The sequence below is a fragment of the Tenacibaculum sp. genome, from assembly GCF_050290165.1.
In the GTDB taxonomy this organism is placed as follows: domain Bacteria; phylum Bacteroidota; class Bacteroidia; order Flavobacteriales; family Flavobacteriaceae; genus Polaribacter.
The window spans coordinates 1-57,671 of sequence record NZ_JBNKHD010000011.1 but is presented as its reverse complement, the minus strand read 5'-3'; the positions used below and the strand labels follow the sequence as shown (position 1 = coordinate 57,671).

Here is a 57,671-nt window from a genome sequence, read left to right as displayed (position 1 = left end):
TGGCAAACAAATATACTAGTTTTAAGAGTTTCCGTATAAATAAACAAAACTCTTAGCTAAATTAATTTGCTAAAAAGATATAAATATATAATTTTGGCAAAAATTCCCCTTTTTATGAAAGCAATTACCCCATTTTATTTCGCATTGTTATTTTCATTCAATGCTTTTTCACAAGAAACTATTAGAATTCCTGACATTGGTTTGGAGGAATGTTTGGTTGATTTAAAAATTGACTCAAACGGTTTAAACGGAAGTATTACTATTAGTGATGCAGAATATGTTACTAATTTAAACGTAGACAATCCTGTTACCAATAAGAAATTACCTAATGTGTATTCAAAAATTAAAAATTTAACTGGCTTAGAAAGCTTCCCTAACTTAAAACGTTTGGATTGCTACGATAATGAAATCACTAAAATGGATTTATCTCAAAGCTCTTCAATAAGCTTTTTAAATTGCAGTCAAAACAAAATTGAACGCTTAGACGTTAGCAAAAATCCCAACTTAACATATATTAGTTGTGATAGTAACAAAATGAGTTCATTAATTCTTGGAGAAAACACTAATCTTGAAAGTTTATACGCTAGTTTTAACAAACTTACCACATTAGATGTATCTAATTGTCCTAATTTGGTTAATATGGATGTTAGTGGTAATAATATTAAAACTATTATTGTTAGTGAAACTCAATTGGCTAACATTCCTCTAGGATGGTATAAAGACGAAAAGACTACGTATGCAACAAGTAGTGGTACTGTAGCTACAAAGCCAGTAGTTGAAAAACCAGTAGCTAAAGTTGAAGAAAAAACAGCAGTAACTGAAAAACCTGTTGAAAAATACACAGAAAGTTTTAAGCAGTTAATTGTTTCTGAGTATGAGAAAACTGTTCTTAACCAAACTTATTTACAGCAAATAAAGAAAGAACTAATTTCAAAATATAAGATTGATGATAGTGAACTTGCTACTTGGATACAGCAGTACAGTAAACTACCAAAAGCTGAGTAGTATTGATACTCAAAATAAAAAAGCCATCATATATATGATGGCTTTTTTATTTTATTAAATACTTACAATTAAGAAGCTGCTCTTAATTTCTTTAATGCTGACTTTGTCAATTTAGCCTCTGCATATTCTCTAGTTACCTTAAATTCTTTTTCGTCAGAACTTGGTATTTCAAACATTGCATCGGTTAAAATAGCTTCGCATAACGAACGTAATCCACGAGCCCCTAACTTGTATTCTACTGCTTTATCAACAATAAACATCAACACTTCTTCCTCCATTGAAAACTCGACATCATCCATCTTAAACAATTTAGTATACTGTTTTACGATAGAGTTTTTAGGCTCTGTTAAAATAGCACGTAAGGTTTTTGCATCTAGTGGATTCATATAACTTAAGACTGGTAAACGACCTATAATCTCAGGAATTAACCCAAAAGATTTCAAATCTGAAGGAATAATATACTGTAATAAGTTATCTTGATCTATCTTATCCTCTTCTACTGAAGCACTATATCCAACAGCTTGCATATTTAAACGCTTACTGATGATCCTATCAATTCCAGAAAATGCTCCTCCTGCAATGAATAAAATATCTTTGGTGTTTACTTCAATAAATTTTTGCTCTGGATGCTTTCTTCCTCCTTTAGGAGCCACATTTACCACAGCTCCCTCCAATAACTTTAATAAAGCTTGTTGCACTCCTTCTCCAGAAACATCTCGCGTAATAGATGGATTATCGCCTTTACGAGCAATCTTGTCTATCTCATCAATAAACACAATTCCTCTTTCTGCTTTTTCAACATCATAATCAGCTGCCTGTAGTAAACGACTTAGAATACTTTCAACATCTTCACCTACATAACCTGCTTGTGTTAAAACAGTAGCATCAACGATAGAAAATGGTACGTTTAACATTTTAGCAATGGTACGCGCAACTAATGTTTTACCTGTACCAGTTTCTCCTACTAAAACAATGTTTGACTTTTCAATTTCTACTTCGTCTTCATCTCTGGTTTGCAATAATCTTTTGTAGTGATTATATACCGCTACAGACATTGCTTTTTTAGTTTCATCTTGACCAATGATATACTCATCTAAAAAAGCTTTAATTTCTTTTGGCTTTTTTAAGGTTAAATCTTTAGATAAATCACTTGTTCTAGCTTCTGCTATTTCCTCCTCTACAATTCCATGAGCCTGCTCAATACATTTATCACATATATGCGCATCTAAACCTGCGATTAACAAATCGGTTTCTGGCTTTTTACGACCACAAAAGGAACATTGTAAATTTTCTTCTTTCGACATCTTATCAGCTTATTACCAATAGCTAATAGCTATTAGTTGTTAATTTATTTTCTTGTTAAAATTTCATCAATCATTCCGTAAGTTTTTGCTTCTTCGGCTTTCATCCAATAATCTCTATCAGAATCTTGATTTACTTTTTCTACAGTTTGACCTGAATGGTTTGCTATAATATGGTACAACTCATCTTTTAATTTTAAGATTTCACGAGCTGTAATTTCAATATCAGACGCTTGTCCTTGCGCCCCACCTAATGGTTGGTGAATCATAATACGTGAGTGTGGTAATGCTGAACGCTTTCCTTTTTCTCCTGCACACATTAACACTGCACCCATAGAAGCTGCCATACCTGTACAAATAGTTGCTACATCTGGCTTAATGAACTGCATCGTATCGTAAATACCTAAACCAGCATACACGCCACCACCTGGTGAATTGATATAAATTGAAATATCTTTAGAAGCATCAACACTTTCTAAGAATAACAATTGAGCTTGAATAATATTAGCTACTTGATCATTAATACCAGTACCTAAAAAGATAATTCTATCCATCATTAAACGAGAGAAAACATCCATTTGTGTGATGTTCATCTGACGCTCTTCCATAATATATGGAGTTAGGCTACTTGTTATTTTTCCGTAGTAGTTACTATTTATTCCGTGGTGCTTAGTTGCGTATTTTTCGAACTCTCTTCCGTAATCCATTTTTTAAATGTTTTTGGTTTATTACAGATGTAAATATAAGAACTATTTCGTTAGTATTTTGTTACCTTTTATAGCTAAAAAAACCTGAATGCACATTCAGGTTTTTATATTACATCAGTAATTAGCTGTTATTTATATACTTCTTTAATGAAGTCTTCGTAAGAAACCTCTTTAGTATCAAAGCTCATGTTTTCTTTATAGAAAGCTAATAATTTTTGAGAAATTAATTGCTCTTGTAAACGACGAGCTTCGTCTTGATTTGATAAGATTCTTCCAGCGATATCTTCTAACTCTTTTTCTTCTGGGTTCATGTTTCCAAACTGAGCCATTTGAGCTCTAATGAATCCTTTAGCATAATCTACTAACTCAGCATAATCTAATTTGATATCGTTATCTTTCATAATCTTTCCTTCGATTAATTGGTAACGTAATCCTTTTTCAGACTTGCTATATTCATCAGCAGCTTCGTCAGCAGATAATTCTTTTTCACCAGCAGTTTGCAACCACTTTTGTAAGAATTCAGCAGGTAAATCAAACTTTGTACTTTCAACTAAGTTCTCAGTAATTGCGTTTAACAATTGTTGATCTGCTTGTTGTTGAAATTGCTTTTCTGCGTCTTCTTTAATTTTATCTTTTAAATCTGTTACAGTTTTCACACTCCCGTCAGCAAATAACTTATCAAATAATTCTTGATCTAATTCTGCTAATTCTATTTCAGTAATTTCTTCGATAGTAAATGTTACAGCGATATCTAAACCGTGAACCTCATCGTGAGATACACCTAAAGCTCCTTGTAACTTGTGCTCATCTTCAAATAAGTTTTTAGTTTTTAACTCTAAAACATCACCTACTTTAGCACCTACAAACATTTTTAAGTTTGTTTTCCCTTTAATATCTTTTACAGAAATGGTAGATTTTTTGTTGATTTCTTTCTCTTCGCTTACAAAAGTACCTGTTACGTTAGCTACCTCAGTAACTTCCTCTTTTGTTAACATTTTACCGTAACGAGATTGAATGTTTTCAACTTCTTTCTCGATTAACTCGTCAGTAGCTACGATGTTGTATTGAGTAACTTTATCTTTTGGTTGTAAGTTTACGTCGAACTCAGGAGCTAATCCTAATTCGAATTCAAAAGAGAATTTATCAGCATCCCAATTGAAATCTTCTTGCACTCTAGGTAATGGATTTCCTAAAATATCTAATTTCTCTTCAACTAAGAATTTGTTTAACGACTCTTGTAAAAGCTTGTTTACCTCATCAATCATTACTGATTTTCCGTATTGCTTTTTCACCATTCCCATTGGCACGTGACCTTTTCTAAATCCAGGAATGTTTGCTGATTTACGGTAATCGTTTAATACTTTTGTTACTTTATCTTGATAATCTTCTGCAACAATATCAACTTTTACAACTGCATTTAATGCATCTACGTTTTCTTTCGTTATATTCATCTTAAAAATCTGTTTCTTAAAAAATCGGGTGCAAAATTACTACTTTATTTATTGATAACCAATACTTTTAAACATAAAAATATCTACTTTTTTTCACCCTTGTCTTCTAATTTTTAATATTTTATGTTAATTATTCTTTTCTTCTTTTAACAACGAAAACATAAGCGACCTAAAAATAGACAGCAATACACTGAACAATAGCGCTGTAAAAAATCCGTTTACTGCAAAACCTGACACTAATTTATCTGCCAATAGTATTATAACCGCATTGATTACAAACAGGAATAACCCTAATGTAATTATCGTTGCTGGTAACGTAAAAAACACCAACAATGGTCGCACAAACAAGTTTAGCAACGCAATAACTACTGCTACTATTACTGCGGTAGTATAGTTAGCTACTGCAACCCCTGGTAAAATGTTTGCCAATACAATTACTGCTAATGCAGTTAATAAGATTTTTAAAAATGTTTTCATTCGTTATGATATTTAATAAGTTAAGATTTATAAAGTTACTTTTTTAATTAAGACTCTACAAATCATAACCTGAGCTTACAACTCACCACAACCATACCAAAAATTAAAACCTGCTGTTTTGGCAGGTTTATAGACTTTCATTTGATTCTTTTGATTAAGTAACTACTTTTGTTAGTAATAAAACTTCTACAAGTAAAAACACCGAATAAGATGAAACAAAATAAATATGATGATAATGATTTTTTTGAGAGTTACGGAAAAATGCCTCGCTCAATTGATGGCTTAAACTCAGCGGGGGAATGGAGTGTTTTACAAAAAATGTTACCAGATTTTCAAAATAAAAGCGTACTTGATCTTGGTTGTGGATATGGATGGCATTGCATTTACGCTAAACAACAAGGTGCTAAAAAAATAACTGGAGTAGATTTATCAAAAAGAATGATAGATAAAGCTATAGAAAACTCAAAAAACCTAGCAATTAATTATATACAAACAGCCATAGAGGATATCAACTTTAAATCAGGAGAATTTGATATCATCATTAGTTCACTTGCATTTCACTATTTAAAAGATTTAAAACCTGTTTTTAAAAAAATAAATAAAGTTCTAAAAAAAGGAGGCTCTTTTATATTTTCTATGGAACACCCTTCTTTTACATGTAAGCCAGAACAAGATTGGTTTTTAGATGAAAATGAAAACCGATTACATTGGCCTTTAGACAACTATCAAGATGAAGGAGAAAGAAAAACTCATTTTCTAGGACATGAAGTAATTAAATATCATCGAACCTTAGAAACTATAATTAATACAGTAATTAAATCGGGCTTTGATATTCAAGAAATTTCTGAACCAAAACCTTCTGAGCAAGTTTTGAAGAAATACCCAGAAATGAAAGATGAAATGAGAAGACCAATTTTCATCATAGTCTCTGCTATAAAAAAATAATTAAACTATAGTTTATAAAACTCCGTTACAAAATGCTCAAAAAACATCTAGAAACCTACAACATCCTTACCGAAGAAGAAATAGACAATTTTGCAAGTTTAGTCAGTTATAAAAAACTTAACAAAGGAGATTTTTTTATTCAAGAAGGTGCTATTTGTAAAGAAGTTGCTTTTATAGCTTCAGGTATTTTTAGATCGTTTTATCATTCTTCAGATGAAAAAGAGTCTACTTATTGTTTTTTATCAGAAAACTCATTTGTTACTGCCTATTCATCCTTTATTTCTCAAACAAAAACCAACGAAAATATTCAAGCTTTAACAGACGTAGAACTATACAGTATTACTAAAGATCAATTTGTAGCATTAGAAAACTCAAGTACTAACTGGCTACGCCTTTTTAAATTGTTAGCAGAACAAGAATATATAAATCTTGAAAACAGAATTTTTATCCTGCAAAATGAAAGTTCTGAAAACCGTTATAAAAAATTATTAGAAACGCATCCTAGTTATTTACAAACTATTCCATTACAATACATAGCCTCTTATTTAGGAATCACTCAACGACATTTAAGTCGAATTAGAAAATCGGTTTTTTATTAGACAATTGTCCTTTTTAAGCTGGTAAAACCACCCGTATTTTGCTTCATAATCTCAAATATATTATGAAGAATATTTTATTAATAAACGGACATCCTGATAAAGAAAGTTTTAACCACGCACTTGCAGCCTCATACAAAAAAGGTGCTTTGGAAACTAATGCAATAATCGAAGAAATTACTATTGCTGATTTAAACTTTAACCCTACCCTTAAGTTTGGGTACCGAAAAAGAACTGAGTTGGAACCAGATTTACAAGAATCTTTAGCTAAAATTAAAAAATCCGATCATATTGTTTGGGTCTTTCCTATTTGGTGGGCAGGTTACCCTGCTATGATGAAAGGTTTTATCGACAGAGCTTTTTTACCAGGAATTACTTTTCAACCTATTGAAGGAAAACCTTTTCCTGAAAAGCTATTGAAAGGTAAAACTTCTCGACTCATTGTAACTTCTGACACACCTAGCTGGTATGATTATTTATTTATGAAAAGACCTGCTATTAGACAATTTAAAAAAGGAACATTGGAGTTCTGTGGTATCAAACCTGTAAAAACGACTTTTATATCAACTATTAAAGATTCCACACCAAAAAAAAGAGAGTTGTGGCTTAAACAAGTTTATACATTAGGGAAGAATTTACAGTAAAAGCAAATCACACAAATACTTATGACATACTTTTGGAGGTAGAATTTAAATACTCTACCTCTTTTTTATAAAAATTCGATTACTTTCTTGTAGAAATCAGTAGGATTTTCTGCGTGCAACCAATGCCCTGCATTTGCCACAGTTTTAATTTCTGAATTTGGAAAATGTGCTTGAATTAACGGCTCATCTTCTTTTGAAATATATCCTGAATTTGCACCACGTAAAAACAATGTTTTCCCTTCAAAAACAGTAAAAGAAGGTAAGGCTACTCCAACCTCATTGTTGTTTTCTGTCAATGATTTTAGGTTAAAACGAAACGCTAACTCATCTTTGGTTTTTCTGTATACATTTTTCAATAAAAACTGTCGAACCCCCACTTCTGGAATTAATTCTGCTAGTTTTTCATCTACTAAGGCTCTAGAATTTTGAACACTAAAATCTATCGAATTCAATGCTGCTAAAATATCATGATGATGTGGCGGATACATTCTCGGAGAAATATCAGCAACCACTAATTTATCAACTAACTCAGGATATTCAGTAGCAAACAACATTGCGGTCTTCCCTCCCATGGAATGCCCTAGTAAATCAACTTTTTCTAAATTATGCTGTTGAATGTAATTATATAAATCACCTACCATCAATTCATAATCAAATGCATCGACATGAAAACTACGTCCGTGGTTACGCTGATCTATCAAATGTACCTCAAAGCCATCTTCGGCAAACTTATTGGCGTGAGATTTCCAATTATCTCCCATACCAAAATATCCATGCAAAATGAGTAATGGTTTTCCTTCTCCAACTATTTTAGAATGTAAAACTTCCATACCTACTGTAAACGATGTAAATACATATTCACTACATTCTCTAATCCTAAATATAAACTTTCAGAAATTAGTGCATGCCCAATAGACACTTCAGCCAAATGAGGTATGTTTTGTTTGAAAAATTGAATATTATTTAAACTCAAATCGTGTCCTGCGTTAACACCTAAGCCCAATTCATGAGCTAAAATTGCTGCTTCAGTATATGGTTTTACACCTTCTTTATTTCCTTTTTCGTACTGCGTTGCAAACTCTTCCGTGTACAACTCTACTCTATCCGTTCCTGTTTTTGCTGCAGCTTCTATCAATTTTAAATCTGTATCGATAAAAATAGAAGTTCTTATACCTGCCCTTTTAAACTCAGCAATCACTTCTTGTAAATACGATTGATGTTTAATCGTATCCCAACCCGCATTAGAAGTTAACTGATCCACACTATCAGGAACCAAAGTTACTTGTGTTGGTTTAATTTCTAATACCATTTGCATGAACTTATCAATAGGATTACCTTCAATATTATATTCAGTGGTAACCAACGGTTTTAAATCGTACGCGTCTTGGTAACGAATATGACGTTCGTCTGGTCTTGGATGAATGGTGATTCCTTCCGCCCCAAATTCTTGTATATCTGTTGCTACTTTCAGTAAATTAGGCACATTTCCACCTCTCGAATTACGAAGTGTGGCAATTTTATTAATATTTACACTTAATTTTGTCATGCTGTAAAATTAGACCACAAAGGTAACGCATTCCAACATTTTAAACTATATTCGTAATAATGAAAATCAATGATTTTATACTTAAAGAGATAAAAGCACTAACATTAAGTAGCTCTGTAAAAAGCGCTCAAGACTTGTGTAAAGATTTACCTATAACGCATATTCCTGTGGTTGAAAATGGTAAATTAATTGGATGCTTACCCGAAAGTGATATTCAAACTATTGAAAATAAAAATAGGGTACTTAGTGAATATGCCTATCTACTAGATCATTTTTACACAGACGAAAATGCGTCTATTCTCGATTTAATTGCCTTATTTGCAGATAATGATTCTAACTTGATTCCTGTTTTAAATAAAAACATGAATTACATTGGGTATTATGAATTAAGTGACATTTTAGACGCTTTTGCTGACAGTCCTTTTTTACATAATGAAAGCGACACCTTAATCATTGATAAAAACAAGAATGACTATTCCATGAGTCAGGTTGCTCAAATAGTAGAAACTAATAAAGGTAAATTATTAGGAGCTTATGTTTCTTCAGAAAGTATGGAAAACATAGAGCTCACCTTAAAAATCGCTTCTGATGAAATTAATGAAATTATTCAAACATTTCGCAGGTATGACTATAATGTGATTACCCAACATAAAAACGATTTTTACCTAGAAGAACTTAAAGATAGAGCTGCTTATTTAAGGAAGTACTTAGACATGTAATCTTAAAAACAGCACAATTAAACATTTGCACAAGTGAAAAAAGTAGCTATTTACGGACAAGCTTATACTACCTTAGCTAAAAAAGAAGTTAAAATTCTATTATCTGTTTTAGAGAAGCACAATATTGTTGTTTTTTTTGAACAAAAATTTTACGATTTGTTTGTTGAAAACAAATCTCTAAATAAAAAGTACCCCACTTATTCTCATTTTAAAGATTTATCAAACTCTTTTGATGTTATGTTTACTATAGGTGGAGATGGAACCATATTAAGAGCTGTTACCTATATACGAAACTTAAACATTCCTATTATGGGAATTAATACAGGACGATTAGGTTTTTTAGCAACGATTCAAAAAGATCAAATTGAAGAAACTATTGATTTAATACTCAAAAAAGAATACTCTTTACAAGAACGATCTTTATTACAAATAGAAACAACACCTGTAACTGAAGAATTTTCTGAACTTAATTTTGCTCTAAACGAAGTTACCATTGCTAGGAGAAATACCACTTCGATGATTGGTATCAAAACTTTTTTAAACAAAGAATACCTTACGAACTATTGGGCAGATGGTTTAATTATAGCTACACCAACAGGATCTACAGGTTATTCGTTAAGTTGTGGTGGACCTGTAATTTTACCAGACTCAAAAAGTTTTATTATTACCCCTATTGCCCCCCACAATTTGAATGCACGCCCAATGGTAATACCCGATGAAACCCATATTGACCTAGAAGTTAGTGCTCGTGAAAAAGACTTTTTAATCTCTTTAGATTCACGTATTACTACTGTTACACAAGAAACTAAAATAAAAATACAAAAAGCCCCTTTTACCATTAAAAGCATTTTGCCTGAAAATCAATCCTATCTAAAAACCCTACGAGGAAAACTTTTATGGGGTGAAGACACACGAAATGAAGCTTTATAACCGAGGACATTACAATAAAACACCAAAAAAATAGTTAATCAAAAAGACGGATTATTAACTTTTTAAAGCAAATTCATTTCCCTATATTTGCACGCTATTTTACAATGAGAGGACTTATTTTATTCATATTGTTTACTTGTATAGTAACACCATTACATTCACAAATCCATGAAATTGGACTATTCGCTGGTGGCTCAAATTATGTGGGAGACATTGGTAGAACAAACTACATATACCCTAACGAATTTGCTGGAGGTCTTGTATATAAATATAATCTTAATCCTAGAATAGCGCTAAGAGGGAGTTACACTTATATTCCTGTCTCAGGGAATGACTTAGATGCTGACAATTCATTTCGCCAAAATAGAGGTTACAGATTCTCTAACACAATACACGAGTTTGCTGCTGGAGTTGAATTTAATTTTTTTGATTATAATATTAGTGATTACAGAACAACATTCACCCCTTATATTCTAGCAGAAATAGCAGCTTTTAACTACAAAAGCCCAGAATCCGCAGCTGTGAATAATACTATTCTACTAAAGAATAAATTCTCTTATTCACTACCTGTAGGATTAGGACTTAAAGGAAGGTTAGCAGACAACTTTGCTATTGCTTTTGAAACAGGTGTACGATTTACACTTGTAGATGATATTGATTTTACTACAAACAAAATAAACTCTTTAGATTTCGGAGGAGATGGAAATGACTGGTATGTTTTTTCTGGTATTTCCATTGTATACACCTTCGGAAGGCCACCTTGTTTTGGTGGAATAGCTGAATAACTATGGACAAAAAACTTCAACGTATTAATTTACAGAAAATACCTAATCATATAGCTATTATTATGGACGGTAATGGTAGATGGGCAAAGGGTAAAGGAATGCAACGTGTTTTTGGTCATAGAAATGCTTTAACAGCTATCAGAGAAACTGCTGACACAGCTTCTGAATTAGGAGTTAAATTCTTGACTCTCTATGCCTTTTCAACAGAAAATTGGAACAGACCTAAGCTAGAAGTAGATGCTTTAATGAGTTTGTTAGTCACCACTTTAAAGAAAGAACTCCCCGAATTTCAACGCAAGAATGTTAAAATTAACGCCATAGGTAATTTAGCGAGCCTTCCTAATAATGCTCAGAAGGTATTATCTAACGTTATTGAAGCTACAAAAAACAATACCAAAATAACCTTGACCTTTGCTTTAAGCTATGGTTCTAGAGAAGAAATTGTTAATGCAATCAAAAACATATCAAAAAAAGTTGTTAATAACGAGATAGAAATTGAAAAAATTAACGATAAAATTATAAATAATCATTTATATACGTTTAATTTGCCCGATGTTGATTTAATGATACGTACAAGTGGGGAACAAAGAATCAGTAATTATTTACTTTGGCAAATAGCCTATGCTGAGCTACATTTTACAGATGTGCTATGGCCTGATTACAGAAAAGAACACCTTTACGACGCTATAATTGATTATCAAAACAGAGAAAGAAGATTTGGAAAAACCAGTGAACAGATTGAAACCAATGAATAAATATTCGTATTTACTAGTATTTTTTATCGCTTTTTTAACAGCGAGTACACAAGCACAAAACACAACTCCTAACGACAGCACTTCAGTCGTTTCTTATGAAAAAGGAAAACAATATATCTTAGGAGGCATAACTGTTACTGGGTTACAAAAATTTAGTGAACAAACAGTTAGAATTTACAGTGGTCTAGTTGAAGGGCAACCAATAAAACTTCCAGGTGATAAACTTACTAGCGCCATTAAAAAAATGTATGAGAGTAAACAGTTTAGTGATGTAGACGTATATTTATCAAAACGTGATGGCGAGACCGTTTATCTTCAGTTTGATGTAACAGAATTACCTCAACTTAATAACGTTTCAATCTCAGGAATAAGTAATTCTAAAGCCAAAGAGTTAAAAAAAGAAACAGAGCTTAAAAAAGGAGCAATGGTTACCGATAACCTTATTGTAACCACCCGTAACTATATCAAAAAGAAATTCACTGATAAAGGTTTCCTTAAAACAAAAGTTTCTTTAAATACTCAAAAAGACACAACAGATACTAACACTGTTAGTATGGCTGTTTTTATAGATAAAGGAAATCGTATAAAAATTAAAAATATTAATTTCATTGGTAATGAAGCAATGTCTGATGCTGCTTTACGTGGTGCTATGAAAAACACAAAACGTAAATTCTTTGGACGTTTTTGGAAATCATCAAAGTACATTTTAGATGATTATAAAACAGATTTAGAAAGTATTCTTGATAAGTATAGTGAAAATGGATATAGAGATGCTAGAATTCTATCTGATAAAGTTATCTGGAATAATGATAATACGATTAACATCGAAATTGAATTAGAAGAAGGACGCCAATACCGATTTGATGAAATTCTTTTCGTAGGAAATCAAAAATATACTGATGAGCAATTAAGTAACCTTTTAAGAATTGATAAAGGTGATATTTACAATGGAAAAGTTTTAAAAGAGCGGATCTCTGGAGATGGCACACCAACTTCGCAAGATATTCAGACTTTATATCATAATAATGGATATTTATTCTCACAAGTAAACGCTGTTGAAACCAAAGTAAAAAACGATTCAATTACTGTTGAAGTTCGTATTAGGGAAGACGATCCTGCAACTATAAAAAAAGTGACCGTAGTAGGTAACGATAAAACTAATGACCACGTTATTTTTAGAGAATTACGTGTAAAGCCAGGAGATTTATTCAGTCGTGAAAATATTATCCGTTCTATTCGAGAAATAGGGCAATTGGGCTTTTTTGACTCAAATGTTACTCCTGATGTAAAACCAGACTATCAAAACAAAACAGCTGATATTGAATTTTCTGTTGTTGAAAAAGGAGGTAGTCAAGTTGAACTCCAAGGAGGTTATGGTGGAGGATCTTTCATAGGAACTTTAGGTCTTTCTTTTAACAATTTCTCTGTGAGAAATATTTTTAAGAAAGAAGCTTATAAACCATTACCTATGGGAGATGGGCAGAGTTTATCATTACGTTTACAAGCTAGTAGAACCTATAATACTTATAGCTTTTCATTTACTGAACCTTGGCTAGGGGGTAAGACACCTCAATCATTGTCGTTTTCTGTATACTTGTCTAATCAATACCGATACGATTATACTACTAATAATGTAGATAAAGATCAAAGCCTAAGTATTATTGGTGCTTCTGTAGGTTTAGGTAAACGTTTAAAATGGCCGGACGATTATTTTACCCTTTCTCAAAATATAAGTTTCCAACGAATTGAATTACAAAACTATGGTTATCGTGTTGGTTCTTCCAGTGATATCCTAAGCCAAGGAGATTTAAATAACTTAGCCTATACAGTAGCATTAAGTCGAAACTCTGCAGGGCCTAGTTTAATCTTCCCTACCTATGGTTCTGAATTTACTATAAGAGCGAAAGCTACATTTCCATACTCTCTGGTTAATGGAAAAGAGTATACTGAACCAGATAACCCTACCTCAGATGAAAAACAAGCTTATTTAGCTGATAAATATAAATGGTTAGAATATTATAAAATATCAGCTAAAGGGAAGTGGTATACTGCACTAGCCGACAAGTTAGTTTTAATGTCAAATTTTGAAATGGGATATTTAGGCAAATATAACAACAAGCTTGGTCTAACTCCTGTTGAAAGATATTTTGTAGGTGGTGATGGTATTGCACAAGGACAATTAGATGGACGTGAAACTATTGGGTTAAGAGGTTATCAAAATAACAGAATATCCTCTATCGATGGAGGGTCTATTTATAACAAATTTCAATTAGAATTACGTTACTCTATTACAGATAAGCCTTCTGCATCTATTTATACTTTAGGTTTTTTAGAAGCGGGTAATTCTTATGACAATTTTAGCGATTTTAATCCGTTTAAATTAAAACGTTCAGCTGGATTAGGAATCCGTATATTTATGCCTGCATTTGGGTTATTAGGTATCGATTTCGCACATGGTTTCGATCCGTTACCTGGCTTAACTGAGAAATCAGGTTGGCAAACGCATTTTATAATTGGAAGACAGTTCTAAAACCTTAAATTTGTAATGTGACTAGGTTTTGGCACGGTTTTTTCTAAACACATTATACAAGATGAAAAAAAAAATTCTATCAATCGTTCTTTTACTTATTGCAAGTATAACTGTTGCACAAAAAAATCAACGTATTGCATATATTGACATGGAATACATACTTCAAAATATTCCAGAATATTTAGAAGCTCAAAACTCATTAGATGCTAAAGTTGAAAAGTGGAAAACTAGACTAGATAAAGAAGCCCGTGCTATTGAAGTCTTAAAAATAGATTTAACTAACGAAAAAGCCATTTTAACCAAAGAGCTAATTGAAGAACGTGAAGAGGATATCAAAATAAAACAGGAATCTTTACGTAGATTAGAATCTTTGTACTTTGGTCCGAATGGAGATATGTACAATTTAAGAAAACAATTAGTTAAGCCTGTTCAAGATCAAGTATATAACGCTGTACAAACTATTGCTTCTAGAAAACAATATGATTTTGTTTTCGATAAGTCAAGTGATTTGGTTATGCTATATTCAAACAAAAAACACGATATTAGCGAACTTGTTGTACAAATGATTAATATAGATCAAAGAAGACAAGAGAAAAAAGATAAGATTGAAGCTAAAAAAGAGTTACTTAAAAATGATAATTTAAGTGATGAGCAAAAAGAAAAAATAGCTAAAAGAGAAGAAATACAAAAAAAGAAAGAGGAAGATAGGCTTGCTAAAATTAAGCAAATAGAAGAAAAAAGAAAGCAACGCTTACAGGAAAGAGCCGATAAAAGGAAACTATTACAAGAAAAGAGAGAAGCTTTGAAAAAAGCTCAAGAAGAGCAAAAAAAGAAAGAAGAAGACCCTGAAGAGAACAAATAAATCAAGAATAAAAGGACATTAATTAAATTTAAAACAAAGATGAAACATTTAAAAACGTTATTATTAGTTGCAATTTTTACGATTGGATTAGGTGGGGTGGCAAATGCACAAAAAACTGCACATATTAACACTGATAAATTATTAGCTGAAATGCCTGCTACAAAATCTATGAAAGCAGAATTAGAAAAGCTAAACAAAACATACCGTGACGATATTGAAGCTATGTACAAAAAGTTAGAAGCTAAAATTAAAAAGTACGAAGCTGAAGGTAAAAGCCAAACACAAGAAGAAAACCAAAAAAGAGCTGTTGAAGTTCAACAAGACAGATTAAAAATTAGTCAAGCTGAGCAAGCTGCTGGTCAAGAAATGCAAAAGAAATATCAAGAGAAAACTCTTCCTATTTTAAAGAAAGCTGAAGATGCAATTAAAGCGGTAGCTTCTGAAAGAGGAATCATCTATGTATTTGACGCTGCTCCTGGTAAAGGTTTAATCGTTTACGATAAAGGTGAAGATATTTATGACGCTGTAAAGTCTAAATTAGGTTTCTAAGAATCATCAAAATATTTTTATAAAAAATCCTGCTGAAAATGGCAGGATTTTTATTTTTGTTATACTATGAATAGCACACAACAACCTATTGGAATTTTTGATTCTGGCATCGGAGGAACTTCAATTTGGAAAGAGATTCATCGACTCTTACCAAACGAAAATACTATTTACCTATCCGATAGTAAGAATGCTCCTTATGGTCAAAAATCAACACAAGAAATCATTGATTTATCTATAAAAAACACTGAATTCTTAATAGATAAAGGAGTCAAAATTATTGTTGTTGCTTGTAATACCGCTACGACTAATGCTATTCAACAATTGAGAGCCAAGTATGATATTCCTTTCATAGGTATAGAGCCTGCCATTAAACCAGCCTCGTTAAAAACAAAAACAGGCACTGTGGGTATATTGGCTACAAAAGGAACACTAAATAGTACTTTATTTGAAAAAACCACGTCTAATTTGAGTGATGAAATTACTATTATAGAACAAGTTGGTGAAGGTTTGGTAGAGTTGATTGAAAATGGCAAAATGTACTCTGATGAAATGACTTCTTTATTAAAAAAGTACATTAATCCTATGCTGGAGAAAAAATGTGACTACATTGTTTTAGGTTGTACACATTACCCTTATTTATTACCTCAAATACAAGAAATCACAGGTAATTCGATAGAGATTATTGATTCAGGTGAAGCAGTTGCTCGACAAGTAAAAAATATACTTCTACAGCAAAATCTCCTCAATAATAGTTCCAATCAATCTTTAAATACTTTTTTTATCAACAAAGACAAAAGTGTTTTAGAAGCTATACTAAAAGATTATAAGAATAGTAAAATAGACTATTTAGATTTTTAATACGTAAAACTTCCGTTAATATTAGGACAAGCTGCTGCTCTTCTTTTAATACAGAAAAGATTAATCCCTAAAGATAACTGGTGGAACCCTCCGTTTGAAAACACTACATCACCAGATTGTTGTGTATAAGTGTAAGCAAACATCCAGTTTTTATAATTAACGCCAACAATTGGTGTTATGTATTGAGAATCCCCAAAAGCACTACTATCAAAGCTTCTTCTGTATGATAAGGCAGCCCATAATTGAGTAGCTTCAAGAGTTTTATAAACTTTAAAATTGATATCCCCTATTTTCTCCTGAGTTTGTTCCTTATATTGAAACATAAACGAGGGCTCGAATTGAAGTTTCTCTTTATCTCCAAAGAAATACCCTCCTCCTAAAATGTAATTTCTAAGGTTATAGGATTCTAAATCTGAATTCAAGTTGTTTTTTGCTGATAGAAAAACATTCTTAATAGTAAAATAAGACGACAACCCATTTCTATGATACGCCATACCAAAATCAGCATTAAAATAGAAGTCGCTTTCTATGACTTGGCTTACTGTTGGGTCATTAGCAAAATTTCGTTGATCTCTTTCATTTTGTACTACTGAAAAAGACAATCCAAACGATACTTGATTAAATAAATTTTCATTACCCATATCAATATGATAAGCATAAGTACCTTGGATTCCTTTTTGAGAATGATATCCATTTTTATCATTAAAAAGAATTACTCCTAAACCTGTATTTGAATACTCTCCTAGTTTGGCATGAAAACTTGCTGTTTGCAATGAGGGTGCATCATCCACCCCCAACCATTGTTGGCGAGCAGTTAATCGTATTTTACCACAATTACCTATTCCAGCTGCAGCAGGATGTAATAAATACACATTATCTGATAAATAATCAGCATATATTGGCAATGTTTCCTGTGCTGAAACATTATTTGTTATACAATAAATTAATACAATTAGATAAGCAATTCTTTTTCCCATAAACCTATTAGATCATAAAGGCACCAAATATAGGTAAGAGGTATTAGAATTTATGTTAATTTTTAAAAATAAGCCTGTTTTGAGTTAAAAAAGTTAATTTTCATCAATTATTCTTTCTAAATATTGAGGGACTCATGTTTTTTACCTCTTTAAACTTTCTATTAAAGTTAGAAAGATTATTAAAACCACATTGATAAGCTATTTCACTTATAGCAATACTTTTGTCTGAACTTAATAACTTACATGCATTTTCGATTCGTAATTCATTTAAAAAAGTAAAGTAGGTTTTATTTGTTCGTTGTTTAAAATATCGACAAAATGCATTAGGAGTCATATTAGCCTTTTCAGAGATTTCGTATAAATCGATATTTTTATTAAAATGATTTATGGTAAAATCCATAATATCTCTCATACGTTTCCCTTCATTATCGGTATATTTTTTAGGATAAATAAAGTTTGCCAGCTCTTTGGTTTCAGATTCAATAATTATTTTTAAAATTTGAAGTAAACCTATAAAACGTTCAAGATTAGTTGCCTTTTGTAAATTCAAAAATAAATTGATAACTTTTTCTTTATATGTCAAAAGCTTAAATCCTGTTATCGATTTTTCAAAAAAAGGAATTAACTCCACAAAATCATCTAACTGAAAAAAATCCTTTCCAAAAGAATCTTTCGTAAAAAACAATGAAATCATAAAAGACTCTTCTATTTTTGAAGCATCACTTTTAAAAACATGTGGTAAATTACTTCCCATCACTAAAACATCTCCAGACACATATTTATTAATAGTATCACCTACAATTAAAGTCCCTTCTCCTTTAACTATAACACACAATTGTATTTCTTCATGCTGATGTAATTTATCATAAAAATATTGCTCATGATCTTCCTGATAGATTAATCCAATGTTATGAGTTTTGGGTATTTTAAATGGTAAAACTTTCATTAATAATTTTCTTATTCACCATTAAAAATATGCAAATACTATTAAATTAACACAATTAAATAACTATAATAGTTAATATAGTATCATTATAAGATAATTTGAAGTTAAAAGACACTTCTTTCTACTTATAACTTTGCATAAAAAAACAATATTACGATGAGTATAAATTGGAAAGGTGTAATGCCTGCGGTAACTACAAAATTTACAGATGACGATACTTTAGACTTAAAGATGTTTGAAGTAAACATTAAAGCACAACTAGAAGCTGGTGTACATGGAATTGTTTTAGGCGGTACTTTAGGAGAAGCTAGTACTTTATCTGATAACGAAAAAAGAACTTTGACAAAAACTACTGTTCAACTAGTTAACAATCAAATTCCTGTTTTAATAAATATAGCAGAACAAACTACTAAAGGAGCTATTGAAGCAGCCCAAAAAGCAGAAGAAGATGGTGCTAGTGGTTTAATGATGCTCCCTCCAATGCGTTATAAATCTGGAGACAGAGAAACTGTTGAATACTTTAAAGCTGTGGCTAACAATACATCACTTCCTATTATGGTGTATAACAACCCTGTAGATTATAAGATTGAAGTTACTTTAGACATGTTTGAAGAACTGCTAAAGTGTGACAACATTGAAGCTGTAAAAGAATCTACCAGAGATATTTCTAATGTAACCAGAATTAAAAATCGTTTTGGTGATCGCTTAAAAATTATGACAGGAGTAGATACCCTTGCTTTAGAAAGCTTATTAATGGGTGCTGATGGTTGGATAGCTGGTTTAGTTTGTGCCTTCCCAAAAGAAACTGTAGCTATTTATGAATTACAAAAAGCAGGTCGTATACAAGAAGCATTAGAGATTTATCGTTGGTTTTTACCATTGTTAGAATTAGATATAAATCCTAAATTAGTACAAAATATTAAGTTAGCAGAAGTAGCTACAGGTATTGGTACTGAAAATGTGCGAGCACCTCGATTACCTTTAATAGGTGAAGAACGTAAACATGTTTTAAATGTAATAGAAACTGGATTAAAAAACAGACCTACATTACCTGATTATAAAGCATTAGCTACTCACTAATTAACCCATCTTTATATATGATTACAGGAAAAAACTATATAGGAAATCAATTATCTGCTTTAGGAACCATAACTTACAAAACATTCAACCCTGAATTAAATCAGGGAAATGAAACTGTTTTTACTGAAGTTACTTCCGAAGAAATTAATGATGCTGTAAATTTAGCTTCTGAAGCATTTAAAACATACAGAACTATTTCTGGAAAGAAAAAAGCGGAATTTTTAAATGCGATTGCTGATGAGATTTTAGCTTTAGATAATGAGCTAATTCAAACCTATTGCTCTGAATCTGGTTTACCAGAAGGACGCGCTAAAGGAGAGCGAGGAAGAACTGTATTTCAACTCCGTTCTTTTGCCGACTTAGTTTCAGAAGGTTCATGGGTAGACGCTACAATTGACACTGCTATTCCAGATAGAGAGCCACTACCTAAATCAGATATTCGCAAACTAAATATTCCATTAGGACCTGTAGTTGTTTTTGGAGCAAGTAATTTTCCTTTAGCCTATTCTACTGCTGGTGGTGATACAGCTGCTGCTTTAGCTGCTGGTTGTCCAGTTATAGTAAAATCACATCCTATGCATGCTGGTACAGGTGAACTTATTGCATCTGCCATAATCAAAGCTGCTGAAAAAACAGGAATGCCAAATGGTATATTTTCTAATTTAAATTCAAGTGGTATAGAAGTCGGTCAACAATTAGTTTCTCATCCAAAAGTAAAAGCTGTTGGTTTTACTGGAAGTATTCGAGGAGGTAGAGCGTTATTGGACTTAGCTGCTAAACGTGAAGAACCCATTCCTGTTTTTGCTGAAATGGGAAGTATTAATCCTGTTATACTATTACCTAAAGCTCTAGAAAATAGAGCTGATAGTTTAGCTACCACCTATGCTAACTCTATTACGTTAGGTACAGGACAATTTTGTACCAACCCTGGATTAATTTTAGGAATAAAAAGTGATGGCTTAAATAATTTTGTCAATTCATTAGCTCATAAAATTGTAGAAATTAACCCATCTTGTATGCTACATCCTAATATTATAGGAGCTTACGAGAACAACAAAGCAAAAGCCGTTTCACAACAAGGAATTACCATTGTTGCAAACTACGCTAAAGAAGTACAAGCTAATTATGCCTCTCAAATAGTTACTACTGTTGAAGGAAAAACGTTTTTAGAAAATCCAACTTTACATCAAGAAGTGTTTGGACCTTATTCTATAGTAGTACAATGTGAAAATGAAAAGCAATTAGAAGAAATTATTTCTAGCTTGGAAGGTCAACTTACAGGAACCGTAATTTCTGATGATAATGAAGCTGTAAATTATCCAATTGTAATTGCCGCTTTACAAAATAGAGTTGGAAGAATTATTTTTAACGGAGTCCCAACTGGTGTAGAAGTTTGCCCATCTATGGTTCATGGAGGACCTTATCCAGCATCAACAGACAGTCGATTTACTGCTGTTGGAGTTAACTCAATTAAACGTTGGGTACGACCATTTAGTTATCAAGATTGGCCCAACAATTTATTACCAGATGAATTAAAGAACGAGAACCCTTTACAAATTTTACGTTCTATTAACGGCACGCTAACAAAAGAACAAATAGCATAATAATAATTTAATAATTTCTTTAGAATATCACTGAGTCCAATACTATATCTTTGGCTCAGCTAAAGAAATTGAAAAAGCCAGCATCGTCTTCCTTAAATAGAAAAATTTGAAGGGGTTTTTCTACGAAAGAATACAAGCTGGCACTTCAATTTAGCATGAGAAAAACTTTTTTTTGCGTAGATGCACATACTTGTGGAAATCCTGTAAGAGTTGTTGCAAGTGGTGGTCCTAACTTAATAGGGGCTAATATGAGCGAGAAACGCCAGCATTTTTTAAAAGAATACGACTGGATTCGAAAAGGTTTAATGTTTGAACCTCGTGGACATGATATGATGAGTGGTTCAATCTTATTCCCTCCTCATAATCCCGAAAACGATTTTGCTATTTTATTTATTGAAACATCTGGATGTTTACCCATGTGTGGTCATGGAACAATTGGAACCATTACCATAGCTATCGAAGAAGGGCTAGTAACACCAAAAATTCCAGGAAAAATAAAAATGGAAGCTCCAGCTGGTTTGGTAGAAATAGAATACCAACAAACTGGTAAAAAAGTAAACTGGGTTCGTTTAACCAATGTTAAGAGTTATTTAGCAGCAGAAGGTTTAACAGTAGAATGCCCTGAACTAGGCGAAATTACTTTTGATGTTTCATATGGTGGAAACTATTATGCAATTGTAGACCCTCAAAAAAACTTCTCAGGTGTACACGATTTTACTGCTTCCAAAATTGTACAATATTCTCAAGTTGTTAGAGATCGAATCAATGAAAAATATCCCAATATGTTTATCCACCCTGAAAATGACACCATCAGAGATGTAACACATATGTTATGGACAGGTAATCCTATTGATTCAACATCATCTGGTAGAAATGCTGTTTTTTATGGAGATAAAGCTATTGACAGAAGTCCATGTGGTACAGGAACCTCAGCGCGTTTAGCGCAACTATATGCTAAAGGAAAATTGAAACTTGATGAAGAATTTATTCACGAAAGTTATATTGGAAGTAAGTTTATAGGTCGTGTTGAAAAAGAAACTACCTTAGATGGTAAACAAGCTATTATTCCAAGTATTAAAGGATGGGCTAAAGTGTATGGTTATAACAACATTATTATCGATGATGAAGATGATCCATACGCACACGGTTTTCAAGTAATTTAATAATTTATAAGAACGACATGTCATCTCTAGCGCAGTAGAGAGATATTTTATGAATAAAGAAGTTGTTATTATTGGCGGAGGAATTATCGGTTTATGTTCCGCATATTATTTACACAAAGAAGGATACAAAGTTACTGTTATTGATAAATCTGATTTTTCATCTGGTGCTTCCTATGTAAATGCAGGGATTATTACTCCTAGTCATATTATTTCATTAGCAGCTCCAGGAATGATTAATAAAGGTATTAAATGGATGCTGAGTTCAACCAGTCCTTTTTCAATCAAACCTCGTTTAGAGTACGATTTTTTACAATGGACATGGTTATTTAAAAAATCAGCAACGCCTAAAAAAGTAGCTAGTTCTATTCCTGTTATTAAAAACATCAATCTGTTTAGTAGAGATTTGTATGAAGAATTAAAAACTTTAAACGATTTCGATTTTCATTACCAACACAAAGGTTTAATGATGTATTATAAAACTGATAAAATGGGTGAAGAAGAATGGAATGTTGGGAAACTTGCTATAAAAGAAGGATTAAAAGTTGAACATCTTACAAAGGAAGAAACTCAAAAACTAGAACCCAATATAGATTTAAACATTAAAGGTGCTGTATATTATCATTCTGATGCGCACATGACCCCGAATGAATTTATGCTAAAAATGAAATCCTATTTAGAGCGCAATAATGTAACTTTCTTAGCAAACGAAGAAGTCATAGATTTTCAAATTTCAGAAGGAGAAATAAAATCAATCAATACAAAAAACAATACCATTACCGCTGATGAGTTTGTACTTACAACAGGATCATGGACTCAAAAACTAGCTAAAAAACTAGGAATAACCATTCCTGTACAAGCAGGGAAAGGCTATCGAATTAATGTAAAAAGAGAAACGGGTATTCATATTCCTGCAATTTTAACAGAAGCTAAAGTCGCAGTTACACCTATGAATGGTTTTACGCGTTTTGGTGGTACTATGGAAATTGCTGGTATTAACAGTCAAATCAATACTAAAAGAGTTAATACTATTGCGAATGCTGCTGAGAGTTATTATAACGGACTACAAATTAATCAACAAGAAAGAAAGGATATAGAAAGTGGTTTACGTCCTTGTTCTCCTGATGGTTTGCCATATATTGGTAGGCTTTCAAAAATTAAAAATGCAACAGTAGCTGCTGGTCATGCTATGATGGGATGGAGTTTAGGACCTGCAACAGGTAAATTAGTTTCTGAAATTATTTCGCATAAAAAAACAAGTGTAAACATCACTCCTTTTCATGTTGAACGCTTTACATAAAAAAACTCAAGAGCTACAAACTCTTGAGTTTTTAAAACAACAAAATAGCAGACATTTACATGTCATTTACATAAACTTTATCTATAAATTTTGAGCTTAACAATCTCGCAACTCCCATATAACTAGGTTTAAATTTAATTTTATCTCCTACTTTATACTTTACATTTCCTGATGTGTCTTTATTAGAACCTACATCAATCACTAACATATCAGAAGTAATTCCTACAAAAGAAATGTCCTTATCATCTGTCTCAATATCATCTTTATCCACATCCAACAAACCAACATCTAAAATAGCTTTGTAAGAAGTTTCTTGTACGTTACTCTCATCATAATCTATAGTATGTCCAATATTCGCCTCATTTATAATACCATCTGGCACTAACTTTTTTTCTTTCAACTCTATAATATTAGCATAAAACTCAAAGGTTTCGGTATGTAAATTCTTAAACTGTTTATTTTCTAACGGACTTACTCCAAAAAATACAGCTTCACCAATTCTGAAGTGATTAATTTCTTTTGGTACTACCTTATTTTCTATCAATGGTAAGGTTATGGAAGTTCCTCCAGAAACATACTTCAATTCTTTATTGAATTTTGCTGAAATCAATTCTTTATACAATGATAACTGGAGTAATTTATCATACGTAGGTTCCACTCCATACATACAACCAAGGTTTGAACCAATACCAATCACATCAATATTAGATAAGTTAAATACTTTTTCATAAAAATCTAAAATATCATCTCTTCTAACACCTTCTCTTAACTCCCCTAACTCAATCATAATAATGATTTTGTGAATTTTCTTTTTCTTTTTAGCGGCTTTGTTTAAAGCCTCTATGGTAGATAATGAACTATTCAAAGAAATATCGGCATATTCTACTACTTCATCTGCATATATTTCAGCAGGAGGTTTTATATAAATGGTTCTCAAATCTGGATTTACAGCTCGTAAATTACGTAAACTTGTCAACCTTGAATCTCCTACTGAGTTTATATTTTTAATTACATCTTTAGTTAAGATCGTTTTCAAAAACATTTTATCTCCTGAAAACACCTTAGTAACTAAACTCCATTCTATATTATTTGACTTAAAAAAGTCGCTTAAATCTTTTATATTCTGTTTTATTCTCTCAGAATGTATTATTAATTCTGCCATATTATTTCGTTATAATTCTTGGTAAATTATCTGGTAATTTAGTTAGTAACTCGTAATTAATTATTTGTATATAATCGTTAAATGACGATACCGTGATTTCTCTATCTCCTTGATCTCCTATTAACACAACTTCATCTCCCTTTTCCACATGTTCTGCATAAGTTACGTCTACAGCCATCATATTCATGTTTACCGTTCCTATAATATTGTGTCTTTTTCCTCTAATTAAAACTTTACCTCTATTACTCAACGACCTGCTATATCCTGATGAATATCCTACTGGTATAATTGCAATTTTTGTTTCATGATTTGTAAAGAACGAGGTTCCATAACCAATAAACTGACCTGCTTTTACAGTTTTTACATCCATTACCTTAGTTTTCCAAGAAATGACTCTTTGCAACGGTGATTCGAAAATTTTATGTTTGTTGAAATAGTGTACTAAAATTTCTTTTGTTGGGAAAAAACCAAACTGTAGAATACCTATTCTTACTAGATCAAATCTAGTCTTAGGATATCGAATGCTCGCTGCCGAACTCGCTAAATGAAAATCAGGATTTAAAAAATCATATTGATTAATCTTTTTGATTGTGTTTCTAAACTTTTTTTGCTGATCGGTAATTCGTTTATAATTTGAAATACTTTCTGCTCCTGCTAAATGAGAACAAACTCCCTTTACTATAACATATTCTAAATTTTCTTGAATGTACTTGATTATAGTAGGTATGTTTTTCATAACAAACCCTGTTCGGTTCATTCCTGTTTCAACTTCCAAATGAATTTTTGCCGGAATCTGAAGTTTTTTTGCTGCATAAACCGCTGATTCAAGTCTATCTTTTTCAAAAACATAAAACTCAATATTGTTTTCAATAGCCCATTCTAACTGACTATTATCAATCATTCCCATTATCATTATAGAAATGTCATCTTGAGGTAAGGCCTTTTTTAATTCATAAGCTTCATTAGCATCTGAAACACTAAAATGTTTAACTCCATATTTATAAGCTAAGGTACAATAGGTTCTAATTCCATGTCCGTAAGCATTTCCTTTAACCACAGAAGAAAACACCACGTCTTCACCTAAATGATTTTTTATAAAACGGATATTATTCTCAATAGCCGATTCTGAAACCTCTATGTATGATGTATGTATCATGAACCTAAAACCTCCTTTACTATCGTATGAAAAAGTTCTACCCCTGTCATAGTTATATCATCAGGAAAATCATAATCTGGATTGTGCAATGCTGGTGTGTCTTTTCCTGCTCCTAAACCAAACATTGCTCCTTTATATTTTTGAGTAAACAACCCAAAATCTTCTCCCCATTTAAATGGAGTTTTAATATTATTTACTGATAATTTATTCTGTTCTGCAGATTTTTTAATAATTGACACAGCCTCTTCATCATTTTTATTTGAATGAAACTCTTCAAACCATGAAGTTTCGATGGTTAAAGAATATTTTTCCTCTAACTGATCAATTAACACCTCTAGTTTTTCCCTTTTTCCTTCTATTAAATTGGTATCCCAACTTCTAAGTGTGAGGTGTACTTCACCGTAACCTGCTGAAACTCCATAAGCTTTCTCTCCCATTGTAATATAAATTGGAGTTACCAATAAAAAATCTTGCGCTTCCGGAAAATTTTTACTCTCTAGCTCTGCAAAAATTAATATTTCGGCAATTGCATTTGAAGGATTGTAACCTTTTTCGGGTTCAGCAGCATGTGCTGTTTTACCCTTTAGTTTAATTACTACACTCTTTACATTACTTGTAAATGTATTGCTTTTTACCACAATTTCATGTTTAGTAAAGCCTGGTAAATTATGTAACGCAAAGGCAAAATCTATTTCTAAATTTTTGAAAAAAGGATCTTTTAAAACAGCTTCTGCACCTTTCCCATTTTCTTCGGAAGGCTGAAAAAGTAACAACACTCTTCCTTTCTCAATAGGGTACTTAGTGAGCATGTTTGCTGCTCCAATTATGACAGTTGTATGCCCATCATGACCACACTTATGAGAAACTCCTTTCTTTTTAGATTTATGTTGAAAATTATTTTTTTCTTGAATCGGCAATGCATCAATATCAGCTCGTAACATAATTGTTTTACCAGCTTCTTTTCCTTCAAAAACTGCTACAATACCAGTATTAGCTACCTCAACAACTTTACAAGAACTATACTTTGTTAAGTATGTTCTTATTCTTTCTTGAGTTTCATACTCCTTTCCAGAAACTTCTGGATATGTATGTAACTCTTTTCTAATTTTTTCTAAGTTGTTTTTTAATGCTTCCACTATTTTTCTTTTCTCATTATTTGGATTATAGAAAACACCAAGGCTGATATTGTGATTCCGAAGAAATTAGCATCCAACCCGAATGGTAATCCCACCTCTAAGATAATCAATATCAATGTTGTAAGCCCTCCAAAAATCATTGCATAAAATGCTGCTATGGATGATGGTTTTTTTAGAAATAACGTCCCTAAAACCGGCACTAATAATCCTGAAACCATGAAAGCATATGAATATAACATTAACTCTAGGACATTTTGCATCATGGTAGCTAAGATTATAGCCAATCCACCAATTAAAAATGTAATAATCTGTGAGTTTTTAATACTAACTTTCTTCTTAAAATATCCAAAAATATCAGTAGTTAAATTCCCCGATGCCGCCATTAAACAACTATCTGCAGTTGACATAATTGCAGAAAAGTATGCCGACATCATTAAGCCCATCAACCCTACTGGTAAAATGCTTCTTAACAACAATGGTAAACCTAACTCGGCATCCATATTAGAGTCTGGTGCATACCCAATTGAGATGAACATTCCTTGTTCGTAAGCCACTCTCGAAAACAATCCTAAAGCAACTCCCATGAAAGCCATTACTGGGTATTCAAAAAGTCCTGCAATTGTCCATGCTTTTTTTGCTGTTCTTTCATCTTTACACGCATAAATTCGTTGATACAAAGTCATTCCAACAAACCAGATAGGTACAATGGTAATAACCCAATTAAACATATCAATGAATGATATATTGGAAAGTGATAAAAACTTAGCAGGTAACACCTCTCTAATTGCATTCCACCCTCCTATTTCTAAGTATCCAATAGGAATTCCTATTCCTATTAAACCTAACATCAATATAATCCACTGTATGGTATCGGTATAAATTACAGCTTTAATTCCGCCAATAACAGTATAAACCACAGCAATAACCCCCATAATTAAAACTGCATCAATTATAGATATGGATGGAAAGGTTGCAGAGGCTAATTTGGCTCCAGCTAAAATTTGTGAGCTTGTAAAACCTATATATCCTATTAAAGATATAATTCCTGCAATCAATGCCACTTTTGTGTTATAATGAAAAGCTAAAGATTCAGGAAACGTTAAAAAGTGATGTTTTTTTGCTATAGGGTATATTTTGGGGATTAAAAAAACGGTGCTTATCCAAGCACCCAATAACCCTGTAAAAAGCATCCAACTACCCGAGAGTCCCATTAAAAAACCAAGACCACCCAGTCCTATAGAAAAACCACCTCCTACATCGGTTGCTACTACTGATAAACCTATATGTCCTGCCGACATATTTCTTCCTCCTACATAATAATCTTCTTGTGATTTGTTTTTATTCATAAAGTAAACTCCTACTCCAAGCATAAAAACGAGATATGTTATAAAAATAACGAGGTCGATAAAATGTATATCCATATCTTATTTTTCTTTTTCTAGCAAAAATTGTTCTTTGTATTGCGCCTTTTTTAATTGCTCTCTTTTACTTACAGACGGTTTGGTGTACTCCTTTCTTTCTCTTATTTCTCGCAAAACTTTTGTATTCCTATATTTTCTTCTGTAACGTTTAATGGCTCTGTCAATGTTTTCGCCTTCTTTTACCTGTATTATTAACATATTGTATTCTATAATTAGTTTTATCTGTTGTTTACCCTAAGTATGTTTGTAACACCTTAGTTCTTGATTTTTGTTTTAATCTTCGAATTCCTTTTTCTTTAATTTGACGAACACGCTCTCTTGTTAAATCAAACGTTTCTCCTATTTCCGTCAAACTCATCGGTCTGTAATTTTCTAAACCATAAAATAGTTTGATGATATCCGACTCTCTTGGAGTTAATGTTTCTAAACTTCTACTAATTTCCAATCGTAATGATTCTTGTATTAGCTCTTTATCAGGTTTGGGCGCTTCGGCTGCTTTTATAACATCGTATAAATTAGAAGTTTCACCTTCTTTCAAAGGAGCATCCATAGATATATGCCTTCCTGAATTTTTCATAGACTGTTTTACTTCAGAAACCGTCATATCTAAAACTTTAGCAATCTCTTCTGGTGTAGGTGTTCGCTCATTACTTTGCTCTAACTTTGATACCGCTTTATTTATCTTGCTTATGCTACCTATTTTATTTAACGGTAATCGTACTACACGTGATTGTTCTGCCAAAGCTTGTAAGATTGATTGACGTATCCACCAAACGGCATAGGATATAAACTTAAATCCTCGTGTTTCATCAAAACGTCTGGCAGCTTTAACCAAGCCAATATTTCCTTCATTAATTAAATCTGAAAGTCGTAAACCTTGGTTTTGATATTGTTTTGCTACTGAAACAACAAATCGAAGATTCGCATTTACCAATGTTTCCAAAGCTCTTTGGTCACCTGCTTTAATTTTTTGAGCTAACTCAACTTCTTCATCAGCAGTAATCAAATCAATTTTCCCTATCTCCTGTAGGTACTTTTCAATAGACTTCGATTCTCTATTGGTAACTTGTTTTACTATTTTTAACTGTCTCATATTATCGTTTTAGTCTCATTTCTAAATACGGAGTAGTGAATCCTAGTTTTTCATATAAGAATTTTGCTGGATTATCTTTTTCTACATGCAAGGCAATATCACCCTGACAATTTTCAATAGCATACTTCATGATTTTTTTACCAATCCCTTTTCCTCTATACTCTTTATGAGTAGCGATATACACTAAAATGTTTTCAGGAATATATTCATCCATTCCTGTTTTATTAATTACTACCGCACCTACAATTTCTTTGTTATCCTCTATAGTAAAAATCGCTCCACCTAATCCTGTTCGTTCTTTAGCCGCATACTCAATTGCTTTGCGTATTGCCGATTTTGCATCTCCGTAATTTTCGAGATGTTTGTATAAAAAATTTGCTACTCTTTCTATTTCAAGTGGAGTTATACGATTAAAAGCATCGTAAGTATGTAATGTCATATGTTGGTTTTTATAAATAGGACTATGCTTAACAGTAAATAACTTCAGCTAAACATTTCGTTTTATTGAAGTTATATAAACATTAATACAAAGCCTACGGGGTTTTATATCTGTTAGCGCAGTATATACTTTTGCGAAAAGTGTACGAATATTAAAAATCGATACTCGTAAGGTCCAAAACAATTTGTAGTTCTATCAATTAAAATAGAGCATACAATTGTTTACATACGTTAGAAATCTTTTCCTTTTTAGAAAAGCAATAATAAATTAGAATCCTGGTGGAATAAACTTGTCCGACTGATTGCGGAACACAAGGAAGTTAAATGTGAAAACTCGTTGATTTTTTTTCTCGTGTGTAGTACCTACCATAGGGTGCAAAGGTACGAATTATATAGACAATTTCAAAATACAGCTGTAAAAGAGTCACTTACAGTGTTTCATCAAAATTAGCATAGTAGTTTTTAATAAAAAAGCATCTTAGAATCTAAGATGCTTTTTTATAATTATTTTTTGAAGTTAGCAATTCCTTCTTGAAGCCAACTGTGATATTCATCAACATCGGGTGTGTAAGCTACAGGATCTATTAAGTTAGATTCATCGTGATTCATCAACACATAAAATGGTTGTGAATTTGCTTTATACTTAATTGTTTGTAGTTCGCTCCATTTTTGACCAATATACTTTAATTTCTTTCCCGGATTTAATTTTGACTCAACCACCTCATCATTTTTCAATGGTCGTTTGTCATCAACATATAAAGAAATTAATACCACTTTATTTTTTAAGACATCTAAAACTTTTGGTTTAACCCATACGTTTTGTTCCATCTTTCTACAGTTTACACAAGCATGCCCAGTAAAATCAATCATTACTGGTTTCCCTACTTTTTTAGCATAAGCCAACCCTTTGTCATAATCATGAAAAGCCACGATATCGTGTGGAGGCATCAAATGTGCTCCTTCAGGTAAAGCTTCATGGCTATTTTCTTGGATACTTGTCGTTCCTTGTTTAGTAAACCCTACTCCATAAGGTGATTCACTATAATGCTGTGGTGGTGGAAAAGCACTGATTAAATTCAACGGTGCTCCCCATAAACCAGGAACCATATAAATAGTGAATGATAATACGATTAATCCTAAACTTAGCCTTCCTACAGAAATGTGAGTAATTGGACTATCGTGTGGTAATTGTATTTTTCCGAATAAATAAAAAGCCAAAGCTCCAAAAATTGCAATCCAGATAGCTATAAACACTTCTCTTTCTAACAAGTGTAATTGCAATACTAAATCGGCATTTGATAAAAATTTAAAGGCTAAGGCTAATTCTAAGAATCCTAAAACTACTTTTACTGTGTTTAACCAACCTCCAGATTTTGGTAACGAATTTAACCATCCTGGGAATGCCGCAAATAATGCAAATGGTAACGCTATTGCTGAAGAGAATCCTAACATCCCTACAATAGGAGCTATTCCTCCTTTAGAAGCAGCTTCAACTAATAAAGTCCCAACAATAGGTCCCGTACATGAAAACGAAACTATTGCCAAGGCTAATGCCATAAAGAAAATTCCTATTAAACCTCCTTTATCTGCTTGTGAATCTACTTTGGTTGCCCAAGAACTTGGTAAAGTAATCTCAAAAGCTCCTAAGAAAGAAACTGCAAAAATTACTAAGATTAAAAAGAAAATTATATTAAACCATACGTTGGTTGATAGTGCATTTAAGGCATCAGCTCCGAATGCCGCAGTTACCACAGACCCTAACAACACATAAATTGCTATAATAGATATTCCATAAATAATCGCATTACGTATTCCTGCTGATTTGCTTTTACTTTGTTTGGTAAAGAAGCTTACTGTCATCGGTATCATTGGAAACACACACGGAGTTAGCAAAGCAGCAAATCCTGATAAAAAGGCTATGAAGAAAATCCCCAATAAACCTCTCTTTCCTTCTTTTTTTGTTTCTTTTAATTTTTCTACTGACGTAACTTTAGTTTCTTTTTTATCACCTACTGTAGCCTTAACAGCTGTTGCTTTTGTTAAATCAAAACTTAAATCTATTTCTTTTGGAGGCAAACATTGTTCGTCTGTACAGGCAATAAACTCTACAAAAGCGTTAACCTGTGTTACTGCTTCGTCTACTAGTTCTATTGTTTGTTTAAAAACTGCTTTGTTAGCAAACGATTTAATATTCATTCCTTCGTCACTAAAAAGTGTGGTAAACTTAATTTTTCCTTCAGGTTCCGAAGTATTTCCTACAATCTTAATTTTACCACCTTCATCATCATATGTAAACGTTGTGGGAATAGGTCCACCTTTGGGAACTTCTTGTGCGTACAAATGCCAACCTTCTTTAATTGTTGCTGTACTAACTAAACTATAGGTGTTTTCTGAAATTTTTTCGACACTTGTTTGCCATGAAATAGGGTTGTAAATCTGGCTTACAGCTTTAAAACTAATGGCTAAACAAAAGAGAAGTGCTATTATTTTTTTCATTGTATTAAAAGGGGAGAAAAGATTAATTTACGTTAAAACTTAAAGTTACTTCTTTAGGAGGCAAACAGTTTTCACCTGTACAAACCATGTATTCTACCGCTCCTTTCACCGTAAATTTATCTGCCGTTTTTAATCGAATTTTTTGAGTAAAAACCGCTTTGGTATCAAAATATTTAATCTTCATCTCAAAGATTGGATCATCTACTACATGACCTTCTCCTTCACTTGTATTTCCTTTCTTTAAATATCTTGCATCTCCTTCAAATGTAAATAAGGTAGGAATTGGTCCTCCTTGTGGAATTTCTTGCGAGTATAAATGCCAGTCTTTTTGTATGGTAGCTACAGCTATTAATTCAGCCTCCTTATCAGATATTTTTTTAACTGAAGTAGTCCATTTTACTGGATCATGTACCTGTGCAAATGAAGTACTTCCAAAAGCCAATAACAGGAAAAAAAGTATTTTTTTCATCGTTTTTATTAGTTGTATTAATGTTTAATCGGTAAATGTAATGTCTTTATTCACTAAAACACAAAAGATTAAAAAAAGTTTAACATTAACAAAGAACGTAAAAATAAAAAGGCTTTCAATTAATTGAAAGCCTTTTTATTTAGCTGAGAGAACTCTACTATTATTTTATTCTAAACAAAACCATTTATTATATGTTCTGAAAAAATATAACAAACTTATTCTTTTATCCTTTCTAAGACTTGACTTGGTATTTTACGTTCTTTGTTTTTAGCTTTCATCTGTTCAACATAAACTTTATAAACTTGTTTAGCTTCCTCTTTTTTACCTAAGCCCCAATATGCATCTCCTAAATTAATATATGCAACTGTCCTGTTTGGAAACTCTTTTATGATTACTTCAAGAATATAAACGGATTCTTCATATAGACCCGATTGCTCAAGAAAATAACCGATATCATTAAACATGGTTAAATAATTTTTATTATAAACAGGACAATACTGATTGACTACATCAATCACTTCTATATCACAAGCTAATTTTAATTTATCAATATCTTTAGCTTTAAAAAGTTTTTCTACGAGATTAAAATATGGTCTTAAATCTGCATAACCATTTTCTTTATTTGAATTTAATTCAAATGCAAAGTAAACTGACTTACCATTAACATAATTTAAATCATACAAGAAATCACTCGAAAAGTTTTTGTCTATCGGGTAATTTAACCCTCCGTTAGACACATTAGCTTCATTAGAATCAGCTGAATAAGAGGTTCTTTTTATTATACTTTTAGAATTTAAATTCAACAAATAATTGCAAATCTCAATTGTTTTTCCAACTCCATATTGAAATTTAAGTTTATAAATACTATCACTTAATGAAGTTACACTAACATCAGCAATTAATGGGTTTTTTATTGTATCATTAATTACTTTGTCGTTTAGTTTAATCTTAAGAATATTATTATTACCTGATTTAAAATCAATCTTAAATGATGGTAATAATTCTTGTTTTTCATTTTTTGTGTTTAATGGCTCAATATTCCTTACTTTTTCAGGTTTCTTACATGAAAAAATCAGGCATAAACTAAAGCATAAAATCGTTAAAAAATTCTTATTTATCATTTCCCTGCTTTGTTTTTGATTTTATTGTATCTATTCTTCATATCTGTCCCACGTCGTGTCGTACCATAATCTTTAATTATTTCATTTTCATAAGTACTGTGATCATTTCCCCAATCATTTGGGTTTCTTGAAATTTTGGCTTTATGCTTATTTTCATCTCTCTCTTTCTTGTTAAAATCATCTATTTCTTTATCCTTTTTGTTAAAGAATCTATTAAGCGATGATTGAAAATCTGATTGCACCCATGCTGGGGCATTTACATGTTGGTCTAAAACCAAAGCTCTACCAAAATTTGATTTAAAATACTCGCTAATTTTATAATTGCTAACTTTTGTAGATAAGGAATAATCTAACCTAAATTTAAAATCTTTGATTTGTTTTTGTAAATATTTTTCGTCCAGCATTAATTTTATAATTGGTAAAATTGCCGTAGAAGCAATATTACTTTTTCCATAATTATCCTTATTGAACTCTTTACGAATAAACTTTTTTAGTTCTTTCCCTGTAATCTTTGTTTTATCTGGTTTCTCATAGTACATTGTATAGTTTTCATTTTCTCCCCAAAATTTACCAGCCTTTGTATCTGTTTTCTCAACAGTCCATTTACAACAAGATCCTAAATATTTTTGAAAAAGCTCTGGTTCTTCTTGCTTAAATTCCCAAATTTGTCTCGGTAATTCTCCATTTCCTTTATTATTTATAGTCTTTTGCATTGCTCCTGCGGTTAGCGCAACACTATCATATGACTGAACAGAATCGAAGTTACCTTCATTTGGTGACATATAAATCATAATTGTCTTTTCATTACTAGTCAACTCTTTATTTGCAATCATAGTATCCCAATGTGAAAAAGTCTCTATTGATTTGCTTCCTTTATAATATGGTCCATACCAATAATGTTTGACTCCTTCATCGTCTGTTTTATATTTATATCTAGTACACTTTATTTTTGATTGAAATTCTTCTCCGCAATCACATCCTTTTTTTAACTCAAACCATTTTTCCTCACCATAATACCAAAGATTAGGTCTATTCTCTACTATTTCTTCATACTTAACCTCAAACCAATTTTGATCTTTTGGTTCCGCATCAATAACCATAAACAACTTTGTTTTTTTATCCGGTGTTTTGTTTAATGCTTCCTTATATTTCTTTTGCTTTTCCTCATTTTTGGGTAGCAATGTTATTGCCTCTATTGCATAATTTTCAAAATCTTTTGAGTTTGATATATTATTTTTTTGCTGTTCTGCATATCTACCCACACAAGTTTTTACTAAAATAATTTTTTTCCCTTCTTTCTGTAAAACAATAGGACTACCTTTAGCTTGCAAACAATCTCCTTCAGCTTGTTTAAGATTCATTTTCACCTCTCTGTTAGCCATATTTTCCGTTTCTACTACCATATGTACCTCTTCACCTAAAATAGCATCATCAAGTCTGATAAATTTTATTTTTGGAAGAATTAAAGGAATTTCAATACAATCTCCTTTTGTATATGAATCTTTTCCAAGTACCTCTACTATATCTTTAACAGTAGTTTGCTGTTTTGTTTTTTGTAAAGAGCTCTTTATTTTTTCATAAATAATTGTTGCAGTCTTCTCTTTACGAGCTTTAGTGCTTGTATTATTGGTTCCCTTAAAAGTGTAACTATGTGTTTCTCCAGTTTTTTCTGAGCCTATGATTTCTTTTTTTGCTAAATAGGCTTTTTTTACTCGTTGGATTTTAATACCTAAAGTATTACTTGGTTTTACGGTTAGTGTTGCCATAGCTAATTAATTTTGTATTGTTTCTCTTTCTCCTTCTTGTTGAACTACTACGCGTAACTTAAGTTTATGTTCGCTACTAGTTACCTTAAAATCTTTTATAATATCGTTTTCGATAACCTTATCATTGTATATAAAATCTTTGGTATGGTCACTTAAATCGATATCAATTGTTTTCCCAATAGCATTTTCTGTTTTCAATACTAAGTACACTTCTTCTCCTGTATGTGGTTCGGCTTGTTTATTGCCTTGTAAATCGGTATAGTAACAGGTAAATCGAGGTGTTGTATCTTCTTTAGCTTTATAAGGTGCAGCTTCTTTTATTGGCACATAGCTTTCTTGCCAATGTTTGATATAACGAGTAGTACTTTTTTGATTCCAGCTTGAGTTTCTGAAAAATCGATAATCTTGCATTGCAGGCGATATGGTTAGCGTTACATACATACCTTTTTGATTGCAAAACTTTTCTTGATAATTTATAAGAGTAGCATCTTTAAAACTATACTCAAAAAGTTCTAATCCTTCAAAATCATCTTCGTAAAAAACTACTTTACCATCTCTTAACTGATAGAGATTAAACGGATAGTGGATTTTTTTGTTTTCTCTTCTATCTGCAATCATCCATTCAATAAAACTATCATCATACATTTGTGATTCAAAGGTTACAGTAATAATACCCCCTAATAGTGCAGAGGTAAGTTTACCGTTTACATCAGAAATTCGATTGTAGTCTAAATTGGTAGCGAAAAGTTCTCTTTCTTCTCCGCATACAAATAATTTTGCTTTAACATTCATCTTTTCAATTTTGCATTTTTTGGGGTTTCACCTTCTTTTTATGGTAATAGTTCTGAAGGTATAAAAAATACTTCTTTTTTATAGCCTTCTTCTATTTTTTGCAATTTGTTCTTTAAAAACAACTCTTCTAAGTTATTTATTTTTTCGTACTGCTGAAAATAAAATTTTTCAAAACCACTTCTTTCAACTTTCTTTCTAGGCAACTTATGTACTCGTAAACAATAGTATCCTTTGTGGTTTAATGGTATGCCTGATTTAAAATAAAACAAATCGGCTATAGTAGTTTTTCTAGTTAAAACATACCTATAAGCTGCTTTGTTTGCTATTTTTATTTGCTTTTGATAAAGACGCTTCATCACCCTTCTTTTCTTTCGAGTAATGGGTTTAGCCATTTGAGGAAATGTACTGCGGTAATTTTCTATCAATGCTATAATTTCGTCTTTATCCAATATGTATCCTTTTTTAAGAATGCTATCGTTAAGTAATGAGACCTTTTGGTAAAGTACCTCGTGTAAGTTATTTCTGTTTAATTGAAAAAGCCGTAAGCTATCTGTAGCTATTTCTTCATACTTTGCTTTTACAGTAGCTGTTGGTTCACTTCTTAGTACACCTAACTTTTTATTAAAATAATTTAAAGACGAAATAAGTTTGTCATTCGTTAAATTAGATCTATCTAAAATAGAATCTATCGTTGTTTCTAAAGATACTGGTGTTAATGTATTTTCAATTCCAGGGAAAACAACACCTCCGTTAAACAAGCTATTGTCGGGTGCGTCATACACATAAACATTGTCTTCATCAGTAGATATATTTTTTAAAATATTGTGTTCTACAATAATCTTATTATCTACAATAAAATTTTTAATGAACTCATTATAAAACTTCCCTGTTTTGTATAAAAACTCTTTGCTTCCTAATATATAATTCTGAGATTTAGCACTTTTATCACTATCCAATTGAGCAAAGATAATTTTAGGTGACTTTTTAGCTATTTTTTCAAAAAAAGAGTCTTTTTGCTTACTTACATCGTTGCTATTTTCTCTGCTGGATGCGATGATAAAAAAGTTATTTTCGAAGCGTTTTTTATCATCCGAAAAATTGTCTATTGCATAATCAACGGCATTAGGTATAGACATTGTTTTGGTAGTATACTCAACATTTAAATTATTTAAACCAGTTTCTATAACTGATTCAATAAAATTAATCCACTCAGAAAAAGAAGTTGATTTTTGAAACACTGAAGTTCCTTTTTTATCAATTAACATTGCGGAAAAATTATATTGAATATCTGAAGATTCTTTAAACAACGATATATATAAACTTTGTAACGAGTTTAGTATTTTTTTCAAATGTTCACTGTCTTCGCTCTTAGAAATAAAGTGGAGGTTAACTACTTTAGATTCCTCTTTCATAAACTTTATTTCCTTGGTGTAAAAGCTATTCCCTTTTACATTAATTAATTTATTTTTATCATGATTCCATACATAAACTGGGGCTATTAAATCATTAGTTATATCTGATTTTAAGTTTTTAGAACCCGTATACAAGTATTTTGAATAAATATCATCTCCAGCAAGTTTTACCGTATCATTATTACAAACTGCAAATAAACTATCTGTTTTTTGGATAACATATACTTGATTTTGGCCTATAGGTGTTATTAGATTTGATGGTATCCAGCCTACAGTTTGAGAAATAGAATCTTTTAAAACTGGTTGATTAGATACGAAAACAGCTTTTCCTTTTTCGTCGTATTTATAGGCATATACTATTTGATTTGACAGTAATTTTTTTGTTGATTTAATTCTAAAGAATGGATCTTTATACACATTAACAGAGTCAACCTCCATATACGATTCTAAATCAAAAAGCCTTGAAACTTTATCGGTACCTACTTTGTATTTTATAGGTTTATTATTACAAGCTTCGAGAAAAGAATGGTTATAGTTAATTACATTACTTATAGGTATCCATCCTAAATATTCTACTTGTTCTTTATCTTTAAAATTATACTTGTCTCCATAAAACATGGAAAAAATACCTTTTGGTTTACCTACTTGATCAGGATTAGCTACTACCACCTCATAAGAACCTTCTTTTTCATCAATCACATATAACGGTGTAAGCAAGCCCTTTTTCTTAAACTTTTCTTGTACGTATGGACCTTTATAAAAAGAATTGTTTTCTCGATCTGAAAAAACCATTTTTACAGACTCATCATACTTTACATCAACTTTTTTTAAGTAGTTAAATTTACCTGCCTTTACTTTTTCAATTTTATCATAAGTTCCTATAGTTTGAGAAATAATAGGAAAAGAATATAGTGAAAGGAGTAAAACAAAAAATGTTAAGTTGTTGTACTTTTTTATTGTAATAAACTTTGTGTTACGTTTAGTCTTTTGAAACATTTAATTGTATCTATTTCAACTTTATTAATAATTATTTTACTTCTTTTCTTATTCTCTAGATAATGTAATCCTTGACAATAACTAAAAAAGTCATTATAGCGACCTCCATTTACAATTACAAGTATATCTTCAGCTTGATTACATGTGTAATTGTTTTTAATATAGTTTAGGTTTTTATAAAAGGTGCTCCTATCTGTAACCTTACTATCAGCAATTGCTTGAAGTCTTTTTCTGATATCATTTTGCACCACCCCTAAAGAATCTACTTTTTCTAATTCTTCTACCTTTTCAAATCGTGGTAAAATTCTTATGTAGTGATATATAGGGTATTTTAAGGTGTTTGTTTGAAGTTTTACTCTATAATCGCCAGGCTTAGTATACCTATAAATTACTTGTTTTTCATAGGCATCTACTGTTCCTGTTTCTCCAAACTCCCAGTACCATGTGTTAATCCCTTTTCCCTCTGTAAAAAACACTAGTTCTTCACCGGCATAACCTTCATCAACACCATGTATTTTCACTAAAGAATCTCTAGGAGATAATTTTGGTAATGAAACAACCCCTATTTTTTTAGAGGTTATAAATTTATCATTTACAGCAATAGACACTAAATATTTTCCATCTTTGGGGTACTTATAATCTATGTTTCCTGCCTTAACAATAGAATCGCCATTTCCCATATGCCATACAACATCTCTTCCATTTACCAGAGTTGTATCATTTAGAAGAAAAAATAATTTTTCTCCAACTTCAAAATGATAATTATTATTAGACTCAGACACATAAAAATCTAAATTGCTAAGTCTTGATTTATACGGTATGAATATTGCTAATGCTAGTAGTAATAAAGCAATAAATATTAATATTGCTAGCTTGAGTTTATTAGACATCTTTCTAGTTTTTAAATATTTGCTTTACATTCTTCTAAGTTCTCTTTAAGAACTCTATTATTTCTTTTCACAGCATTGAACTCCTCACTTAAATCATAAAACATCTTAAGTATTTTTGATGATTGGACTCCAAAAATGTATCTGTTGTTCATATCATTATCCCTATACACTCTCTTATACTGTTGTATTTCTTTGTCCAGTTCATCTAATACCTGAATTTGTATTACATCAAAAGGGATTTCTTGAATCTTTTTATGGGTGCTTTTGATACGCTCTGTGTAATTTTCTTGCACATCAAAAACCTCTTCAGAAGCATCAATACTATTAAGAAGTTCTTTGCTCTCTACAACTGGTACTTTAAAAATAAATTTGGTGAGTATGATAAACACTCCTGTTGAAAGTATTAGAAACAGCAGAAAGAATCTTATTTTTTCCCAAAAAACTTCATATTTATCCATTTTATCCATAGCTCTATTTTCTATTTAAATCCTTATACTTTTCTCTACATTTTTCTAACTGCTCTTTGTTTACTTCTCTTACATCTACTTCTGTATTATACTGTTCTAAAAGCGACTGTATATTTCTTATTTCAGACAAAAACTCTCCATAAATTTTATAATATTGATTTTCAGCTTTTGTACTATCAATATCTTGTCTAATTTCAATTCTAGCATTTGTAATAATCTTCTGCATTTGCCTATACTCTCCAATACTTCTTCTCTTATTCTTTAAGCTATATAAATTTTTAAAAAGTTCTTCCATTCTAAAATTTAACATGGCTTGCTTTTTAAAGACATCGTTATAGTGTGATTGTTTATTCTCAATAAGAACCATACCTCTTTCAGCAATAACTAATGTGGCATAAAAACAAAAACATAGCACTATCGTTGTAAAAGAAAATGACAAAAAGAACCTCCAGAATTGTTTTCTTCTATCTTTATAATTTAGAGCTTTCATAAAAATTTAGTTTTAATCAATTATACTCCAAGTACTATTTCTTCCTTTACTTCCACTAAATTGACCTAAAGACTCTTCATTAATTACAATGTTATCTTTTCTTTGTCCTATGTATTCTAGTTCACTCATTTTTCTAAAAATATGCTCTAGCATAGCTACAAACCTATTCAACACGCTAAAAGTCTCAGAAATTTCTATATGATTGTACTTAACATTTACAGTATCCGCTATTAAATCAAGAATATAAGAAGGTTTAATATCTGTCCATTGGTAATAATATTGAAGCAATTCCTCTTTCTCCTTATCATTCATAATACTCAAACAAATAGAAAGCTTGTTTGCTAAAACAACTAACCTATCTACTAAATAGATTGGAGGGTTTTTAAAAGATATATTTTCTAAATTGAATATATTATTACTGTAATAATCTTGTAGCTTTTCACAAATTAAAAATGTATTTGTAACCAGTTTATTATTATTTCTTTGCTCATTATTCTTCTTAAAAACCTTGACAGTATAATTTTTAACGCTAATAAGAACCTGTAACAACCCTTTGCTAAAACTTTCTAATTGCTCATTAGCGGAAAGATTAACCACTGGTGGTATATAATCTTGATCAATTGAAAACAACCCATTTACCCATAAAATTTTTGATACCACTAAAAAGTGCTCTTTTAAAAAACTTGTATTCGTTTGTGATACAGGAACAGTGTGCAATACTAATTTAGGTAACACATGTGGGTGATGTAAAGGCAAAACTTCAGGATCTGGCATTCCAACAGGTAAATACTCAAAAGGAGATAATGTTAAGATTACATAAAACTCTTCACTTTCGGTTCTATCAAAATCTGAAGTTTTTAGGGTTACAGAAGGTGAGTCTTCCCCATATAAATCAGGATGATAAATGATTCTATACCCTTCTTGTGTAATTGCGTTACAAGATTTAAGTTTAATTGTTAAAGAATTATCCCCATCCGTTAAAGCTTCCAGTTGTAAATTTTCAAAGTTACTCGTTCTTTCAATCAATCCGTATTCATAACTTTTAAGACAAACCGAACTATAATCTTTAATAGTTTCTACGACATTGTTATAACTTTTAAAAAAATGTTCTGCAGATATTTTAACTCCGTCAGTCCAATTTACAGGTAAATGATTCATCTTCTTATTCATTATCAATAGTATTTATTGTTGTTCTTCTAATATAAATAGTTTGCTTATTTCTAATTTTATTAAACCTTCCATCCTTTTCTGCATCTAGTACTTTGGTGAAAAGAGGAACGTTAAACCACTTGTTTGTATAAAATATCCAACCAATAGGTTCTCCTTCTATATTTGTATCTATCATTCTATCCGGAAACCTAAAATTTTGGTCTTCAACAAAACGGTTGAACCACATACCAACAGAGACTTCTAGTGGTAATTTTACCGAAAAGGAACTGTAATTCACATCTTCAGGAGTTCTTTTAATTTTAACCGTTACTTGAATTAATTTAAATACATCTACATTATCCCAGTATAAACTATTCGCCTCATCATTAGATACATTCCATGCTTTGTAAAATGGCTTAGAGATGCTTAGAAAATAACTTAACGACATGTTGTATAGAAAAGGTAAAACAAACCAGATTACAGATAACATAGCCCAAACAGCATAGGGAAGACCACTTATTTTCTCAAAAATTAAGTAGTATAACCACCCCGAAAGAATTATGATTATAAAAATAAAAAACAGGGTATGAAATTTATTTTCAATTCCAATAGACTTGTAAAACTTTGTATTTGTAAAGAAAGTAAAGAAGACTCCCAAAAAAACATAACATAAAACTGTAAGTACTAACCCTATCCAAACAAATTCATATTTTAATAAACTAATAAAAACAGGAGCAATAAGTATAAGAGTAGTTAACAGTATTAATACTATTGCCTTTTTAATATTGAATGCTTTTTTTGCTTTAATTATGTTATTTAAAACTACTAATGCAACAGTAGCTATTAATGGTGCTAAAAGAAATTTTAAAAAATATACTATTATTATATTCATAACATTTTTTTAGTTTAAATACGAATTGTACCCCAAGAAATTTCCAGACAAAATAAAGCCTTGGTCAGGGTCTGATTTAAATGTAACGTTAATTTTCCTTGATGAAATTATGAAGAAGTTTAAAACCTCCTTTATCATTAAACTATACCTATCTAAGGTTTTAAAATCTTCAACATTGTTCTCTAATTGAACTTCAACCTTAATATCATCTATCTCACTTTCTACTTGACCACTTAAGCCCAAATTGACACCTAAAACAGCATCTCCTAAGCTTAAAAAAGGAGATTCGTTAATAACATTAGGCGTGTATTCAATCTTTACTTTTAAACCTAATACTGTATGTATTAATTTTTCAAGTTCAGGTAGATTTTCTTTGAAAGATTCAGATTTACATAAATTGAGAAACAGCTTGTAAAATGATTGATCAGACATTAGTAAGTCGACATTTACTATCTGCTTGAAAATATTTACTAAGTTCTTTTTTGACTTCTCATCTGAGAAAAAATTTAAACTTCTGTTGTTAATTTTTACTTTCTCTTTAAAGATTTCAGTATCAAAAAAGGTAAAAAAATCAAGATCTTTCTTTTCCTTTTCTCTATTCTTTCGAATAGTATTTACTACATCTTTTTTATTGTTTGAATTAACCCCTAAAGAAAGTGGGTAGAAAAATATTTCAGGTAGTTGATGATATATACTACTCTTACTAAGATGTACAACTATATTTTCCTTAAAATCAACATCTCTAGAGGTAAAAACAGAATCAACGTTTAAGACATCTTTAGATTGAGCTCTGGTATTCATTCCATGATTCTTAACAATCAATGTATCCAGAATATCTTTGTCTAATAAATACTCTAATTCCCCAACAAAAGCCTCTGCAATAAAATCAGATGCCATGTTACGAACGAGTTCATCAATAACTATGTAATCTTCTTTTACAACAGCTCCCATACAAGATTTTCATTTTTATAGTCTAGTAAAACTCGATCGCCTTTTTTTACCTGTTCAGAAACAATCATTTTAGACATTACTTTCTTAACATAGGTTCTTACCACGCCTGCTATAGGTCTCGCTCCATACTTTTGCGAAAACCCTTTTTTAGATAAAAACATTAAAGCGTCTTCAGAAATATTTAATTCTATTTGTTTTTGCTGTTCTAATTGCTTTTTCAGCTTATTAAAATGCAGTACTAATATATCTTGTGCTACTTTTTGGTTAATTGGAGCAAAAGGAACAACTTCTGTTAACCTTCCTAAAAATTCAGGTCTAAAATATTGGGCCATCACCTCTATTAACTCATTAGAAGTTGGGGTTTTTCCTTCCGTAATTTGTTCTGCAATCCATTGACTTCCAATATTCGATGTAAAAATGACAATCGCATTAGAAAAATCTCCCTCTCTTCCTAATTTATCATGAACGATTCCTTCGTCCATTAGCTGAAGAAAGACATCATACACAGAACTATGTGCTTTTTCTATTTCATCAAAAAGAACTACTGAATAAGGACGCTGCCTTATTTTGGTTACCAGCATCCCTCCTTCTTCATAACCTACATAACCTGGAGGTGCTCCATAAAGTAAGGCTGCAGAATGTTCTTCTTTAAATTCAGACATATCAAAACGAATCATTGCATTTTCATCATCAAACAACAATTCTGCTAACGATTTTGTCAACTCTGTTTTTCCTGTACCAGTAGGGCCTAAAAAGAAAAAAGAACCTATTGGTTGCTTAGGGTTACTAAGCCCACTTCGTGATTCAATAATAGCATCAGAAAGTGTTTGGATAGCACTCGATTGCCCTTTAACTCTCTCTTTTAATTTTTTATCAATATTAAGAAGTCGTTCTTTTTCTTCGGTTTGAATTTTACCTAAAGGAATTCCTGTAATCTCAGATACAACTGCTTCAATATCCATTTCGCTTACTGTATCTATACTATCATTAGCTAACTCTTTTAACGCTGATAAAAAATCATCAATCTTTGCTACCTCTTCATCTAAATTTTGATTGTCAGGCAATAATTGGAATGACTTATTAACTCTTGACGTTTGAATAACACTTACTTTTCTGTATATCGTATTTAACGCCAATTGCAAATCAGAAAAATCGAACTTTTCTGAATCTTTTACCTCTTTAAAATCCTTTTCTATTTTATCTACCTCTTCAGTAACAGTAGCATTACTCATTTTTACTGCAGCTACAGTTTTGTCAATTAAATCTATAGCTCCGTAAGGAAGTTTCTTCTCTTTAAAATACCTCTTAGAAAGGTGAATTGTTTCTTCAATAGCTTTATCTGAAATCTTAATACTAAAATGTTCTTCTAATCTTTTCTTATGCTTATGCAAACATTTTAGCATTTCAACTTCTCCTAGTTCTTCTAGTTTTAAAATTTCTAATTTGCTATTGATTGGATGCTTCTCTAAACTCTTTCTATATGAATCGGCATTAATTGTGAAAATCATATTGATTTTCCCTTCACTCAATTGGGCATTTAATATGTTTACAATAGCATTTGCTTTACCAGTAGCGTTTTCTAACAACACATGAAGATCATCTATCACTAATATTGAAGGAACATTAATAGATTCTAGTTTAGAAAAAACCTCAGATACTTTTTTATTTGCTTCATTTTCTGAACTAGCACTTGCTAACAGTCTTGGCACATTCAATTTAAAAACTAAATGGCTTTTTAAATATTCATCTGTACTATAACTAAGCTCTCTTACAAAGTAATTTATTGTAGCTGTTTTACCAATTCCTGAGTCTCCAACTAAAATAATCCCTTTGCTTTCAGATCTTTCAAAATTTTCTAACGTTAATCTTACTTCTTTTTCTCTTCCTAAGATTAACTTTCCTTTTTGAATTACCTCATCTGTTTGAAGGTTATCTAAGTATGAACTTATGGTAGATACATCTCCTTTAAAATCAGATTCCAGAAAAACAGGCTGATTTGCATTGTAATGTTTTAAAATATCTTGCTCAGTTATACCAAGAGTTTCTATTTGTTGACTAGAGTATACAACTCCATCTCTTATCACTGCAGAAAATACACAAAGTGCATCTATGTTATCTGTTCCCAGTTTAATTTTTGAACGTTCTGACTCTTCAAAAACTTTAACAACCTCATCATCTGGATGTACATCTTCTTTTCCATTAAATGGGGTTGATTTGTACATTTCTTGCATTACTTCAAACCATTCAAGAATATAATTAACGTCTTTTCCCATGCCGCTAATTACCTCCTCTAAACCAGTAGGTTCATTGATTAATGCTGTTATTAAATGACAAACACCGTAAGTGCTATGATTTTCTTTGTAAGCAACGCTTTTAGCTCTTTTAATACTTGATAAAGCACTTGAGCTGTAATCTCTTTCTATCATCATTTTTTAAATAAAAAATACTTTATACGTTATATTGGATACTGATTTTTTTTCTAACTCTTTTTCAAGGTAATAACTAAATAACTCCTGTTTTTCTTTAGAAAATAAATTCTTCATCGTTTTTATATGTACTTCTGTAGTTCTTATTAATCCCTTTTTCTTCTCTTTTGAAATTGCTACCCCATCCTTTACATCAACTCGTTCAACAAAACCATCAATCTTGCTCTTAACAAAACTCTTTACATCTTCTTTCGTTACGATTCTTTCTCTGGTCAATAATCCATATCGCAAACCATTTATCTTATCGTGCTCCTCTTTTCTAATATATCCACCTATGGTTTCTGTTTTTAATTTAATGGTACTGTTTATGAATTTCCCCATTCGATATTGATTAAAAGTATAACTCTTATCAATACCATTTGCCTGGTTTGCGTTTGTTAACCAATACTGAAATTCATAATTAAAGGCATCTTTATAGGGATAAGTTAATAAGAAAGTCTTGTCATTATTTGCATTTACTTCTCCAAACTCTAAATAAATTTTCTTGTCAATTTCATCGAGTTTTTCGTGTAAATCATCTAAATAAGCTTGTATGATATCATAACCAATAGAAGAAAAAGCACTTCCCTCTTCTCTTACTGTTTGTGATGTTTTACTTAACATCGTTTTTGCACTTCGTGTATCAAACCTACCTATATCTCCAAAATATAAAGAATATCCTCCTTCAAAACTTTCAGTAGAGTTCTTAATAACATTTACATAATTATTTCCTCTATCATCATTCAAGCTTTCAATGTTCAAAAAGTAATCTTCTCCTTTACTTAACATTGATAGTATTCTTCCGTTCTTTCTGAAGTTATGCTGTTTATATTCTAGCTTTCTATTAACTACCGGGAACGTATTTAAGCTTATGTCTATTCCTTCTATTTTTTCTTTAGAAAAAACCTCCGGAAGTCTTACCTTAAACCAAAGTAATTTTTCATCTAAATCTTTAGGCTCAATAAAAAAATCTGTTTGCTCACCAAATAATTCATTTATTGATTTTTTTTCCTTGCAAGACTCTTGTAAACTTAATTTATAAAAGGAGTCTTCATAAAAAGAAACCACATCATCAAAATAATGTACTTCTTCATTTTCATTAACTAAAATCTCCCTTTGTAAAGACATTTGATTCCCCTTAGCATCATACACTTTCATTGTTTTTAGAAAGGGTAATAAAGCGCTATCTTTCAATATAAAAGTGAGGGATAATTCTTTAACCTCATCCAACAATTCATCAGGCATTTCTACTCCAAACCAAAGCTCATAGTCTTTAATTCTTTTCTCTGTAGATAAATTAAGAGCTTCTTCAATACTTCCTAACTTATTTTCATATACAAGTTTATCATCATATCCTATATACTTTACTGAAGCATTGATAAGTTGCTTTGTTATGATTGGCGTAAAAAAGACATCTAACCTTTCTTCTCCAAAACGCCTTTTAGAGCAATAAAAATGATCTGAAACTTTTAATGTGGTTGTATTTTCTTCTGGTTGGGCTTTTAGCAAAGCATGCGAAGGAGATGGTAAAGACCATTTGTTATTCACTAACACTCTAGACAACCTATCCAATAATTCTTTATCAGAAAGCTCTATCTGTTGGTGTAATTTTGAAATCTCATAAGCAAAAGTGTGAAGCATTAAATCTAAAATGGGATCAACATTCCTTTTATCCTTAATACCCCATAATTCCATAGAACGCGTTAGCATTCTATTTTTTATTTTCACAAAATATTCATCTTTCATAGGTGGGGGACCTGCTTTTTTTATTCTTTTATTTTTCTATTTTCTTTTATTGTGACAAAGGGCTAATATAAAAAAGTGTAGCGAAATTAAATGGGGTTTCGGTTTCAACTATAGTTCCAAACACTTTAATTTCAGCCTTTCTCCTCACGTGTACATCTATTGTATCTGCACTATCATCTATTTCTGAAAGCCGTACACTTACATCAATATCCTTCAATCTGGGTTCATATTCAGAAAAAGCATCGTACAAGGAGTCTTTTACTTTTTCTTCCCATTTATTAATTTTAACTAATTGATTAAACTCTAAATCCCAAATATCAGAGCCATAATTGGGCCTACCAAAAACCTCTCCTTGTTTTAGGGTAGCTATTACCATTAAGTGTTGTGCTATGGATTCTTCTAAAGAGCAATCTAATTTGCCTTTTTCATAATCACCTTTAATTAGACTAGAAAAGTCTAATGGAAGTTTCATGTACTTCATTTATCTTCTCTTTTCATTTTTTTCGGTAAATATAACTTTTTTAATCAATTATTTACTAGATTCGTATCACAAACAAAAAAAATTATTATGGCAATTTACAATTATGGTATTGGAGGAAATGAAGTTAAGGTTGACGCAAATGAGTCAATCGCTGACATTTCTTCTAACAAAACCCTTTTAATTCAAAAATTAACGGACGAAGCTCCTGCGACCCCCGAGGCAGTTTATGGCTTAGACACTATTCAAGCTGTTTTTGAAAAGTTTTCACCATCTGTTCAACTAGAACATATTGATGAAAACGGGGCCGATGTTAAAGAAACTTTAGGTTTTAATAACCTAAGCGATTTTAACGTCGAAAATATCAAGGCAAATAGTCCATTTTTAAGCAAATTAGACATTGAAAAAGATCAGTATTTAAGAATTTCCAGACAATTATCTTCAAACAGGGCTTTAATAAAAGCGCTAAGCAATCCTGAAACAAGAGATGTATTCATCAAAGTTTTAGAAGAATCTGTTAAAGAGATTGAGCAGTCTGAGAAATAAAAAAAATTGATAAAAAGAAAAGATTAAAACATGTCTACACAAGTAAAAACACAAAAATTAGAAGAGAAAAGCATCCAATCTCCAAGTCAAGAGGTTGCAAGTGCTATTGAGGGTATTAAAGAGTATGGAGGATTTTCCTTTATAGAGAACATCGTTGATGGTTACTCTAACTTAAACCCTAAAAGAAAAGCGAGAAAAAACCTTTTCTTAAATGATGAGCAATGGGAAAGCGAAAGAAAAAACTTAAAAAACAGAATTTCTGTTTGGTTAGAAATTTTAAAAAATGGTGAAAGCATTGAAAAAATGTGCGACACCGCTAAAGAAAAAGCTACAAACATTGAAAATGTTTTAAACACAAACCTTAAAAGAACTTTAGATCGTACCAAAGAATTAGAAACTTCATACAGATCGGTTGCTTTATTTTATAAAAATACTGAAAGCGATAAAGTTAAGAATGTTACTATTTTAAACGCTGATTTAAACCAGTTAAAAGATTTAGAGAATCCTCTTTTTATAGACTTTGTATCTAACGAACTAAAACAAAATTTTGATAGGTTAGACTTAAAAGATAACTATTCAATCTTAGTAGTTCCTGGATATTTAGGATCTAATGCTGTATTAGACAGATGGTCTAAATTAGCCCATGAAAACAAAGCTGTTTTACTTACCGATTTCCAAGATTTAGAAACAGCTGACGATATCGTTGATATGTTTGCGAATGTAAACCACGCTGGTGGAGAAGTATACAAATCAAACACTTTAATGACTTGTAACTGGCTTCTTGGACGTAGAAAAGAAGACTCTGTAGGAGAAGAAGACAACCTATACGTACCACCATCATCAGCTTTAGCGGGTAAGATATACCACACTTTAATGTCGCAAGTTGTTGCTGGTAAAAAGTTTGGAGGTCTTAATGAGGTAGAAAGCGTAAGGTTTGATCTTAAAAAGAGTGAAATCTCTGAGATTGAGAAAATGGGACTAGTACCTATGGTTAATGAGTACAGCAAAGTAATGGCTTTCTCTGCAAAAACATTGTTTAATGGGGATAACTTAGGTTTACAAACTTATTCTGTTGTTCGTGTTTTTGACCATATAACTAAAGTATTATTCGATTTCTTAAACAGAAGAGCTTTTGAAAACTGGAGTTCAAGAACTGAAGCCGATTTACGTCGTCAAATAGTTAAGTTCTTAGATGATATTCAAGGACCTACAAAACTAATTGAGCGTTTTAAGGTAATGAAAATAGAACAAGACAGAGATCAAAAAGACAGAGTATTATTAGACATTCATATTACTCCGTATTTCCCTGCAAAAAGTTTTGTTATTCAATTAGACGGACACAAAGGTGATGGTCCTGAAGATGCTGTATGGCATAGTGAATATTTACAACAATAAACACTATATATAATTTATAAATAAAAAGAGAGGAATTAATTCCTCTCTTTTTTATTTCCCTAAAAGTAAAATCTACTTCCTTACTTTCAATAAGATATTTGATTAAGAAGTGTTACTCAATATTTTTAGTTTCTTTTTCTCTAAAGAAAAGAAAACTAAGTCCCGTCCAAACTACCCAAATACCGATTAATCCTGTATAAAATAATTCTCGACCATTCTCTAAGGAATGATTTAATACCTTTAGTACAATAAAAGCCCAAAGACCGAATAATACTACTTGTCCTGTGAAATAAAAAATCTTTCCCTTTTTACTTAAATATTTTAAAAATAATTGTTCTAGCATAGCAATTTACTTATATTTTTTCATCATAATAAATGTGAATACTTTTTACCTCATTAGTTTCTTCTAGTTTCCAGGCTCCACTTATATATAAATGACCTCCACCTTTTCTATGATATGAAACAGGGGAGTCTAAAAAATAAATAAGCTCATTATTGCATGAATATCTAAAGGTATAACCACTACTTTTAATACCTATTTCATCAAATGTTGTATCAGCTCGTTTAATGTATTCATGCATTTTATCAGTTTGGTTAAGCAATGTATTATTAAGCATAATAGTAGTATTTCCTTCCATCTGTATATTAGGATATTCTAGATAAGTGTCCTGTATAAAGATATATATATCTCTAACTTTATTTTTCTCTATAACAATTTCCATCCCTTTTTGTTTATTATAAACAAAATAAGGCTCATTTTCATTTTCAGAAGTCTCTTTTTCTTTAACCCAATTTTCTCCAAAGACTTCTTCAAGCTGTTGTACAGACATTCCCAATTCAAAAGGCTTACCATTGTATTTTAAATTGCATCCATTTAGCTCAAAACGATGTTCTTGTGTCATAAATTTCTGGTATTCAAGGGTATCATTCATAGTTCGCGTTTTTTTAGCTGTTGGTTGACATCCAAACATTAATAAATTTATAATTAAAAGATATGTATAATTTAAAAGGTTCATCGTTTTTATATATTAACAATTACTAGGTTTATAGTATTGTTTGTTATAATTCTTTTTTAATTCTTTGGCTTGGTCTAATACTTTTTGTCCATCAAGTAAAAGGTTTTTAAAATTTTCACGTAGGCTACCATCTGTATCAAATTCAGAAATAATTGCATCCATAGTTGTAAAACCTTTTCCTGCTCCATTTATTTTTCCATCTGCCATATTAATAAGTTGTTTATTAAAACTGTTAATTTCCTCTATGCCATGTATTAAACTATCTATAACCACACTTGGTGTACTTGCCTTACATACTTTATCTTTATTTTTTGTAGCCCATTCTAACACTATCTTATCTTGCCAGCTAGAAACAGCTGGGTGTTGCATAATAATATCAACTTCTTTTAACACATCACTTAATGGGGTGTTTAACTTCCATACTTTTAGCATTTTTTCACCTACTCTCTTAACAGCTTCAACTGCCAATATAGCTGATAATTCGTGCATAGGTTTATCAGGATCATCTTTTGCTATTTGTGTATGGGAAGGATTTGTACCTATAGCAATACCATTTTTTTGTATTTGAGTAATCTGCTCTTGCATCAGCAATTGTGCATCAGCAATACGCTTACCACAAATTTTCAATAAATTATAAAAACCAAAATTAATCAAAGCTCCTATGCGCTCCATAATATCATGAGCATATTCTCTCATAAATTTTGGCAACTTATTTTTGGCTCCTACAATACCATCGCGTATTTCTAATAAATCATTAAAACGTTTTTCATAGGAACCATCATTTACACCTGAACCATCAGCATTTTGTATTTGATCTAAATCTTTACACATTTCTAATATAAACACGTCGTTAATCGTTCGCTCATTAGGTTTAGATTCTTCATAAGGGGTTATCTCAATAGAAAATAGTTTCTCTTCTAAAATAGGTAATACACTTGCTAACATATCCAACTCGCCAAAGGTACCTGTTACAACAGGTATAAAGCGAGCTATTTGATTAGGCTCTGTAACCACCCTTTCATCATATTTCATTTTAGTAACGCCTATTACAGAAGGGGTCGCTTTTAATCTCAAATATCTTTCCGCCTCTTTGGGTGGCAACTTAGCAAAGGTATCATAGTTGAAATTTTCTGCTCCCGGGTATGGGGTATGGTTAGGCACCACATCTACCCATGGAAAAACTCGGTCATTTTCATATACCTTAGCCACAGCAATTTCTACATAATTTGTGTGTGCAAAATAATCTTCTATAACATGTAAAGCAGCCCCAAAATTCACCATGGATGTCATGTTAGAAAAATTCGGGTTACTTTTAGCACTTTTTATTTGCTCTTCAACATATTCATAAGCGGTACGTGTAGTAGAGAAGTTACTGCTATCAGCATCTGATGAATGTGTACGAATATAATTTTTCATACCATATGTTTTACCTATAGCTAATTCTATTTGAGTGGGTTTTCCTACAAAACCGTATTTTTCACCTTCAGCATTTAGCTTTGGGTTATGCTCATTTTTATCAATAGGAATGGTAAGAGGGTTGTCGATATGCTCGTCTGGACGATATACTCCTAATACTTCTTTAGTAATATCTAAATATTGCTTTTTAAAATCAGTCAGTCGTTTATCGTAATTATTCTCATTTAAATCAGCCTTGTCCTCTGGTTTCATAAATTCCATTACGGCTAAAATATTTACCACATTAGTCATCAATTCACGAGACCATGTAATTGGACGTACTTTTTTTTCTTGGTAAATAATATTTGTTTCAAAACTAAACCAAGTGGAAGGACTAAAAAACTCTCCTTTATAACTTGCATCTACCCCATAAGGCACTTGAACGTTAACCTTTTCATCACTAGGGTTACCATTCATTATATTTTTAATGTTCTTTAAATCCCCTTTTTCTTTTTTTGAGTATTCAATTACACTATTAGCTAAGGGACGAATAATTCCTGGATCTACTAACTGAGAAAAATCACGCAACCAATTCCCTAAATAAATTTTATTAAGAATCTTGTTTAGCTCTTTTTCATTCGTTATTTTGTATATACGTTTAATTAGGTCCTTCAAAGCAACTTCTTCAATATCTTGGTGCCCATACTTACCATGTCCAACATCTATTTTTCCAGCTTTATAATTATTTATTTCACCATTATCATTTCTGTTTTGACGCGCCTCATTTACATATTGTTTTAGATTACTATGTAGTTCTTTCCATTCCCATACTAACTTTTCATTAGCACCATCAATAACAGCATCTGCAAAATATTGTTCTTCTTTTTCTAACAAGTTAAGTTGTATAACTTGTGCCGCAAACTTTGCTCCTACATCTCCTTGACTCCCTTTTTTAGGAGGTAGATTTTCTTTATCTTTCCCTGTAGTATAAGTATTATGCAACAAATAATGAATATGATGCCCAACTTCTTCTACTAGAGCTACCATAAGTTCAGCTCTTTGATCATTATCCTCTTTGGCCTTACGCACAAACCTTTCTGTTACCAAAATTTCTTGTGTCTTATTACTATACCCAGCAGGCCCCTTACCATTAACACTATTGCTTTTTACTACTTTAATTTGGGGATTTAATAGAGCATTGTTTTCTTTGGCATGGTTATACAATTTTTGTACTGCTTCATTCTTATAATGATTACCATATATACGTTTTATAACGTAGGTAAATAATATTAAGCTATCCTTTTTTGCTATTTTTTGCAGCTCTGTTACTGCAAAAGTACTGGTAAGGATAATTTCTTGTACTTCTTCGTGCTCATTCTCTTTAAGACTATTTTGATTAATTTCTGCTTTTCTATTTGAATTACCTGTCAATGTAGTAAGTATTCTATCTTTAAGAGTAATTGAAGGAAAAGGAATCTCATCCTCATCCATAGTTCTTGACGGAGTCTGAGTAGCATTACTAATAATTACATTAGCTTCACCAGAGCTAATTACTCCACCATGAGCTGTCATATCACCTAAACAAGTTACAGATTTACCGTTAAAAAAAACAAAAGGATCGCCTTGAGCCACTGTATCTGGGGGACCAGCACAAGTGCATAAGCTTCCCATAGTAGCGGCTGGTTTGCCATTAATTAAAATATTAGGTTCTCCTTGTGCTATTGGGCCACCTATATGGGGTGTGCTACCACTACACATTGGGCAGGTATGCATACTACCTACAGTTGCTATTGGTCCTGGCATAGTTCAATTTTTTTATTCGTAAATACTTATAGGGTTAGTTTTATTCTTACTTATTCTTTCTGTTCATGCAATACAAGCTATTACCAATTTTATTAAAAACTTTAATAGGGCAATCACATGTTTCAAATTTCTTTTTTATACCCACTACCTTTTCTTAACCTTAAACTCAACTTTTCAAAAACTTCTTTTTTTGTATTTACCCAAGATAAGAGAATATAGGGGGTAACAGTTCCTTCTTTAAATAACTGATAATTAAAAACAGGAATAAAATGAGTTACACCTTTTCATTAAGAAACTTATTTTATAAGTTTTAATTAGGTTATTTATATTTCATAATACATTTATAGAAGCTATAATTTTGAATTATTATGTAAAAATTATTTTACATAATTTCAATTTTCCCACTAGCTCCTTGTACAGTCGTCATCTGACCTTGCATTTTAGTTTGTTGTCCTTTTAGCTCAGTTGATGCTTGCCCTTCTATAGTAGCATTTTGCCCTTTGATAATAGTATTACTACTTGCTTTAATAGCTATGTTTGCTTTACTTGTAATACTTGTGTCTTTATCTGCCTGTGCTTTAATTACCCCTTTTGACAATATTGAAGTATCTTTTTCTGATGCTGTTTTAATTTCTCCTTTAGCTTGTAGTTCAATATTTTCTTCTGCAATTATTTTTACATTTTTAGCCGAAAACTCCATTGTCTCTGCTGACTGTACAAATAATGATTTTTCCTTGGTATCAAAAGTAATGATACTTCCGTCCTTATCCTTAATCGTTATTTTCTCATTGTCCTGAGTATCATCTAATTCGATTGTATGCCCTCCTCTGGTGACAATGCTTTTCTTTATATTTTTATCTCCACCACCTGCTCCAGTTTTACCTGTAAACATACTTCCCATAACAAAAGGCCTGTTAGGATCATCGTATTCAAATCCTATCATTACCTGATCTCCTACCTCTGGTACAAAAACAAATCCTCTGTTGGTTTCTGTAAGTTCGCTACTCCCCGCATCAGGAGTCATTACACGAATAAAATCTGTTGTTTCTCCGTTGGCTTCTTGCCAAAAGAACTGTACTTGTACACGTCCTTTATTTTCTGGATCTTGGTTGCTTACTACTTTTGCTATTTGATTGCTAGCTTTTGCTGAGGTTATATCTTGATTTAAAGGCAACCCTTTAGTACTTGCTGGTATCGCTTCAAACGTGTTGTAATAATCCTCCTCCATGTTAGCAAAGTGACTTATTTGAGTTATGATATACTCTCCATATTGTTTTACAGTATATTCACCTTCGTCATACTTTGCTGCACTTACTTTAATTAATGAACCTAAACGCAACCCTTTTGTGACTCCTGTGGCTCTTAACACATTACTTTCAGCTGTAATACCTTGTAAACGTTTTTCTAAATAGGCATCTAATGACGACTTATCTTGTAAGAACACATCACTTACTCCAAAATCTTTAACCTCTTGGTACATTTCTTTTGAGGCCTTTAATGCTGTGTTTCCTAAATCATTTAATCCATCATTGGTAGCTTTTAAGTCTCCTTCAAAAAACTGATCGCTTAATGGATCATAACTATAGGTAGCTAAAGTAGGAGTATACGTCTTAGCTTTTATTTGTAATTCTTTTAAGTCTTTACTGTACTCAAGTTCTATTGGTTCTTCACCTTCTGAATCTGGTTTCCCAAAAACTATATTTACGCCATCAAAATAAAACCATTCATTGTATTGATATGCCAATCGCTGTAAGTATTTATAATCACTTTCTCCATATTGACATTGGTATTGAATAGTACTTGTATAGCTTGGTTTTACTTTACTGTTGATTGTTGTAGTCTCTATAATTTCTGAAACTACTGATTCTAAATCCTTTTCTAACCACGATTTTTGTTGCTTTCCGTTTTCTAACAACACAGTTTGAGACAATCCTCTCACCACTAATTCTCCATGTAATCCTACTTGATCATGACGTATAGATACATCTAGAATAACACCAACAAATGCCTTTCCTGAGACGTTGGTAGTAAGTTGTTTACCTAACCATTCTTTTGATTTATCTAATGTATAACTCCCTGACTCTTCAACAGTTTCAATATCTAAAACTATTTCAAAAGTGTGGTGTTTGTATAAGAATTGATTAACTGTAATTTCTTTGTAGTTCTTAACAAAGTTACCATCAATGGTAATTTGCTTATCTAAAGCTTCTTCTTTTATCTTGTGCATAGTATTATTTTTGGGGGTTAGTTAGTTTTTGTAACTAAAAACAACTATTGACACCTAATTTTTAAACAGAAAAAGACCTTCCTTAGAAAAGAGAAGGTCTTTTATTTTATAAAAACTAAAAGTTAATTAGTCCTTCTCAATTAAGCAACTGGCCAACGGTTATCTAAGTTAGCATTTCCGATTACTAATTCTTCTGCTGAGAAAGTAACTGTTAATTTCATTGGAATTTCGTCGTTTACATCTAATTCTTCCTTGAAGTAAACAATGTAAGCATTTTTAAACTCCACTTCTTTCATCTTTGAGTCTTCATCTGTTTTCTTGAAGATAATTTTACCTTCAACTGCTTTAAACTGACTATTTACCATTGCTTCAATAACAGAAGTGTCTGATGTTGACTCAATAGTTAAAGTAACTCTACCTCCGTTAACACTTGATGAAGGCTTTCCTTTTGCATCAGTGTTTCTGTTTAAAATGTACTCTGTGTGTAATACGTCGAATTCTTTTCCTGCGAATTCAAAACTAGCTCTAAAAGATCCCATAACTTTCTTTTTTTTGGGTTAAATAATTAATTAAAAA

General features: G+C 31.4%; 53 protein-coding genes. 18 read left to right on the top strand and 35 right to left on the bottom strand.

Translation table 11 applies throughout. The annotated features are described in order from the left end of the window. The first annotated feature begins 114 nt into the window (after positions 1-114). Positions 115-1,005: a leucine-rich repeat domain-containing protein gene (locus tag ACQY6M_RS08070; protein WP_428741062.1), complete on the top strand. Its 891-nt coding sequence runs from the start codon at positions 115-117 to the stop codon at positions 1,003-1,005. 68 nt (positions 1,006-1,073) lie between these two features. Here ACQY6M_RS08070 and clpX read toward each other — a convergent pair whose 3' ends face one another. From clpX to ACQY6M_RS08050, 4 genes are all read right to left on the bottom strand, one after another. Next, complete coding sequence (gene clpX / locus ACQY6M_RS08065) at positions 1,074-2,309, bottom strand: ATP-dependent Clp protease ATP-binding subunit ClpX (protein WP_428740619.1); 1,236 nt, start codon at positions 2,307-2,309, stop codon at positions 1,074-1,076. A gap of 44 nt (positions 2,310-2,353) precedes the next feature. Next, positions 2,354-3,013 (bottom strand): ATP-dependent Clp endopeptidase proteolytic subunit ClpP, encoded by a 660-nt coding sequence (clpP, locus tag ACQY6M_RS08060; RefSeq protein ID WP_428740620.1) that lies wholly within the window; start codon positions 3,011-3,013, stop codon positions 2,354-2,356. A 128-nt stretch (positions 3,014-3,141) separates the two neighbouring features. Further along, positions 3,142-4,464: a trigger factor gene (gene tig / locus ACQY6M_RS08055; protein ID WP_428740621.1), complete on the bottom strand. Its 1,323-nt coding sequence runs from the start codon at positions 4,462-4,464 to the stop codon at positions 3,142-3,144. Positions 4,465-4,590: 126 nt separating this feature from the next. Next, on the bottom strand, positions 4,591-4,941 hold the full coding sequence (locus ACQY6M_RS08050; RefSeq protein ID WP_428740622.1) for a phage holin family protein: 351 nt from the start codon (positions 4,939-4,941) through the stop codon (positions 4,591-4,593). A gap of 210 nt (positions 4,942-5,151) precedes the next feature. Between ACQY6M_RS08050 and ACQY6M_RS08045 the strand changes: the two genes are divergently transcribed. From ACQY6M_RS08045 to ACQY6M_RS08035, 3 genes are all read left to right on the top strand, one after another. After that, positions 5,152-5,886, top strand: a complete 735-nt coding sequence (locus tag ACQY6M_RS08045; RefSeq protein WP_428740623.1) for a class I SAM-dependent methyltransferase — start codon at positions 5,152-5,154, stop codon at positions 5,884-5,886. A gap of 32 nt (positions 5,887-5,918) precedes the next feature. Continuing rightward, positions 5,919-6,485, top strand: a complete 567-nt coding sequence (locus ACQY6M_RS08040; RefSeq protein WP_428740624.1) for a Crp/Fnr family transcriptional regulator — start codon at positions 5,919-5,921, stop codon at positions 6,483-6,485. 62 nt (positions 6,486-6,547) lie between these two features. After that, positions 6,548-7,126, top strand: a complete 579-nt coding sequence (locus ACQY6M_RS08035) for an NAD(P)H-dependent oxidoreductase (protein ID WP_428740625.1) — start codon at positions 6,548-6,550, stop codon at positions 7,124-7,126. A gap of 65 nt (positions 7,127-7,191) precedes the next feature. Here ACQY6M_RS08035 and ACQY6M_RS08030 read toward each other — a convergent pair whose 3' ends face one another. Beyond that, on the bottom strand, positions 7,192-7,956 hold the full coding sequence (locus ACQY6M_RS08030) for an alpha/beta fold hydrolase (protein WP_428740626.1): 765 nt from the start codon (positions 7,954-7,956) through the stop codon (positions 7,192-7,194). 2 nt (positions 7,957-7,958) lie between these two features. Continuing rightward, positions 7,959-8,672 (bottom strand): pyridoxine 5'-phosphate synthase, encoded by a 714-nt coding sequence (locus ACQY6M_RS08025; RefSeq protein WP_428740627.1) that lies wholly within the window; start codon positions 8,670-8,672, stop codon positions 7,959-7,961. A gap of 59 nt (positions 8,673-8,731) precedes the next feature. Between ACQY6M_RS08025 and ACQY6M_RS08020 the strand changes: the two genes are divergently transcribed. From ACQY6M_RS08020 to murI, 8 genes are all read left to right on the top strand, one after another. After that, on the top strand, positions 8,732-9,391 hold the full coding sequence (locus ACQY6M_RS08020; protein WP_428740628.1) for a CBS domain-containing protein: 660 nt from the start codon (positions 8,732-8,734) through the stop codon (positions 9,389-9,391). A 33-nt stretch (positions 9,392-9,424) separates the two neighbouring features. Next, positions 9,425-10,321, top strand: coding sequence for an NAD kinase (locus ACQY6M_RS08015; RefSeq protein ID WP_428740629.1), 897 nt, complete (start codon positions 9,425-9,427; stop codon positions 10,319-10,321). Positions 10,322-10,425: 104 nt separating this feature from the next. Continuing rightward, a complete protein-coding gene (locus ACQY6M_RS08010) occupies positions 10,426-11,106 on the top strand; it encodes a DUF6089 family protein (protein ID WP_428740630.1) in 681 nt (226 codons plus the stop codon). Between the two features lie 2 nt (positions 11,107-11,108). Continuing rightward, positions 11,109-11,861: an isoprenyl transferase gene (locus tag ACQY6M_RS08005; protein WP_428740631.1), complete on the top strand. Its 753-nt coding sequence runs from the start codon at positions 11,109-11,111 to the stop codon at positions 11,859-11,861. Beyond that, positions 11,854-14,391, top strand: a complete 2,538-nt coding sequence (gene bamA / locus ACQY6M_RS08000) for an outer membrane protein assembly factor BamA (protein ID WP_428740632.1) — start codon at positions 11,854-11,856, stop codon at positions 14,389-14,391. Before ACQY6M_RS08005 ends, bamA begins: the two co-directional genes overlap by 8 nt. Before the next feature lie 61 nt (positions 14,392-14,452). Then, positions 14,453-15,253, top strand: a complete 801-nt coding sequence (locus ACQY6M_RS07995; RefSeq protein ID WP_428740633.1) for an OmpH family outer membrane protein — start codon at positions 14,453-14,455, stop codon at positions 15,251-15,253. 39 nt (positions 15,254-15,292) lie between these two features. Continuing rightward, positions 15,293-15,802 (top strand): OmpH family outer membrane protein, encoded by a 510-nt coding sequence (locus ACQY6M_RS07990; RefSeq protein WP_428740634.1) that lies wholly within the window; start codon positions 15,293-15,295, stop codon positions 15,800-15,802. Between the two features lie 66 nt (positions 15,803-15,868). Further along, positions 15,869-16,660, top strand: coding sequence for a glutamate racemase (gene murI, locus ACQY6M_RS07985; protein ID WP_428740635.1), 792 nt, complete (start codon positions 15,869-15,871; stop codon positions 16,658-16,660). Here the strand turns inward: murI and ACQY6M_RS07980 are convergent. After that, the gene (locus ACQY6M_RS07980) at positions 16,657-17,637 is read right to left on the bottom strand and encodes a PorP/SprF family type IX secretion system membrane protein (protein WP_428740636.1); all 981 of its coding nucleotides are present in this window, start codon (positions 17,635-17,637) and stop codon (positions 16,657-16,659) included. The genes murI and ACQY6M_RS07980 overlap by 4 nt on opposite strands. Before the next feature lie 103 nt (positions 17,638-17,740). Beyond that, complete coding sequence (locus ACQY6M_RS07975; RefSeq protein WP_428740637.1) at positions 17,741-18,583, bottom strand: AraC family transcriptional regulator; 843 nt, start codon at positions 18,581-18,583, stop codon at positions 17,741-17,743. Positions 18,584-18,739: 156 nt separating this feature from the next. Between ACQY6M_RS07975 and ACQY6M_RS07970 the strand changes: the two genes are divergently transcribed. The 4 genes from ACQY6M_RS07970 to ACQY6M_RS07955 all read left to right on the top strand — a co-directional run bounded on the left by ACQY6M_RS07970 (position 18,740) and on the right by ACQY6M_RS07955 (position 23,727). Further along, a complete protein-coding gene (locus tag ACQY6M_RS07970; RefSeq protein ID WP_428740638.1) occupies positions 18,740-19,663 on the top strand; it encodes a dihydrodipicolinate synthase family protein in 924 nt (307 codons plus the stop codon). 17 nt (positions 19,664-19,680) lie between these two features. Then, positions 19,681-21,267 (top strand): aldehyde dehydrogenase (NADP(+)), encoded by a 1,587-nt coding sequence (locus ACQY6M_RS07965; protein ID WP_428740639.1) that lies wholly within the window; start codon positions 19,681-19,683, stop codon positions 21,265-21,267. Positions 21,268-21,422: 155 nt separating this feature from the next. Then, entirely contained in the window at positions 21,423-22,430 is a 1,008-nt protein-coding gene (locus tag ACQY6M_RS07960) for a 4-hydroxyproline epimerase (RefSeq protein ID WP_428740640.1), read from the top strand. A gap of 49 nt (positions 22,431-22,479) precedes the next feature. Continuing rightward, positions 22,480-23,727 carry an NAD(P)/FAD-dependent oxidoreductase gene (locus ACQY6M_RS07955; RefSeq protein WP_428740641.1) on the top strand — a complete coding sequence of 416 codons (1,248 nt, stop codon included), beginning with the start codon at positions 22,480-22,482 and terminating at the stop codon, positions 23,725-23,727. Positions 23,728-23,782: 55 nt separating this feature from the next. On the opposite strand, the gene ACQY6M_RS07950 is transcribed toward ACQY6M_RS07955, so the two are convergent. The 22 genes from ACQY6M_RS07950 to ACQY6M_RS07845 all read right to left on the bottom strand — a co-directional run bounded on the left by ACQY6M_RS07950 (position 23,783) and on the right by ACQY6M_RS07845 (position 48,716). Continuing rightward, positions 23,783-24,889 carry an alanine racemase gene (locus ACQY6M_RS07950; protein ID WP_428740642.1) on the bottom strand — a complete coding sequence of 369 codons (1,107 nt, stop codon included), beginning with the start codon at positions 24,887-24,889 and terminating at the stop codon, positions 23,783-23,785. Between the two features lies 1 nt (position 24,890). Further along, positions 24,891-26,045: an alanine racemase gene (gene alr / locus ACQY6M_RS07945; protein ID WP_428740643.1), complete on the bottom strand. Its 1,155-nt coding sequence runs from the start codon at positions 26,043-26,045 to the stop codon at positions 24,891-24,893. Then, a complete protein-coding gene (locus tag ACQY6M_RS07940) occupies positions 26,042-27,181 on the bottom strand; it encodes an amidohydrolase (RefSeq protein ID WP_428740644.1) in 1,140 nt (379 codons plus the stop codon). The genes alr and ACQY6M_RS07940 overlap by 4 nt, the downstream gene beginning before the upstream one ends. Next, positions 27,181-28,527 (bottom strand): sodium:solute symporter family protein, encoded by a 1,347-nt coding sequence (locus ACQY6M_RS07935; RefSeq protein ID WP_428740645.1) that lies wholly within the window; start codon positions 28,525-28,527, stop codon positions 27,181-27,183. The genes ACQY6M_RS07940 and ACQY6M_RS07935 overlap by 1 nt, the downstream gene beginning before the upstream one ends. Before the next feature lie 78 nt (positions 28,528-28,605). Beyond that, a complete protein-coding gene (gene rpsU, locus ACQY6M_RS07930) occupies positions 28,606-28,800 on the bottom strand; it encodes a 30S ribosomal protein S21 (protein ID WP_428740646.1) in 195 nt (64 codons plus the stop codon). A 31-nt stretch (positions 28,801-28,831) separates the two neighbouring features. Next, the gene (locus tag ACQY6M_RS07925) at positions 28,832-29,695 is read right to left on the bottom strand and encodes a sigma-70 family RNA polymerase sigma factor (RefSeq protein WP_428740647.1); all 864 of its coding nucleotides are present in this window, start codon (positions 29,693-29,695) and stop codon (positions 28,832-28,834) included. A 1-nt stretch (position 29,696) separates the two neighbouring features. Next, positions 29,697-30,134 (bottom strand): GNAT family N-acetyltransferase, encoded by a 438-nt coding sequence (locus tag ACQY6M_RS07920; protein WP_428740648.1) that lies wholly within the window; start codon positions 30,132-30,134, stop codon positions 29,697-29,699. A gap of 503 nt (positions 30,135-30,637) precedes the next feature. Beyond that, complete coding sequence (locus ACQY6M_RS07915) at positions 30,638-32,629, bottom strand: protein-disulfide reductase DsbD family protein (protein WP_428740649.1); 1,992 nt, start codon at positions 32,627-32,629, stop codon at positions 30,638-30,640. A gap of 22 nt (positions 32,630-32,651) precedes the next feature. After that, positions 32,652-33,098 (bottom strand): protein-disulfide reductase DsbD domain-containing protein, encoded by a 447-nt coding sequence (locus tag ACQY6M_RS07910; RefSeq protein ID WP_428740650.1) that lies wholly within the window; start codon positions 33,096-33,098, stop codon positions 32,652-32,654. 215 nt (positions 33,099-33,313) lie between these two features. Beyond that, entirely contained in the window at positions 33,314-34,219 is a 906-nt protein-coding gene (locus ACQY6M_RS07905; protein ID WP_428740651.1) for a tetratricopeptide repeat protein, read from the bottom strand. Continuing rightward, entirely contained in the window at positions 34,216-35,985 is a 1,770-nt protein-coding gene (locus ACQY6M_RS07900; RefSeq protein ID WP_428740652.1) for a hypothetical protein, read from the bottom strand. The genes ACQY6M_RS07905 and ACQY6M_RS07900 overlap by 4 nt, the downstream gene beginning before the upstream one ends. Before the next feature lie 6 nt (positions 35,986-35,991). Next, entirely contained in the window at positions 35,992-36,777 is a 786-nt protein-coding gene (gene tssD / locus ACQY6M_RS07895) for a type VI secretion system tube protein TssD (protein WP_428740653.1), read from the bottom strand. A gap of 38 nt (positions 36,778-36,815) precedes the next feature. After that, positions 36,816-39,185 (bottom strand): type VI secretion system protein TssR domain-containing protein, encoded by a 2,370-nt coding sequence (gene tssR, locus ACQY6M_RS07890; RefSeq protein ID WP_428740654.1) that lies wholly within the window; start codon positions 39,183-39,185, stop codon positions 36,816-36,818. Then, on the bottom strand, positions 39,143-40,075 hold the full coding sequence (locus tag ACQY6M_RS07885; protein WP_428740655.1) for a PKD domain-containing protein: 933 nt from the start codon (positions 40,073-40,075) through the stop codon (positions 39,143-39,145). Before ACQY6M_RS07885 ends, tssR begins: the two co-directional genes overlap by 43 nt. A gap of 11 nt (positions 40,076-40,086) precedes the next feature. Further along, complete coding sequence (gene tssO, locus ACQY6M_RS07880; RefSeq protein ID WP_428740656.1) at positions 40,087-40,542, bottom strand: type VI secretion system TssO; 456 nt, start codon at positions 40,540-40,542, stop codon at positions 40,087-40,089. Positions 40,543-40,546: 4 nt separating this feature from the next. Further along, a complete protein-coding gene (gene tssO, locus ACQY6M_RS07875; protein WP_428740657.1) occupies positions 40,547-41,032 on the bottom strand; it encodes a type VI secretion system TssO in 486 nt (161 codons plus the stop codon). A gap of 12 nt (positions 41,033-41,044) precedes the next feature. Further along, the gene (locus tag ACQY6M_RS07870) at positions 41,045-42,202 is read right to left on the bottom strand and encodes a hypothetical protein (protein WP_428740658.1); all 1,158 of its coding nucleotides are present in this window, start codon (positions 42,200-42,202) and stop codon (positions 41,045-41,047) included. Next, positions 42,195-43,073: a TssN family type VI secretion system protein gene (locus ACQY6M_RS07865; RefSeq protein ID WP_428740659.1), complete on the bottom strand. Its 879-nt coding sequence runs from the start codon at positions 43,071-43,073 to the stop codon at positions 42,195-42,197. Before ACQY6M_RS07865 ends, ACQY6M_RS07870 begins: the two co-directional genes overlap by 8 nt. A 9-nt stretch (positions 43,074-43,082) precedes the next feature. Continuing rightward, positions 43,083-44,024 (bottom strand): hypothetical protein, encoded by a 942-nt coding sequence (locus tag ACQY6M_RS07860; protein ID WP_428740660.1) that lies wholly within the window; start codon positions 44,022-44,024, stop codon positions 43,083-43,085. After that, positions 44,009-46,453, bottom strand: a complete 2,445-nt coding sequence (locus ACQY6M_RS07855) for an AAA family ATPase (RefSeq protein ID WP_428740661.1) — start codon at positions 46,451-46,453, stop codon at positions 44,009-44,011. The genes ACQY6M_RS07860 and ACQY6M_RS07855 overlap by 16 nt, the downstream gene beginning before the upstream one ends. Positions 46,454-46,456: 3 nt before the next feature. Further along, positions 46,457-48,235, bottom strand: a complete 1,779-nt coding sequence (locus ACQY6M_RS07850) for a hypothetical protein (protein WP_428740662.1) — start codon at positions 48,233-48,235, stop codon at positions 46,457-46,459. A gap of 46 nt (positions 48,236-48,281) precedes the next feature. Further along, the gene (locus tag ACQY6M_RS07845; protein ID WP_428744946.1) at positions 48,282-48,716 is read right to left on the bottom strand and encodes a GPW/gp25 family protein; all 435 of its coding nucleotides are present in this window, start codon (positions 48,714-48,716) and stop codon (positions 48,282-48,284) included. Between the two features lie 87 nt (positions 48,717-48,803). Here ACQY6M_RS07845 and ACQY6M_RS07840 point away from each other — a divergent pair, with 87 nt between their 5' ends. Both ACQY6M_RS07840 and ACQY6M_RS07835 read left to right on the top strand, forming a co-directional pair. Beyond that, on the top strand, positions 48,804-49,259 hold the full coding sequence (locus ACQY6M_RS07840; RefSeq protein WP_428740664.1) for a hypothetical protein: 456 nt from the start codon (positions 48,804-48,806) through the stop codon (positions 49,257-49,259). A 30-nt stretch (positions 49,260-49,289) separates the two neighbouring features. Continuing rightward, positions 49,290-50,654 (top strand): DUF5458 family protein, encoded by a 1,365-nt coding sequence (locus ACQY6M_RS07835; protein WP_428740665.1) that lies wholly within the window; start codon positions 49,290-49,292, stop codon positions 50,652-50,654. Between the two features lie 112 nt (positions 50,655-50,766). Here the strand turns inward: ACQY6M_RS07835 and ACQY6M_RS07830 are convergent, their stop codons facing one another. The 5 genes from ACQY6M_RS07830 to tssD (ACQY6M_RS07810) form a co-directional block, all read right to left on the bottom strand. Further along, positions 50,767-50,997 carry a hypothetical protein gene (locus ACQY6M_RS07830; RefSeq protein ID WP_428740666.1) on the bottom strand — a complete coding sequence of 77 codons (231 nt, stop codon included), beginning with the start codon at positions 50,995-50,997 and terminating at the stop codon, positions 50,767-50,769. A 10-nt stretch (positions 50,998-51,007) separates the two neighbouring features. Beyond that, the gene (locus tag ACQY6M_RS07825; protein WP_428740667.1) at positions 51,008-51,586 is read right to left on the bottom strand and encodes a hypothetical protein; all 579 of its coding nucleotides are present in this window, start codon (positions 51,584-51,586) and stop codon (positions 51,008-51,010) included. A gap of 96 nt (positions 51,587-51,682) precedes the next feature. Next, positions 51,683-54,868, bottom strand: coding sequence for an HET-C-related protein (locus ACQY6M_RS07820; protein WP_428740668.1), 3,186 nt, complete (start codon positions 54,866-54,868; stop codon positions 51,683-51,685). 382 nt (positions 54,869-55,250) lie between these two features. After that, positions 55,251-57,095, bottom strand: a complete 1,845-nt coding sequence (locus ACQY6M_RS07815; RefSeq protein ID WP_428744945.1) for a type VI secretion system Vgr family protein — start codon at positions 57,093-57,095, stop codon at positions 55,251-55,253. Between the two features lie 140 nt (positions 57,096-57,235). Next, entirely contained in the window at positions 57,236-57,634 is a 399-nt protein-coding gene (tssD, locus tag ACQY6M_RS07810; protein WP_428740670.1) for a type VI secretion system tube protein TssD, read from the bottom strand. Between the last annotated feature and the right edge of the window lie 37 nt (positions 57,635-57,671).

What these genes read in the sequence shown, in the direction of transcription:
- ACQY6M_RS07830 (WP_428740666.1), bottom strand. Translation starts at nt 50,997, where the DNA reads ATGCTAGAACAATTATTTTTAAAATATTTAAGTAAAAAGGGAAAGATT.
- ACQY6M_RS07955 (WP_428740641.1), top strand. Translation starts at nt 22,480, where the DNA reads ATGAATAAAGAAGTTGTTATTATTGGCGGAGGAATTATCGGTTTATGT.
- tig (WP_428740621.1), bottom strand. Translation starts at nt 4,464, where the DNA reads ATGAATATAACGAAAGAAAACGTAGATGCATTAAATGCAGTTGTAAAA.
- tssO (WP_428740657.1), bottom strand. Translation starts at nt 41,032, where the DNA reads ATGAAAGCTCTAAATTATAAAGATAGAAGAAAACAATTCTGGAGGTTC.
- tssD (WP_428740670.1), bottom strand. Translation starts at nt 57,634, where the DNA reads ATGGGATCTTTTAGAGCTAGTTTTGAATTCGCAGGAAAAGAATTCGAC.
- rpsU (WP_428740646.1), bottom strand. Translation starts at nt 28,800, where the DNA reads ATGTTAATAATACAGGTAAAAGAAGGCGAAAACATTGACAGAGCCATT.
- tssR (WP_428740654.1), bottom strand. Translation starts at nt 39,185, where the DNA reads ATGTTTCAAAAGACTAAACGTAACACAAAGTTTATTACAATAAAAAAG.
- ACQY6M_RS08070 (WP_428741062.1), top strand. Translation starts at nt 115, where the DNA reads ATGAAAGCAATTACCCCATTTTATTTCGCATTGTTATTTTCATTCAAT.
- ACQY6M_RS07995 (WP_428740633.1), top strand. Translation starts at nt 14,453, where the DNA reads ATGAAAAAAAAAATTCTATCAATCGTTCTTTTACTTATTGCAAGTATA.
- ACQY6M_RS07900 (WP_428740652.1), bottom strand. Translation starts at nt 35,985, where the DNA reads ATGGCAACACTAACCGTAAAACCAAGTAATACTTTAGGTATTAAAATC.
- ACQY6M_RS07870 (WP_428740658.1), bottom strand. Translation starts at nt 42,202, where the DNA reads ATGAATAAGAAGATGAATCATTTACCTGTAAATTGGACTGACGGAGTT.
- ACQY6M_RS07840 (WP_428740664.1), top strand. Translation starts at nt 48,804, where the DNA reads ATGGCAATTTACAATTATGGTATTGGAGGAAATGAAGTTAAGGTTGAC.
- ACQY6M_RS08030 (WP_428740626.1), bottom strand. Translation starts at nt 7,956, where the DNA reads ATGGAAGTTTTACATTCTAAAATAGTTGGAGAAGGAAAACCATTACTC.
- ACQY6M_RS08045 (WP_428740623.1), top strand. Translation starts at nt 5,152, where the DNA reads ATGAAACAAAATAAATATGATGATAATGATTTTTTTGAGAGTTACGGA.
- ACQY6M_RS08010 (WP_428740630.1), top strand. Translation starts at nt 10,426, where the DNA reads ATGAGAGGACTTATTTTATTCATATTGTTTACTTGTATAGTAACACCA.
- ACQY6M_RS07885 (WP_428740655.1), bottom strand. Translation starts at nt 40,075, where the DNA reads ATGTCTAATAAACTCAAGCTAGCAATATTAATATTTATTGCTTTATTA.
- ACQY6M_RS07855 (WP_428740661.1), bottom strand. Translation starts at nt 46,453, where the DNA reads ATGATGATAGAAAGAGATTACAGCTCAAGTGCTTTATCAAGTATTAAA.
- bamA (WP_428740632.1), top strand. Translation starts at nt 11,854, where the DNA reads ATGAATAAATATTCGTATTTACTAGTATTTTTTATCGCTTTTTTAACA.
- ACQY6M_RS07905 (WP_428740651.1), bottom strand. Translation starts at nt 34,219, where the DNA reads ATGATAAATAAGAATTTTTTAACGATTTTATGCTTTAGTTTATGCCTG.
- ACQY6M_RS07970 (WP_428740638.1), top strand. Translation starts at nt 18,740, where the DNA reads ATGAGTATAAATTGGAAAGGTGTAATGCCTGCGGTAACTACAAAATTT.
- ACQY6M_RS07850 (WP_428740662.1), bottom strand. Translation starts at nt 48,235, where the DNA reads ATGAAAGATGAATATTTTGTGAAAATAAAAAATAGAATGCTAACGCGT.
- ACQY6M_RS08040 (WP_428740624.1), top strand. Translation starts at nt 5,919, where the DNA reads ATGCTCAAAAAACATCTAGAAACCTACAACATCCTTACCGAAGAAGAA.
- clpX (WP_428740619.1), bottom strand. Translation starts at nt 2,309, where the DNA reads ATGTCGAAAGAAGAAAATTTACAATGTTCCTTTTGTGGTCGTAAAAAG.
- ACQY6M_RS07845 (WP_428744946.1), bottom strand. Translation starts at nt 48,716, where the DNA reads ATGAAGTACATGAAACTTCCATTAGACTTTTCTAGTCTAATTAAAGGT.
- ACQY6M_RS07815 (WP_428744945.1), bottom strand. Translation starts at nt 57,095, where the DNA reads ATGCACAAGATAAAAGAAGAAGCTTTAGATAAGCAAATTACCATTGAT.
- ACQY6M_RS07865 (WP_428740659.1), bottom strand. Translation starts at nt 43,073, where the DNA reads ATGAATATAATAATAGTATATTTTTTAAAATTTCTTTTAGCACCATTA.
- ACQY6M_RS07975 (WP_428740637.1), bottom strand. Translation starts at nt 18,583, where the DNA reads ATGAAAGTTTTACCATTTAAAATACCCAAAACTCATAACATTGGATTA.
- clpP (WP_428740620.1), bottom strand. Translation starts at nt 3,013, where the DNA reads ATGGATTACGGAAGAGAGTTCGAAAAATACGCAACTAAGCACCACGGA.
- alr (WP_428740643.1), bottom strand. Translation starts at nt 26,045, where the DNA reads ATGATACATACATCATACATAGAGGTTTCAGAATCGGCTATTGAGAAT.
- ACQY6M_RS07920 (WP_428740648.1), bottom strand. Translation starts at nt 30,134, where the DNA reads ATGACATTACATACTTACGATGCTTTTAATCGTATAACTCCACTTGAA.
- ACQY6M_RS07980 (WP_428740636.1), bottom strand. Translation starts at nt 17,637, where the DNA reads ATGGGAAAAAGAATTGCTTATCTAATTGTATTAATTTATTGTATAACA.
- ACQY6M_RS07825 (WP_428740667.1), bottom strand. Translation starts at nt 51,586, where the DNA reads ATGAATGATACCCTTGAATACCAGAAATTTATGACACAAGAACATCGT.
- ACQY6M_RS07860 (WP_428740660.1), bottom strand. Translation starts at nt 44,024, where the DNA reads ATGGGAGCTGTTGTAAAAGAAGATTACATAGTTATTGATGAACTCGTT.
- ACQY6M_RS07990 (WP_428740634.1), top strand. Translation starts at nt 15,293, where the DNA reads ATGAAACATTTAAAAACGTTATTATTAGTTGCAATTTTTACGATTGGA.
- ACQY6M_RS07950 (WP_428740642.1), bottom strand. Translation starts at nt 24,889, where the DNA reads ATGGCAGAATTAATAATACATTCTGAGAGAATAAAACAGAATATAAAA.
- ACQY6M_RS07910 (WP_428740650.1), bottom strand. Translation starts at nt 33,098, where the DNA reads ATGAAAAAAATACTTTTTTTCCTGTTATTGGCTTTTGGAAGTACTTCA.
- ACQY6M_RS07965 (WP_428740639.1), top strand. Translation starts at nt 19,681, where the DNA reads ATGATTACAGGAAAAAACTATATAGGAAATCAATTATCTGCTTTAGGA.
- murI (WP_428740635.1), top strand. Translation starts at nt 15,869, where the DNA reads ATGAATAGCACACAACAACCTATTGGAATTTTTGATTCTGGCATCGGA.
- tssO (WP_428740656.1), bottom strand. Translation starts at nt 40,542, where the DNA reads ATGGATAAAATGGATAAATATGAAGTTTTTTGGGAAAAAATAAGATTC.
- ACQY6M_RS08025 (WP_428740627.1), bottom strand. Translation starts at nt 8,672, where the DNA reads ATGACAAAATTAAGTGTAAATATTAATAAAATTGCCACACTTCGTAAT.
- ACQY6M_RS08035 (WP_428740625.1), top strand. Translation starts at nt 6,548, where the DNA reads ATGAAGAATATTTTATTAATAAACGGACATCCTGATAAAGAAAGTTTT.
- ACQY6M_RS07835 (WP_428740665.1), top strand. Translation starts at nt 49,290, where the DNA reads ATGTCTACACAAGTAAAAACACAAAAATTAGAAGAGAAAAGCATCCAA.
- ACQY6M_RS08005 (WP_428740631.1), top strand. Translation starts at nt 11,109, where the DNA reads ATGGACAAAAAACTTCAACGTATTAATTTACAGAAAATACCTAATCAT.
- ACQY6M_RS07820 (WP_428740668.1), bottom strand. Translation starts at nt 54,868, where the DNA reads ATGCCAGGACCAATAGCAACTGTAGGTAGTATGCATACCTGCCCAATG.
- ACQY6M_RS07925 (WP_428740647.1), bottom strand. Translation starts at nt 29,695, where the DNA reads ATGAGACAGTTAAAAATAGTAAAACAAGTTACCAATAGAGAATCGAAG.
- tssD (WP_428740653.1), bottom strand. Translation starts at nt 36,777, where the DNA reads ATGAATGTTAAAGCAAAATTATTTGTATGCGGAGAAGAAAGAGAACTT.
- ACQY6M_RS07960 (WP_428740640.1), top strand. Translation starts at nt 21,423, where the DNA reads ATGAGAAAAACTTTTTTTTGCGTAGATGCACATACTTGTGGAAATCCT.
- ACQY6M_RS08020 (WP_428740628.1), top strand. Translation starts at nt 8,732, where the DNA reads ATGAAAATCAATGATTTTATACTTAAAGAGATAAAAGCACTAACATTA.
- ACQY6M_RS07915 (WP_428740649.1), bottom strand. Translation starts at nt 32,629, where the DNA reads ATGAAAAAAATAATAGCACTTCTCTTTTGTTTAGCCATTAGTTTTAAA.
- ACQY6M_RS07935 (WP_428740645.1), bottom strand. Translation starts at nt 28,527, where the DNA reads ATGAATAAAAACAAATCACAAGAAGATTATTATGTAGGAGGAAGAAAT.
- ACQY6M_RS08050 (WP_428740622.1), bottom strand. Translation starts at nt 4,941, where the DNA reads ATGAAAACATTTTTAAAAATCTTATTAACTGCATTAGCAGTAATTGTA.